The 57,671-nt window shown below is 75.6% G+C and carries 28 protein-coding genes and 1 pseudogene (1 of these 29 running past the window's edge); 14 read left to right on the top strand and 15 right to left on the bottom strand.

Annotated features, from left to right (window positions below):
- From ACFVHV_RS12530 to ACFVHV_RS12495, 8 genes are all read left to right on the top strand, one after another.
- Window positions 1–6,032 carry the final stretch of a non-ribosomal peptide synthase/polyketide synthase gene (locus tag ACFVHV_RS12530; RefSeq protein WP_380351051.1) on the top strand. Its footprint begins 11,695 nt before the window's first position, so the window shows 6,032 of its 17,727 coding nt (coding positions 11,696–17,727); the start codon falls outside the window, past its left edge; its stop codon occupies window positions 6,030–6,032.
- Window positions 6,033–6,042: 10 nt separating this feature from the next.
- Window positions 6,043–26,016, top strand: coding sequence for a non-ribosomal peptide synthase/polyketide synthase (locus tag ACFVHV_RS12525; RefSeq protein ID WP_380351049.1), 19,974 nt, complete (start codon window positions 6,043–6,045; stop codon window positions 26,014–26,016).
- 49 nt (window positions 26,017–26,065) lie between these two features.
- Entirely contained in the window at window positions 26,066–26,269 is a 204-nt protein-coding gene (locus ACFVHV_RS12520) for an MbtH family NRPS accessory protein (RefSeq protein WP_359903885.1), read from the top strand.
- Between the two features lie 158 nt (window positions 26,270–26,427).
- Entirely contained in the window at window positions 26,428–26,940 is a 513-nt protein-coding gene (locus ACFVHV_RS12515; protein ID WP_380351046.1) for a GNAT family N-acetyltransferase, read from the top strand.
- A gap of 569 nt (window positions 26,941–27,509) precedes the next feature.
- Window positions 27,510–28,775, top strand: a complete 1,266-nt coding sequence (locus ACFVHV_RS12510; protein ID WP_380351044.1) for a molybdopterin-dependent oxidoreductase — start codon at window positions 27,510–27,512, stop codon at window positions 28,773–28,775.
- A gap of 47 nt (window positions 28,776–28,822) precedes the next feature.
- Window positions 28,823–29,260, top strand: coding sequence for a hypothetical protein (locus ACFVHV_RS12505; protein ID WP_380351073.1), 438 nt, complete (start codon window positions 28,823–28,825; stop codon window positions 29,258–29,260).
- A gap of 122 nt (window positions 29,261–29,382) precedes the next feature.
- A complete protein-coding gene (locus ACFVHV_RS12500) occupies window positions 29,383–30,237 on the top strand; it encodes an S-methyl-5'-thioadenosine phosphorylase (protein ID WP_359903873.1) in 855 nt (284 codons plus the stop codon).
- A gap of 65 nt (window positions 30,238–30,302) precedes the next feature.
- Window positions 30,303–31,670, top strand: a complete 1,368-nt coding sequence (locus tag ACFVHV_RS12495; protein WP_380351042.1) for a hypothetical protein — start codon at window positions 30,303–30,305, stop codon at window positions 31,668–31,670.
- Window positions 31,671–31,737: 67 nt separating this feature from the next.
- On the opposite strand, the gene ACFVHV_RS12490 is transcribed toward ACFVHV_RS12495, so the two are convergent.
- From ACFVHV_RS12490 to ACFVHV_RS12450, 9 genes and pseudogenes are all read right to left on the bottom strand, one after another.
- Window positions 31,738–32,412 (bottom strand): SAM-dependent methyltransferase, encoded by a 675-nt coding sequence (locus tag ACFVHV_RS12490; protein WP_380351041.1) that lies wholly within the window; start codon window positions 32,410–32,412, stop codon window positions 31,738–31,740.
- Window positions 32,409–32,936 (bottom strand): DUF2064 domain-containing protein, encoded by a 528-nt coding sequence (locus ACFVHV_RS12485; protein WP_380351071.1) that lies wholly within the window; start codon window positions 32,934–32,936, stop codon window positions 32,409–32,411. The genes ACFVHV_RS12490 and ACFVHV_RS12485 overlap by 4 nt, the downstream gene beginning before the upstream one ends.
- A gap of 99 nt (window positions 32,937–33,035) precedes the next feature.
- A pseudogene (locus ACFVHV_RS12480) lies at window positions 33,036–33,758 on the bottom strand (glycosyltransferase family 2 protein); the annotation flags it as partial.
- Window positions 33,759–33,889: 131 nt separating this feature from the next.
- A complete protein-coding gene (locus ACFVHV_RS12475; RefSeq protein ID WP_359903865.1) occupies window positions 33,890–34,945 on the bottom strand; it encodes an NAD-dependent epimerase/dehydratase family protein in 1,056 nt (351 codons plus the stop codon).
- A gap of 255 nt (window positions 34,946–35,200) precedes the next feature.
- A complete protein-coding gene (locus ACFVHV_RS12470) occupies window positions 35,201–36,220 on the bottom strand; it encodes an ABC transporter ATP-binding protein (protein WP_380351039.1) in 1,020 nt (339 codons plus the stop codon).
- Window positions 36,217–37,266, bottom strand: coding sequence for an ABC transporter ATP-binding protein (locus ACFVHV_RS12465; protein ID WP_380351037.1), 1,050 nt, complete (start codon window positions 37,264–37,266; stop codon window positions 36,217–36,219). Before ACFVHV_RS12465 ends, ACFVHV_RS12470 begins: the two co-directional genes overlap by 4 nt.
- Entirely contained in the window at window positions 37,263–38,228 is a 966-nt protein-coding gene (locus ACFVHV_RS12460; protein WP_380351036.1) for an ABC transporter permease, read from the bottom strand. Before ACFVHV_RS12460 ends, ACFVHV_RS12465 begins: the two co-directional genes overlap by 4 nt.
- Window positions 38,215–39,183, bottom strand: a complete 969-nt coding sequence (locus ACFVHV_RS12455) for an ABC transporter permease (RefSeq protein ID WP_359903854.1) — start codon at window positions 39,181–39,183, stop codon at window positions 38,215–38,217. Before ACFVHV_RS12455 ends, ACFVHV_RS12460 begins: the two co-directional genes overlap by 14 nt.
- Window positions 39,180–40,739, bottom strand: coding sequence for an ABC transporter substrate-binding protein (locus tag ACFVHV_RS12450; RefSeq protein WP_359903851.1), 1,560 nt, complete (start codon window positions 40,737–40,739; stop codon window positions 39,180–39,182). The genes ACFVHV_RS12455 and ACFVHV_RS12450 overlap by 4 nt, the downstream gene beginning before the upstream one ends.
- Window positions 40,740–41,062: 323 nt before the next feature.
- On the opposite strand from ACFVHV_RS12450, the gene ACFVHV_RS12445 reads away from it, so the two are divergent.
- From ACFVHV_RS12445 to ACFVHV_RS12430, 4 genes are all read left to right on the top strand, one after another.
- The gene (locus ACFVHV_RS12445) at window positions 41,063–41,674 is read left to right on the top strand and encodes a TetR family transcriptional regulator (protein ID WP_359903848.1); all 612 of its coding nucleotides are present in this window, start codon (window positions 41,063–41,065) and stop codon (window positions 41,672–41,674) included.
- A gap of 198 nt (window positions 41,675–41,872) precedes the next feature.
- Window positions 41,873–42,691, top strand: coding sequence for a tyrosine-protein phosphatase (locus ACFVHV_RS12440; RefSeq protein ID WP_380351033.1), 819 nt, complete (start codon window positions 41,873–41,875; stop codon window positions 42,689–42,691).
- Window positions 42,688–44,475 carry a glycoside hydrolase family 3 protein gene (locus ACFVHV_RS12435; RefSeq protein ID WP_380351031.1) on the top strand — a complete coding sequence of 596 codons (1,788 nt, stop codon included), beginning with the start codon at window positions 42,688–42,690 and terminating at the stop codon, window positions 44,473–44,475. The genes ACFVHV_RS12440 and ACFVHV_RS12435 overlap by 4 nt, the downstream gene beginning before the upstream one ends.
- A 199-nt stretch (window positions 44,476–44,674) precedes the next feature.
- Complete coding sequence (locus ACFVHV_RS12430; protein ID WP_380351029.1) at window positions 44,675–45,181, top strand: diadenosine tetraphosphate hydrolase; 507 nt, start codon at window positions 44,675–44,677, stop codon at window positions 45,179–45,181.
- Between the two features lie 387 nt (window positions 45,182–45,568).
- Here ACFVHV_RS12430 and ACFVHV_RS12425 read toward each other — a convergent pair whose 3' ends face one another.
- The 6 genes from ACFVHV_RS12425 to ACFVHV_RS12400 form a co-directional block, all read right to left on the bottom strand.
- Complete coding sequence (locus ACFVHV_RS12425; protein ID WP_359903837.1) at window positions 45,569–46,909, bottom strand: serine/threonine-protein kinase; 1,341 nt, start codon at window positions 46,907–46,909, stop codon at window positions 45,569–45,571.
- A gap of 12 nt (window positions 46,910–46,921) precedes the next feature.
- Window positions 46,922–47,683 (bottom strand): serine/threonine protein kinase, encoded by a 762-nt coding sequence (locus ACFVHV_RS12420; protein WP_359903834.1) that lies wholly within the window; start codon window positions 47,681–47,683, stop codon window positions 46,922–46,924.
- 140 nt (window positions 47,684–47,823) lie between these two features.
- Window positions 47,824–49,866: a glycosyl hydrolase family 32 gene (locus ACFVHV_RS12415; protein WP_380351027.1), complete on the bottom strand. Its 2,043-nt coding sequence runs from the start codon at window positions 49,864–49,866 to the stop codon at window positions 47,824–47,826.
- 29 nt (window positions 49,867–49,895) lie between these two features.
- A complete protein-coding gene (locus ACFVHV_RS12410) occupies window positions 49,896–51,284 on the bottom strand; it encodes a hypothetical protein (RefSeq protein ID WP_380351069.1) in 1,389 nt (462 codons plus the stop codon).
- 59 nt (window positions 51,285–51,343) lie between these two features.
- Window positions 51,344–52,867 (bottom strand): peptidoglycan DD-metalloendopeptidase family protein, encoded by a 1,524-nt coding sequence (locus tag ACFVHV_RS12405; RefSeq protein ID WP_380351025.1) that lies wholly within the window; start codon window positions 52,865–52,867, stop codon window positions 51,344–51,346.
- An 11-nt stretch (window positions 52,868–52,878) separates the two neighbouring features.
- Window positions 52,879–53,862 (bottom strand): alpha/beta hydrolase-fold protein, encoded by a 984-nt coding sequence (locus ACFVHV_RS12400; RefSeq protein ID WP_380351023.1) that lies wholly within the window; start codon window positions 53,860–53,862, stop codon window positions 52,879–52,881.
- A gap of 288 nt (window positions 53,863–54,150) precedes the next feature.
- Here ACFVHV_RS12400 and ACFVHV_RS12395 point away from each other — a divergent pair, with 288 nt between their 5' ends.
- Both ACFVHV_RS12395 and ACFVHV_RS12390 read left to right on the top strand, forming a co-directional pair.
- On the top strand, window positions 54,151–54,447 hold the full coding sequence (locus ACFVHV_RS12395; protein ID WP_380351022.1) for a hypothetical protein: 297 nt from the start codon (window positions 54,151–54,153) through the stop codon (window positions 54,445–54,447).
- 27 nt (window positions 54,448–54,474) lie between these two features.
- Window positions 54,475–57,006, top strand: coding sequence for a collagenase (locus ACFVHV_RS12390; protein ID WP_380351020.1), 2,532 nt, complete (start codon window positions 54,475–54,477; stop codon window positions 57,004–57,006).
- The last annotated feature ends 665 nt before the right edge of the window (window positions 57,007–57,671 follow it).

Here is a 57,671-nt window from a genome sequence, read left to right as displayed (position 1 = left end):
ACGCCGCGACCGCAGGACGGCTCCCCGACGGCCCGTACGCCCGGATCGTGCCGGACGACCCGGCCTGCCGGGAACGGCTGGCCGCCGCCCGCACCGACGCCGTCGGCGACCCGGAACGGCACGGCGCCCTGCTGCCGGAGCACCCCGCGTACGTCATCCACACCTCCGGCTCCACCGGCCGCCCCAAGGGCGTGGTGGTCGCCCACGCCTCGGTGCTCGCCCTGACCGACTGGGCCGCCGCCGAGTTCGCCGGCCGGGGCCTGGAGCACGTGGTCGCCGCCACCTCGCTCAACTTCGACGTGTCGGTGTTCGAGATCTTCGCGCCGCTGCTCTCCGGCGGCTGCGTGGAACTCCTGCGCGACCTGCTGGCCCTGGCCGAGAACCCCGGCCCCCGGAGGGCCGGCCTGCTCAGCGCCGTGCCCTCGGCCCTCGGCGGACTGCTCGCCGACGGCGCCCTGCGAATCGGCGCGGACACCGTGGTGCTGGCCGGCGAAGGACTGCCCGACCGCACCGTGCGCACCGTGCGCGAGGCCGTCCCCGGCTGCCGGGTGCTGAACATCTACGGCCCCACCGAGGCCACCGTCTACGCCACCGCCCACACCTGCGACCCCGCCGACCCCGACCGCGACCCGCCGATCGGCCGACCGGTCGGCGGCGCCCGGGCCTACGTCCTGGACGAGCGGCTGCGCCCGGTGCCCGTCGGCGCGCCCGGGGAGCTGTACCTGGCCGGCACCGGCGTGGCGCGCGGCTACCTGCGCCGCCCCGGCCTGACCGCCGGGCGCTTCCTGCCCGACCCCTACGGCCCGCCCGGCAGCCGGATGTACCGCACCGGCGACCGGGTGCGCTGGAGCGCCGACGGCGAACTGGACTACCTCGGCCGCGCCGACGACCAGGTCAAGGTGCGCGGCTTCCGGATCGAACTCGGCGAGGTCGAGGCCGCGCTGGCCCGCCACCCGCAGGTGGCGGCGGCCGCCGCCCGGGTGGTCGACCAGGACGGCCACAAGCGGCTGGTGGGCTACGCGGTGCCCCGCGACGGCGCCCTGCCCGACCCGGCCGAGTGGCGGGCCTTCCTCGGCCGCACCCTCCCCGACCACCTGGTGCCCGCCCTGGTGGTGCCGCTGGAGCGGCTGCCGCTCGGCGCCACCGGCAAGCTGGACCGGCGCGCCCTGCCCGAACCGGTCCCGGCCACCCGGGCCACCGGCGGCGACCGGCCGCCGCGCACCGGAACCGAGCAGGCCCTCGCCGCGATCTGGCGCGAGGTGCTGGGCGTGCCCGAGGTGAACGCGGACGACAACTACTTCGCCCTCGGCGGGGACTCCATCCTCGGCATCCAGATCGTCTCGGCGGCCCGCCGGGCCGGCCTCGCGCTGACCCCCCGGCACCTGTTCGCCCACCAGACCCTCGCCGAACTCGCCGCTGCCGCCGAACGCGCGCCGCGCCCCGGCACGGACGCCGACCAGGGCGCCGTCACCGGCGAGACCCCGCTCACCCCCGTCCAGCACTGGCTGCTGGACACCCTCGACGGCGACCCCGCCCGGCTCACCCAGTCCGTCTCCTTCACCCTCGCCCCCGGCACCGAGGAGCCCACCCTGCGGGCCGCCCTGGCCGCCGTCCTGGACCACCACGACGCCCTGCGGCTGCGCTGCGAGCCGCTCCCCGACGGCCGGTGGCGCCAGTACGGCACCGAGCCCGGCCGGGCCCCCGACCTGCGGGTCCACGAGCTGCCCGCCGCCGGGGGCGAGGAACGCGAGAGCGCCCTGCGCGACCTCGGCGAGCGCCTCGCCCAGGGCTTCGACCTGGCCGCCGGGCCGCTGCTGCGCGCCGCGCTCTGCCGCTTCGCCGGCGACCCCCGCCCGGTGCTGCTGCTGGCCGCGCACCACCTGGTGGTCGACGCGGTGTCCTGGCGGATCCTGCTGGAGGACCTGGAACGAGCCCACCGCGCGGCCGCCGCGGGCCAGCGGCCCGACCTCGGCGCCAAGACCACCTCCTTCCGGGCCTGGGCCGAACGCCTCGCCGCGCACACCGCGGCCGGCGGCTTCGACGCGGAACTCCCGTACTGGCAGCGCCTGGCGGACGGTGCGGCCATCGCGCTGCCCACCGACCTCGACGGCGCCAACACGGCCGAGGCCGAGGAGTCGCTGACCTTCGCCCTGGGCGCCGAGGACACCCGCCGGCTGCTCCAGGACGTCCCGGAGGCCTACCGCACCCGGGTCAACGACGTCCTGCTCTGCGCCCTCGGCCGGGTGCTGGCCCGCTGGACCGGACGGAACCGGGTCCTGGTCACCCTGGAGGGCCACGGCCGCGAGGAACTCCTCGACGGCGTTGACCTGTCCCGCACCGTCGGCTGGTTCACCGCGATGTACCCCGTCGCCCTGGCCGTGCCCCCGGACGCGGACACCGGCACCGCCCTGAAGGCCGTCAAGGAGAGCCTGCGCGCCGTCCCGAACGGCGGCCTCGGCCACGGCGCCCTGCGCCACCTCAAGCCGGAGCCCGGCCTCGCGCTGCCGCAGATCGGCTTCAACTACCTGGGCCGGCAGGACCGGAGCGCCACCCCCGGCGGCCTGCTGCACGCCCCGGCCGGCCCGCTCACCGGCGGCATGGACCGCACCGCCCGCCGCCCCCACCTGCTGGACGTGCTCGGCCTGGTCGCCGACGGCCGGCTCTCCTTCACCTGGTCCTACTCCCGCGAGGTGCACCACAGCGGGACGGTCGCCCGGCTGGCCGCCGAACTGCTGGACGAGCTGCGGGAGATCGTCCGCCACTGCGCCGAACCCGGCGCCGGCGGCCGCACCCCCTCCGACTTCCCGCTGGCCGGCCTGGACCAGGCCGGCGTCGACCGGCTGGCCGGCACCGGCCGGGACGTGACGGAGATCCAGCCGCTCACCCCCACCCAGACCGGCATGGTCGTGCACGGCCTCGACGAGGCCGAACACGGCCTCTACGTCGAGCAGATCACCTTCGTCCTGGACGGCGCCCGCGACCCCGGCCTGCTGGCCGCCGCCTGGCAGCACGTCGTCGACCGCACCCCGGTGCTGCGCACCTCCGTGGTGCTGCGCGACGTTCCCGTGCCGCTCCAGGTGGTCCACCGGCAGGCGACGCTCCCGGTCACCGAACACGACTGGAGCGCGCTGGGCGCGGCGCAGCGCGAAGCCCGGCTGGAGGACCTGCTCGCCGAACGGCGGGCCCACCCCCTGGCCCTGGACCGGGCCCCGCTGCTGCGGCTCGACCTGATCCGGCTCGGCCCGGACCGGGTCCGGGTGGTCTGGGCCTTCCACCACGTGCTGCTGGACGGCTGGAGCGTCTTCCACGTCCTCGCGGACGTGCTGGCCGCCCACGCCGCCCTCGCCCGCGGCGAGCGGCCCGAACTGCCCGAGCGCCGGCCCTTCGCCGACTACGTCGGCTGGCTCGCGGAGCGCGACACCGGCGCCGCCGTCGAGCACTGGCGCGGCGTGCTGGCCGACCTCACCGCCCCCACCGCGCTGCCCTACGACCGCCGCCCCGCCCCGGGCGACACGGCCCGCTCCGGGGACTGGCTCTCGCACCGGCTGGACGAGGCGGACACCGAGCGGCTCCAGGAGTTCGCCCGCCGCCACCGCCTCACCCTCAACACCGTGGTGCAGGGCGCCTGGGCGCTGCTGCTGTCGCGCTGGAGCGGCGAACAGCGGGTCTGCTTCGGCACCACCGTCTCCGGCCGGCCCACCGACCTGGCCGGCTCCGACGGCATCGTCGGCCTGTTCATCACCACCCTGCCCGCCCGGGTCGCCGTCGACGGCCGCCGGCCCTGCGCCGACTGGCTGCGCACCCTCCAGGAGGAGCAGGCCGAGGACCGCCGCTTCGACCACCTGCCGCTGGCCCGGATGCACGGGCTCGGCCAGGTCCCGCCGGGCACCGAGCTGTTCGACAGCCTGGTCGTCTTCGAGAACTACCCGGTCGGCGACGCCACGGCCGGCGCGCACGGCCTGCTGGTGCGCGAACTGGACGCCCGGGAGGCCACCAACTACCCGCTCACCGTGGTGGTCTCGCCCGGCGAGCGGCTCGCCGTGGAACTCGGCCACGACCCGCGCTTCCTCGACCGGGAGACCGCCCGGCGCCTCGCCGACCAACTGCTGCACACCCTGTCCGCGCTGGCCGACTCGGACGGCACCACCCCGCTGGACGGACTCGACCTGCTGCCGCCCGGCGAACGCGAGCGGCTGCTGCGCGGCCCGGCCCGCCCGGAGACCGGCCCGGTGCCCCCGGCGACCCTGCCCGCCCTGGTCGAGGCCGCCGTGGACCGGTGGCCGCGGGCCGTCGCGCTGAGCGCGGCCGGCCTGGAGCTGACCTTCGCCGAGGCCGAGGCCCTCGCCAACCGGCTGGCCCACCGGCTGATCGCCCGCGGCGCCGGCCCCGGGCGGCTCGTCGCCCTGCTGCTGCCCCGCTCGGCCGACACCGTGCTCGCCGAACTCGCGGTGGCCAAGACCGGCGCCGCCTTCCTGCCCGTCGACCCGCACTACCCCGAGGAACGGATCGAGGCGATGCTGCGCGACGCGGCCCCCGCCCTGACCCTGGACGCCAAGGAGGTCGCCGAGCTCCTCGCCGCCGAGCCGGCCGGCGCCCCCGGCCACCGGCCCACCGACGCCGACCGGACCCGCCCGCTCGACCCGGACGACCCCGCCTACGTCATCTTCACCTCCGGCTCCACCGGCACCCCCAAGGGCGTCGTCGTCACCCACCGCGGGCTCGCGGCCTTCGCCGCCGCCGAGGCCGCGCACTACCGGGCCGCCCCGGGGGACCGGGTGCTCGCCTTCGCCACCCCCAGCTTCGACGCCTCGGTGCTCGAACTGTGCCTGGCCCTGCCGCACGGCGCCCGGCTGGTGGTGCCCGAGCCCGGCCCCCTGCTCGGCGACCGGCTGGCCGGGCTGCTGCGGGCGGAGCGGATCACCCACACCCTGCTGCCGCCCGCCGCCCTGGCCACCCTGCCGGCCGACACCCCCGGCAGCCTGCCCGACCTCAGGACGCTGATCGTCGGGGCCGAGGCCTGCGGCGCCGACCTGGTCGCCCGCTGGGCCCCGCACCACCGGATGGTCAACTCCTACGGCCCCACCGAGGCCACCGTGGTCGCCACCTGGTCCGCGCCGCTGACCGCGGACGGCGCCGCCCCGCCGATCGGCCGCCCGCTGCCCGCCACCGGCGCGTACGTCCTGGACGCCCGGCTGCGACCGGTGCCCGACGGCGTCCCCGGCGAACTGTGGCTCAGCGGACCGGCCCTCGCCCGCGGCTACCTCGGCCGCCCCGGCCTGACCGCCGCCCGCTTCACCGCCGACCCGTACGGCCCGCCCGGCGGCCGGATGTACCGCACCGGGGACCTGGTGCGCCGCGACCGCCACGGCGAACTGCACTACCTGGGCCGCACCGACCACCAGCTCAAACTGCGCGGCCACCGGATCGAGGCGGGCGAGGTGGAGGCCGTGCTGACGCGCCACCCGGCCGTACTGGACGCCGTGGTGAGCATCCGGGAGGACGAGCCCGGGCTGCCCCGGCTGGTCGCCCACCTGCTGGCCGCCCCCGGCGCCGAACCGCCCACCGGCGCCGAACTGCGCGCCCTGGCCGCCCGCTCGCTGCCCGGCCCCATGGTCCCCACCGCCTTCGCGGTGCTGGAGCGCTTCCCGCTCACCGCGAGCGGCAAGACCGACCGCGCCGCCCTGCCCGCCCCCGGGCCGGAGGAGACCGGCCCGGCCGAGCGGGTCGCACCCCGCACCCCCACCGAGGAGGCGGTGGCGGAGATCTGGGCCGAGACCCTGCACACCGATGTCGGCGCCACCGACGACTTCTTCCAGCTCGGCGGCGACTCCGTGCGCGCCCTGCTGATCGCCTCCCGGGCCAACGACGCCTTCGGCGTCACGCTCACCCCCCGCGACGTGCTGGTCTCCCGCACCGTGGCCGCCCTGGCGGACCTGGTCGAGGACCTGGTGCTCAGCGAACTCGAAGCCGCCGCCCTGGGCGGACCCGACGAAGCCGCCGCCTCCGGCCGCCCCGACGACGACGAACGGTGAGGAGCCGACCATGACGACTTCGAAGCGAGACCGCGCCGCCGCCCTGCCCGCCGACCTGCGCGAGGCCCTGCGCCGGCGGCTGGCCGGCCGGGCCGGCACCGCGCAGGCCGCCGCCGACCGGGCCATCCCGCGCGCCGACCGCAGCCGGCCGCTGCCGCCCTCCTTCGTCCAGCAGCGGCTCTGGTTCCTGGACCGGCTGCGCCCCGGCGACCCGCGCTACAACAGCGCCGTCGCCCTGCGGTTCACCGGCGCGCTGGACCGCGCGGCCCTCGCCGCGGCGCTGACCGCCGTGGTGGCGCGCCACGAGGCGCTGCGCACCACCTTCGCGGAGAGCGACGGCCGGCCGGCGCAGACCGTCCTGCCGGCCGGGCCGGTCGACCTGCCGGTCCGCACACCGGCCGACGGCGAGAGCCTGGACGCCGTCCTGCTCCAGGAGTACTCCCGGCCCTTCGACCTCGCCCGCGGGCCGCTGCTGCGCGCCCTGCTGGTGGCCGAGTCGCCGCACGCCCACGTGCTGCAGCTGACCGCCCACCACATCGTCACCGACGGCTGGTCCATGGGCGTCGTCCTGGACGAACTGTGCACCGCCTACGACGCCCTGGCCCGCGGCGCCGAACCCGGGCTGCCCGAGGTCGCCGCCCAGTACCCCGACTTCGCGGTGTGGCAGCGCGAGCAGCTCTCCGGCGACCGGCTGGAGAAGCAACTCGCCCACTGGAAGGAGAAGCTGGCCGGCGCGGTGCCGCCGGACCTGCCGCTGGACCACCCCCGGCGCGGCGAGGAGGCCGGCCCCGGCGCCCTGCACACCTTCACCGTCCCCGCGCCGCTCACCGCCCGGCTGCGCGAACTCGCCGCCGAACGGCAGGGCACCCTCAACACCGCGCTGGTGGCCGGCACCCAGGCGCTGCTGGCCCGCTGGTCCGGCCAGGAGGACGTCACCGTCGGCTCCCTGATGGCCGGCCGCACCCGCACCGAGCTGGAACGGGCCGTCGGCTGCTTCGTCAACACGGTGGTCCTGCGCACCCGGGTGGCGCCCGACGCCTCCTTCCGCGAGCTGCTCGCGGCCGCCACCGCCACCGGCAACGACGCCCTCGCCCACGGCGACACGCCGTTCGAGCGGATCGTCGAGGCGGTCGGCGCGCCCCGCGAGGCCGGCCGCAACCCGCTGTTCGACGTGCTGGTGCTGCTGCACCCCGCCCCGGCCGCGGCCGGTGACCCGCACGGACTCGCCACCGCCCCGGTCACCGTGCCCCGGCAGGCCGCCACCTTCGACCTCAGCGTGGAGTTCGTCCCCGACGGCGAGGCGCTCACCGGCGTCCTGGAGTACCGGGCCGACCTCTTCGACGCCCCCACCGCCCGCCGGACGGCCGACCAGCTGCTGCGGCTGCTGGAGGGCGCCGCCGCCGAACCGGACCGCCCGCTCGCCACCCTGCCGCTGCTCTCCGCGCGGGAGACCGAGCGGGTCACCCGGGACTGGAACGCCACCGCGCTGCCCGTCGAAGCCGTGAGCCACCCCGAACTGTTCCGCCGCCGGGCCGCCCTCACCCCGCACGCCCTCGCCCTGGTCGCCGGGGAGGAGCGGCTCGACTACGCGACCCTCGACGCCCGCGCCGAACGGCTCGCCCGCCACCTGATCGCCCGCGGCGCCGGCCCCGAACGGCTGGTCGCGCTGCGGCTGCCGCGCACCGCCGACCTGGTGGTGGCCGTCCTCGCGGTCTGGAAGTCCGGCGCCGGCTACCTGCCGCTGGACCCGGCGCTGCCCGAGGAGCGCGTCCAGTACCTGCTTCAGGACGCCCGCCCGGCCCTGCTGCTGGACGAGGAGACCCTGCGCGCCCTGGCGGACACCGACCCCGGTGACCCGGACACCGGCGACGACACCGGCGCCACCGGCCCGCTCGCCCCGCCGGACCTCTCGACCACCGCGTACGTGCTCTACACCTCCGGCTCCACCGGCCGCCCCAAGGGCGTCACCGTCCCGCACCGCGCCCTGGCCCACCTGCTCGCCGCCCACCGGGCCGGCTTCGTCGCCGACGCCGGCGGCGGGCCGCTGAACGTCGCGCTGACCGCCTCCCTCTCCTTCGACACCTCGCTGGAGGGCCTGCTGCTGCTGGCCGACGGCCACCCGCTGCACCTGGTCGACGAGACCACCCGGATGGACCCGGCCGCCTTGGTCGAGTACGTCGTGCGCCACCGGATCGACTTCCTCGACCTCACCCCCTCCTACCTGCGCCAACTGCTGCCCGCCGGGCTGCTCGACGACCCCCGCCACCGCCCCCGGGTACTGATGCTCGGCGGCGAGGCGGTCGCCCCCCGGCTCTGGCGCGAACTCGCCGCCCGCCCCGGGACGGCCGCCTACAACTACTACGGCCCCACCGAGTGCACCGTCGACGCGCTCGCCTGCCGGATCGACGGCGGGGACCGGCCGCTGGTGGGCCGCCCGCTGCCCAACGTCCGCGCCTACGTCCTGGACGGGCGGCTCCGGCCGGTGCCGCCCGGGGTGAGCGGCGAACTCCACCTGGCCGGCGAACAGGTCGCCCGCGGCTACGCCGGCCGCCCCGGCCTGACCGCCGCCCGCTTCACCGCCGACCCGTACGGGCCGCCCGGCAGCCGGATGTACCGCACCGGCGACCTGGCCCGCTGGACCGCCGACGGGCGCCTGGAGTACCTCGGGCGCGCCGACGACCAGGTCAAGGTGCGCGGCCACCGGATCGAACCCGGCGAGATCGAGGCCGCCCTGCTCGACCTGCCGGAGGTCGCCGCGGCCGCCGTGGTCGCCGTCCCCGACGCCCACGGACAGAACCGGCTGGCCGCCTACCTGGTGTTCGCCGACGGCGCCGTCCGCCCCTTCGCCGAACTGCGCGCCGCCCTGCGCCGGGTGCTGCCCGACCACCTGGTGCCGTCCTCCTTCACCGTGCTCGACGCGCTGCCGCTCGGCACCAGCGGCAAGCTCGACCGCCGCGCCCTGCCCGCCCCCGAGACCGAGGCCCGGGAAGGGGAGTTCGTCGCCCCGCGGACCCCGGAGGAGGAGACCCTCGCCGCCATCTGGGCCGAGGTGCTCGGCGTGCCCAGGGTCGGCGTCACCGACAACTTCTTCGAACTCGGCGGCGACTCGATCCTGAGCATCCAGGCCGTCTCCCGGGCCCGCGCCGAAGGCCTGCGGATCGGCTCCCAGGACGTCTTCCGCCACCAGACCGTCGCCGACCTGGCCGCCGCCGCCCGCACCGCCGGCGCCGGGGCCGCCGTCGAGCGGCACCGGGAGGAGGGGCCCGCCCCGCTCACCCCCGTCCAGGAGTGGTTCTTCGCCGCCCACGGTCCGCTGCGCCACTTCACCATGTCGATGCTGCTCGACCTGCCGCACGACCTGGACGAACCGGCCCTGGAACGGGCACTGACCGTCCTGGTGGCCGCCCACCCCGCGCTGCGTACCCGCTTCACCCGCACCGGGGCCGGCTGGCGCCAGGAACCGGTCGCCGACGCCGCGGGACCGCTGACCGCCCTCGACCCGGGCGCGGACCGGACCGCGGCCGCCGAGGCCGCCCGCGCCGAACTGGACCCGGCCACCGGCGCCCTGCTGCGCGCCGTCCTGTTCCGCCCCGCCGACGGGGAGCGGCCCCAGCTCTTCCTGACCGCCCACCACCTCGCCGTGGACAGCGTCTCCTGGCGGGTGCTGCTCGCCGAGCTGCCCGAGGCCTACCGGCGGGCCGCCGCGGGCGCCACCCCCGAGCCCGCGCCCGAGCCCACCGCGTTCACCGACTGGGCCCACCGGCTCGCCGCACTCGTCCGGGCCGGCGGCCTGGACGCCGACCTGCCGTACTGGAGCGCCGAGACCGCCGCCCCCGCCGAGCCGCTGCCCGTCGACCTGCCCGGCACCCCCACGGCCGGCTCGGTGCGCACCCTGCGCAGCCGGCTCGACCGGGCCACCACCGGGGCGCTGCTGCGCAAGGTCCCCGAGGTCTACCGCACCCAGGTCAACGACGTGCTGCTCAGCGCCCTGGGCCGGGCCCTCGCCGACTGGACCGGCACCGGGCGGGTCACCGTCGCCCTGGAGGGCCACGGCCGCGAGGACCTCTTCGACGACCTCGACCTGTCCCGCACCGTCGGCTGGTTCACCACCCAGTACCCCGTCACCCTCGCCCCGGCCGGCCCCGCCGACGCCCCCGACTGGGCCGCCACCCTCAAGCAGGTCAAGGAGCGGCTGCGGGCCGTGCCCCGCCGCGGCCTGGGCTACGAGGCCCTCGCCCGGCTCGGCTCGCCCGCCGAGGGCGCCGGGGCCCTGCGGGACGTCCCGCTGCCGCAGGTCTGCTTCAACTACCACGGCCAGTGGACCGCCCCCGAGGCCGGCGACTTCGCCCCCGCCGGGCCGGCCCCCGGCCCGGACCTCGCCCCGGACGAGCCGCCGGCCCACCTGCTCGACGTCTCCGCCGTGGTCGCCGACGGCGAACTCGAACTCACCTGGCACTACAGCGACGTGGTCCACGAGGCCGACACCGTCCGGCGGCTGGCCGAGGCCGTGACCACCGCCCTGGGCGCCATCGTCGAGCACTGCGCGAGCCCCGGCGCCGGCGGCCGAACCCCCTCCGACTTCCCGCTCGCCGGGCTCGACCAGGAGACGCTGGACCGGCTGGTCGGCGACGGCCGGGACGTGACGGACCTGCTGCCGCTCACCCCGCTCCAGGAGGGCATGCTCTTCCACCGCCTGGTCGGCGGCGAGGACGACGTCTACCTGGACCAGGCCGCCCTGCTGCTGGAGGGCGTCGCCGACCCGCACGCCCTCGCCCTGGCCTGGCAGCGGGTCGCCGACCGCACGCCCGCGCTGCGCACCTCGGTGGTATGGGAGGGCGTCCCCGCCCCGCTCCAGGTGGTGCGCCGGGGCGTCCGGCTGCCGGTGACCCACCTGGACCTGCGGGCCGCCGACCCGGCCGAGCGCGCCGAACGGCTGGCCCGGCTGCGCGCCGAGGACCTCGCCCTCGGCCTGGACATCGCCACCGCCCCGCTCACCCGGCTCACCGTGGTCCGGCTGCCCGAGGCCCGGGTCCAGCTGCTGTGGACCTCCCACCACCTGATCCTGGACGGCTGGAGCCTCGCCCAGGTGCTCACCGACGTGTTCGCCGAGTACGCGGCGCTCACCACCGGCGCGGCGCCCGCCCCGGCGGTGCGCCGGCCCTTCGCCGACTACGTCCACTGGCTCGCCGGGCAGGACGCCGGGGCCGCCCGCGCCCACTGGCGGTCCGTCCTGGACGGCTTCGCCACCGCCACCCCGCTGCCCGCCGACCGGGTGCGGCACGAGGCCCACCGGGCCCGCTCGGCCGGCAGCCACAGCGCCGCCCTGTCCGAGGAGGTCTCCGAGCGGCTCGCCCGCACCGCCCGCCACGCCGGGCTGACCCTGGGCACCGTGGTCCAGGGCGCCTGGGCGCTGCTGCTCTCCCGCTGCAGCGGCGAACCGGACGTACTGTTCGGCACCACCGTCTCCGGCCGGCCCGAGGAACTGCCCGGCGTCGAGTCGATGATCGGCATGTTCATCAACACCCTGCCCACCCGGGTCCGGGTGGACGGCGCCCGCACCGCCGCCCACTGGCTGCGGGAACTCCAGGACGACCAGGCCGAGGCCCGCCGGCACTCGGCGGTCTCGCTCGCCGAACTCACCGGCTACAGCGACGTCCCGTCCGGCAGCGCGCTGTTCGACAGCATCGTCGCCTTCGAGAACTACCCCTTCGACGACGCCCGGGCCGCCGGCACCGGGGTGCGCCTGGCCGAGGTCTCCTCCCGGGACGCCACCAGCTTCCCGCTGGTGCTGCGCGCCTACCAGGGCGGGCAGGTCGGCTTCGACCTCGCCTACGACCCCGGCCTGTTCGACGCGGCGACCGTGCGCGCCCTCGCCGAGCGGCTCTGCCTGCTGCTCACCGAGCTGGCCGCCGGACTGGACCGCCCGCTGCGCGCGCTGGCCTGGACCACCGCCGAGGAGCGGCGCCGGCTGCTGGTCGACTGGAACGGCACCGCGCAGGGCCGGCCCGGGCGCAGCCTGGTCGAGCTCTTCGAGGAGCAGGCCGCCCGCACCCCGGACGCCGAGGCCGTCACCTGCGGCGAGGAGCACGTCGACTACGCCGAGCTGGACGCCCGGGCCGACCGGCTCGCCCACCGGCTGGCCGAGTTCGGCGCCGGCCCCGAGCGGTACGTCGCCCTCGCGCTGCCCCGTACCGCCGAGCTGGTGGTGGCCGTCCTCGCCGTCCTCAAGACCGGCGCGGCCTACCTGCCGCTCGACCCGGCCCTGCCCGCCGAACGCAGAGCCGAACTGCTGCGCGACGCCGCCCCGGTGGCCCTGGTGACCATGGAGGCCCCGGAGACGCGGGAGACCCCGGAGACGCTGGAGGCCCCGGACGGGCCGACCGGCGTCGACGTGCCCGTCCTCGCCCTGGCCGACCCCGGGGTGCGCGCCGACCTGGCCCGGCGCCCGGCCGGCCCGCTCGGCCCGCGGGGAGGCCCCGGCCACCGCCCGCTGCCCGAAAGCCCCGCCTACGCCATCTACACCTCCGGCTCCACCGGCCGCCCCAAGGGCGTCGTGGTGCCGCACGCCAACGTGGTACGGCTCTTCGAGCGGACCCGGGAGCTGTTCGGCTTCGGCGCCGAGGACGTCTGGACGCTCTTCCACTCCTACACCTTCGACTTCTCGGTCTGGGAGCTGTGGGGCCCGCTGCTGCACGGCGGCCGGCTGGTGGTGGTGCCCGAGGACACCGCCCGCTCCCCGGAGGACTTCCTGCGGCTGCTCGCCGACGAGCGGGTCACCGTCCTCAACCAGACCCCGTCCGCCTTCCACCAGCTGGCCCGCGCCGACGCCCGGCTCCCGGAGGTCTCCGCCCGGCTGGCGCTGCGCACGGTGGTCTTCGGCGGCGAGGCGCTGGACGTCACCCGGCTCGCCGACTGGTACCGGCGCCACCCCGAGGACGCGCCGCGCCTGGTGAACATGTACGGCATCACCGAGACCACCGTGCACGTCACCCACACCGCGCTGGACCTCGCCACCGCCACCGCCGGCGGCCCCGGCCCGATCGGCACCGGCATCGCCGACCTGCGGCTGTACGTGCTCGACGACGACCTGGCCCCGCTGCCCCCGGGCGCGGTCGGCGAACTGTACGTGGCGGGCGAGGGGTTGGCCCGCGGCTACCTCAACCGGCCCGGGCTGACCGCCGGCCGCTTCCTCGCCGACCCGTTCGGCGCCCCCGGCACCCGGATGTACCGCACCGGCGACCGGGCCCGCTGGCAGGCCGACGGCACCCTGCGCTACCTGGGCCGCGCCGACCAGCAGGTCAAGATCCGCGGCTACCGGATCGAACCCGGCGAGATCGAGGCCGCCCTCCAGACCCACCCCGGCGTGGGCCTGGCCACCGTCGGCGTCCACGAGGACGCCGCCGGCACCCGCCGGCTGGTCGCCCACGTCGTCGGCGCGGACCCGCTGCGGCCCCCGGGCGCCGCCGAGCTGCGCGCCCACCTGGAACGGCTGCTGCCCGCCTACCTGGTGCCCGCCGCCTACGTGCCGCTGACCGCCCTGCCGCTCACCCCCAACGGCAAGCTCGACCGGCGCGCCCTGCCGGCGCCCGGACCGGACGGCTACGCCGCCGGCCGCGAGCGCACCGCCCCCCGCACCCCCGCCGAGCGGCTGGTCGCCCGGGCCTGGACGGAGGTCCTGGACGCCGGCCCGATCGGCGCCGAGGACGACTTCTTCGCCCTCGGCGGCGACTCCATCCTCGCCGTGCGGGTCACCGCCCGGCTGCGCGCCGCCTTCGGCTCCGCCGACCTCTCGCCCCGGCTGCTGTTCACCCACCCCGTGCTCGCCGACCTCGCCGGGGCGCTCGGCGAGCCGGGCCCGGGCGCCGCGCGGACCGCCGTCCCGGCCGTCGTTCCCGCCGCCGACCCGGGCAGCGAACCGCCGCTCTCCTACGCCCAGCAGCGGCTCTGGTTCCTCGACCGCTTCGAGCCCGGCAGCACCGAGTACACCTCGCTGTCCGTCCTGCGGCTGCGCGGCACCCTCGACCGGGCCGTGCTCGGCGGCGCCCTGGACGCCCTGGTCGAGCGGCACGAGGCACTGCGGACCACCTACGCCGAACGGGACGGCCGGGCCCGGCAGGTGGTGCGTCCGCCGTACCACGTGGAACTGCCCCGCGAGGACGTCCCGCCGGCCGGTCTGGACGCCCGCCTGGAGCGGATCGCCGCCACCCCCTTCGACCTCGAAGCCGGCCCGGTGCTGCGCGCCCGCCTGCTGCGCACCGCCGCCGACGAGCACGTCCTCGCCCTGGCGGTGCACCACATCGCCACCGACGGCTGGTCGATGGGCGTGCTCGGCCGCGACCTCGGCGAGCTGTACGCCGCCGCCCTCGAAGGCCGCCGCCCGCGGCTGCCCGAGCCGCCCGTCCGGTACACCGACTACGCGGCCTGGCAGCGCACCCGCACCGCCGCCGCCGAGGCCGACCTCGACCACTGGCGCCGGACCCTGGACGGCCTGGCCCCGCTGGAGCTGCCCACCGACCGGCCGCGCCCGGCGGTGCGCACCCGGGAGGGCGCGCTGGTCACCTTCACCCTGCCCGCCGAGCTGACCGCCCGGCTGCGCGAGCGCGGCCGGGCGGCCGACGGCACCCTCTACACCGTCCTGCTGGCCGCCTGCCAGGTGCTGCTGGCCCGCTGGACCGGGCAGACGGACATCGCCGTCGGCACCGTCACCTCCGGCCGCGAACAGGGCGAACTCCACGACGTGGTCGGCATGTTCGTCAACACCCTGGTGCTGCGCGGCGACATCCGCCCCGAGCTGTCCTTCCACGAGCTGCTGACCGCCGCGCAGGCCACCGTCCTGGACGCCATGGCCCACCAGGAGGTGCCCTTCGAACGGCTGGTGGACGTCCTCCAGCCGGAGCGCGACACCAGCCGCACCCCGCTGTTCCAGGTGATGGTGGCGCTGCACAACCTCGGCGCCGAGGCGCCCCGGCTGCCCGGCCTGACGGTGGAACCCCTCACGCCGCCCGTCCGCAACGCCACCTTCGACCTCTCCTTCGACTTCGCCGAGCACGACGGCGGCCTGACCGGCTACCTGGAGTACAGCACCGGGCTCTTCGACGCCCGCACCGCCCGGCAGCTCGCCGACCGGCTGACCACCCTGCTGGCGGCCGCCGCCGACGCGCCCGACACGGCCGTCGGGGCGCTGCCGCTGATGACCGGGCAGGAGCGGGAGCGGGTCCTGCGGCAGGGGCGCGGCGAGCCGCTGCCCGGGCCCGACACCACCTTCACCGCCCTGTTCGAGGAGCAGGCCGCCCGCACCCCGGACGCCACCGCGCTGGTCGCCCGCGACGCCACCCTGGACTTCGCCGCGCTCAACACCCGGGCCAACCGCCTCGCCCGCCACCTGGCCGCCCTCGGCGCCGGCCCGGAGCAGGTGGTCGCCGTCCGGCTGCCGCGCACCTCCGACCTGCTGGTGGCGCTGTTCGCGGTGCTCAAGGCCGGCGCCGTCCTCCAGTTCGTCGACCCGGACCTGCCCGAGGAGCGGGCCGCCCTGCTGCTCGACGACACCCGGCCGCGCACGGTACTGACCGAGCACACCCTGCGGGAGGTGCCGTGGGAGGCCCTGCCCGGCCACGACCTCACCGACGCCGAACGGACCGCCCCGCTGCTGCCCGGGCACGCCGCCTACCTGATCCACACCTCCGGCTCCACCGGCCGTCCCAAGGGCGTGGTCGTCGAGCACCGCCAGCTGGTCAACCTCTGCCGCGACCACCGGGAGGGGATGCTCGCCCCGCACACCGCCGACGGCGGCCGGCTGAAGGTCGCCCTCAGCGCCTCCCTCTCCTTCGACACCAGCTGGGAGGGCCCGCTGCTGCTGGTCTCCGGCCAGGAACTCCACCTGATCGACGAGGACGTCCGGCTGGACCCGCAGGCCTTCCTCGCCCGGATCGTCGACCAGCGGCTCGACGTCGTCAACGTCACCCCCTCCCTGCTGCGCGAACTCACCACCGCCGGACTGTTCGCCCCCGCCCCCCACCACCCCCGGCTGCTGCAGCTCGGCGGCGAGGCGATCCCCGCCGCCACCTGGCGGGACCTGTGCGCGGCCCAGGCCGAGTACGGCATCAGCACCTACAACCTGTACGGGCCCACCGAGTGCACCGTCGACGCCGCCTACGCCCGCTGCGCGGACCACCCCGGGCGCCCGGTGATCGGCCGGCCGGGCCGCGGCGTCACCGCCCACGTGCTCGACGGCGCGCTGCGCCCGGTGCCGCCGGGGATGCCCGGGGAGCTGTACCTGGCCGGGGAACAGGTCGCCCGCGGCTACCTGAACCGGCCCGGGCTGACCGCCGGCCGCTTCCTCGCCGACCCGTTCGGCGCCCCCGGCACCCGGATGTACCGCACCGGCGACCTGGCCCGCTGGGACGCCGAAGGACAGCTGGAGTTCCTCGGCCGGGCCGACGAGCAGGTCAAGATCCGCGGCTTCCGGATCGAGCCCGGCGAGGTGGAGGCCGCCCTGCTGACCCACCCCGACCTCGCGGACTGCGCCGTCGCCGCCCGCGAACAGGGCGGCCGGACCCTGCTGGTCGGCTACCCGGTGCCGGCCGGCGACCGGGTGCCGCCCGCCGAGGAACTGCGGGCCTGGCTGCGCCGCACCCTGCCCGACCACCTGGTGCCCACCGCGTTCGTCCCGCTGGCCCGCGTCCCGCGCACCGTCAGCGGCAAGACCGACCGGCGGGCCCTGCCCGCCCCGCCCGCCCAGCCGGACCGCACCACCCCGTACGTCGCCCCGCGCCCCGGCACCGAGCAGCGGCTCGCCGCGATCTGGGCCGAGGTGCTGGGCGTGGAACGGGTCGGCGCCCGGGACAACTTCTTCGCCCTCGGCGGCGACTCCATCCTCAGCATCCAGATCGTCTCCCGGGCCCGCGCCGCCGGCCTCGGCCTCACCACCAAGGACGTCTTCCGCTACCAGAACGTCGCCGAACTCGCCCTGTGCGCCGGTGAGTCGTCGGTACGGGCGGAGGCGGACGAGGCCGAGCCCGCCGAGGCGCCGCTCACCCCGATCCAGCACTGGTACCTCGACGGCCGCCGGGAGGGCGAGGCGCTGCGCTTCACCATGACCCAGCGGCTGGCCCTGGCCCCGGGCACCGACCCGGCCGCCCTGCGGACCGCGGTGCTCGCCCTGGCGGAGCACCACCCGGCGCTGCGCACCCGCTTCCGCCGGGGCGGAACCGGCTGGCACCAGGAGGTCCTGGAGCAGGCACCGGACGGCGTCTTCACCCACCACCCGGCCACGGCGGAAGCGCAGGTGCAGCGCGCCGCCGACGAGGCGCAGCGCTCCCTCGACCCGGTCGAGGGCCGGATGCTGCGCGCCCTGTTCTTCGACGACGGCGCCGACCGGGCCGGCCAGCTCGTCCTGACGATCCACCACCTGGCCGTCGACGGCGTCTCCTGGCGCATCCTGCTCGCCGACCTCGAAGCGGCCTACCGCGCCGCCCGCACCGGCGCACCCGTCCGGCTGCCCGAGCCGGGCACCTCCTGCACCCGCTGGGCCGCCCGGCTGGAGCGGCACACCCGCTCCGGCGCCCTGGACGGCGACAGCGCGTACTGGACCCGCACCGGCGAGGCCCCGGCCGGGCTGCCCGAGGGGCGGCCCGGCCCCAACACCCACGGCACCGCCGCCACCGTCACCGTCACCCTGGACGAGCGGACCACCGAGGCGCTGCTGCGGCACGTCCCGGAGGTCTACCGCACCCAGGTCAACGACGTCCTGCTCAGCGCGCTGGGCCGCACCCTGGCCCGCTGGTGCGGCCGCGACTCGGTGCTGATCGGGGTGGAGGGCCACGGCCGCGAGGACCTCTTCGCCGACCAGGACCTCTCCCGGACGGTCGGCTGGTTCACCGCCGAGTTCCCGCTCGCCCTGCACGTCGACCCCGGGGCCGGCTGGCACGACACCCTGCGCTCGGTCAAGGAGCAGCTGCGCGCCGTCCCGCTGCGCGGACTCAGCCACGGCGCCCTGCGCCACCTGCACCCGTCCGCCCTGCCGGCCGACGCGGCCGCGCCGCTGATCGGCTTCAACTACCACGGCCAGTGGGACAGCCGCAGCGCCGCCGCCGACGGGCTGCTGCGCGGCTCGCTGCCCCCGGCCGGACGGGACACCGACCCCGACGAGCCCCGCCCCCACCTGCTGGACGTCATCGGGGCGGTCCAGGACGGCCGGCTCGAACTGGGCTGGACCTACCCCGCGGCCCGCTACGACGAGGCCACCGTCCGCGCCCTCGCCGAGCAGACCCTCCAGGCGCTGCGCGAGCTGGCCGAGCACTGCGCGAGCCCCGGCGCCGGCGGCCGCACCCCGTCCGACTTCCCGCTGGCCGGCCTCGACCAGGAGCGGCTGGACACCCTGGTCGGCGACGGCCGCGACACCGAGGACGTGCTGCCGCTCACCCCCCTGCAGTCCGGCATGCTCTTCCACGGCCTGGTCGACGAGGACGGCGCCTACGTGGACCGGATCGCCGTACGGCTGGCCGGCGTCGCCGACCCGGCGGCCTTCGCCGCGGCCTGGCAGCAGGTCGCCGACCGCACCCCGGCGCTGCGCACCTCCGTGCACTGGCGCGGCCTGCCGCACCCCGTCCAGCTGGTCGCGCGCCGAGCCGCCCTGCCCGTCCGCCACCTGGACTGGCGCGCGCTGACGGCCGAACAGCGCGCCCAGGGGACCGAACGGCTGCTCGCCGAGGAGCGGGCCGCCGGGCTGGACCTGGGCACCGCGCCGCTCAGCCGGCTGGCCCTGGCCGCGCTGCCCGGCGAGGAGGTGCTGCTGCTCTGGTCCACCCACCACGTGATCCTGGACGGCTGGAGCACCGGACAGCTGCTCACCGAGGTGTGCGAGGAGTACGCGGCGCTCACCGGCGGACCGCAGGCGCCCCGCCCGGTCCGGCGCCCGTTCGCGGACTTCCTGGCCTGGCTGCGCGAGCAGGACGAACAGGCCGCCGAGGACCACTGGAGCGGCGCCCTGGCCGGGTTCACCGAACGGACCGCGCTGCCCTACGACCGCCGGCCCGCCGGAGCGCACCGGGCCCGGGCCACCGCCGCCGTCCACCGCGCCCTCGACGAGGCGCTCTCCGCCCGGCTGCGGGAGAACGCCGCCGCCGCCGGACTGACCGTCAACACCCTGGTCGAGGGGGCCTGGGCGCTGTTGCTGGCCCGCTACGGCGGCACCGCGGACGTCGTCTTCGGCACCACCGTCTCCGGGCGGCCGGCCGAACTGCCCGGCGTCGAGACGATGATCGGCCTGTTCATCAACACCGTGCCGGCCCGGGTCCGGCCGCCCGCGACCGGCGGCGTGCTGCCCTGGCTGCGGGACCTCCAGGACCGGCAGAGCGACGGCCGCCGCCACGACCACCTGGCGCTGCCCCGGATCCAGGCGCTGAGCGAACTGCCCGCCGGGGAACCGCTGTTCGACAGCATGCTGGTGTTCGAGAACTACCCCGTCGACGAGTCGGCCGCGGACCGCACCGGCGTGCGGGTGGTCGAGGTGCGCGCCGACGACGCCACCACCTTCCCCTGGTGCCTGCGCGCCCACCTCAGCGGGCAGCTCGCCTTCGACCTGGCCTACGACCCCGCCCTGTTCGACGACGGCACCGTCCGGGACGCCGCCGACCGCCTCGCCCTGCTGCTGACCGCCCTCGCCGACGGCCTGGACGGCGACCTCGCCGCGCTGGACCCGCTCACCGCGGCCGACCGCGAACTGCTGGCCGCCTGGCACGCCACCGCCCGCCCGCCGGTGCCGCGCAGCCCGCTGGGGATCTTCGCCGAGCAGGCCCGCCGCACCCCCGACGCCCCCGCCGTGCGCGACGGCGAGCGGGAACTGACGTACCGCGGGCTCGACGACTGGTCCGACCGGCTGGCCGCCCGGCTGCTCGCCGACGGCCTGGCCCCCGAGGACCGGGTGGCACTGGCACTGGACCGCGGCACCGAACTCGTCGTCGCCCAACTGGCCGTCCTCAAGGCGGGCGGCGCCTACCTGCCCGTCGACCTTCGCGCCCCCGAGGAGCGCCGCCGCGCCCTGCTCGACCGGGCCGGCGCCGCCCACCGGCTGACCGCCGAACAGGTCGCCGCCGCACGGACCGGTGAGGCCGCCCCGCACCTTCCGCCCGCCGACCCCGACCGGCTGGCGTACGTGATGTACACCTCCGGCTCCACCGGCGAACCCAAGGCCGTCGCCGTCCGGCACCGCGACGTGGCCTCGCTCGCCACCGACAGCCGCTTCACCGACGGCAGCTGCGCCCGGGTGCTGCTGCACTCGCCGGTCGCCTTCGACGCCGCCACCTTCGAGGTGTGGGCGCCGCTGCTGAACGGCGGCTGCGTGCTCGTCGCCCCCGCCGGTCCGGTGGACGCCGCACTGCTGCGCCGCCTCGCCGGACCGGACGGACCGACGGCGCTGTGGCTCACCGCCGGACTGTTCCGGCTGCTCGCCCAGGACGCGCCGGACTGCTTCACCGGCCTGCGGGCCCTGTGGACCGGCGGCGACGTGGTGCCCGCCGCCGCCGTGCGCCGCGTCCTGGCGGCCTGCCCCGGACTGACCGTCACGGACGGCTACGGCCCCACCGAGACCACCACCTTCGCCACCGCCCACGCCCTCCCGGACGCCGCGGCCGTACCCGACACCGTCCCGATCGGCCGCCCGCTGGACGACCGGCGGGTGCACGTCCTGGACGGCCGGCTGCGGCCCGTCCCGCCGGGCTGCGCGGGCGAGCTCTACCTGGCCGGCGAGGGCCTGGCCCGCGGCTACCTCGGCCGCCCCGGCGCCACCGCCGCCCGCTTCCTCGCCGACCCCTCCGGCCCGCCCGGCGCCCGGATGTACCGCACCGGGGACCTCGCCCGGCGCCGCCCCGACGGCACCGTCGAGTTCCTCGGCCGCGCCGACGACCAGGTGAAGATCCGCGGCTTCCGGGTCGAGCCCGGCGAGGTGGAGGCCGCCCTCGCCGCCCACCCGAAGGTCACCGACGTCGCCGTGGTCGTCCGGGAGGACCGGCCCGGCGCCCGCCGGCTGGTCGCCTACCCGGTCGGCGCCGTCGACCCCGAGGAACTGCGGGCCTTCGCCGCCCGCACCCTGCCCGACTACCTCGTCCCGGCCGCCGTCGTCCCGCTCCCCGCCCTCCCGCTGAGCCGCAACGGCAAGGTCGACCGCGCCGCCCTCCCGGCGCCCGAGGAGCGGCCCGGCCACGGGCGCCGCGCCCGCGTCGAACCGCGCACCGCCGCCGAACACCGCACCGCCGAGGTCTTCGCCGAGGTCCTCGGCATCCGCCCGCCCGGCACGGACGAGGACTTCTTCGCACTGGGCGGCGACTCCATCCTCAGCATCCGGCTCGCCGCCCGCCTCGCCGAGGCCTTCGGCGCCGACCTCGGCCCCCGCGCGGTCTTCGACCACCCCACCCCGGCCGGCCTGGCCCGGCTGCTCACCGAGGCGTCCGGCACCCCGGCCCGCCCGCCCGTCGTCCCGGTGCCCCGCACGGGCGCGGCCCCGATGTCCCACGCCCAGCAACGCCTCTGGTTCCTGGAGGAGTTCACCCCCGGCGTCGCCGAGAACGTCGCGCTCGCGCTGCGGCTGCGCGGCACCCTCGACCCCGGCGCCCTCGGCGCGGCCCTGGACGCCCTGACGGCCCGGCACGAGTCGCTGCGCACCACCTTCGACAGCGTCGACGGCCACGGCGTCCAGCTGGTCAACCCGCCGCACGTCGTCCCGCTGCCGCTGCACGACCTCTCCGGCCGGCCCGCCGACGAACGGCCGCAGGCCCTGCGCGACCTGCTCGCCGCCGAACGCGCCCGCCCCTTCGACCTGCGCCGCGGACCCCTGCTGCGCGCCACCCTGGCCCGGCTGGCCGACCACGAACACGTGCTGGCGCTGACCCTGCACCACATGGTCACCGACGGCTGGTCCACCGGCGTGCTGCTCACCGACCTCGCCCACCTCTACCGTGCCGAACTCGACTCCACGGAAGCCGAGTTGGCGCCACTGCCGGTGCAGTACGCCGACTACGCCCACTGGCAGCGCACCGAAGGGGCCCCCAGCGGGGAACAGCTCGCCTACTGGAAGCGCCAACTGACCGGCGTGGTACCGCCGCGGCTGCCCACCGACCGGCCCCGGCCCGCGGTGCGCACCGCCAACGCCGCCAACGCCGCCACCGTCCGCCTGGAACTGCCCGCCGACACCGCCCGCCGGCTGGCCGAGGTCGGCCGGGAGCGCGGCGCCACCCTGTTCACCACCCTGGTCGCCGCGTCCCAGGCCTACCTGGCCCGGCTCTGCGGGGACACCGACATCACCGTCGGCACCATCACCTCCGGCCGGCACCGGCCCGAGATCCAGCAGCTGGTCGGATTCTTCGTCAACACCCTGGTGCTGCGCTCCCGGGTGGAACCCGGCCAGTCCTTCGACGCCCTCCTCGGCGAGGTGCGGCAGACCGTCCTGGACGCCTTCGCCCACCAGGACGTGCCCTTCGAGAAGGTGGTCGACGAGGTCCAGCCGGTGCGCGACACCAGCCGCAGCCCGCTCTTCCAGGTCCACGTGGTGCTCCAGAACGCGCCGTCCGCCGAACCCGACCTGCCGGGCCTCGACGTGACCGGCATCGAGCCCGACGCCGTACGGACGGCCTTCGAACTGGTGCTGGAGTTCGTCGAGACCGCGAGCGGCGCGCTGCACGGCCTGCTCACCTACAACACCGACCTGTTCGACCCGGCCACCGTCGAGCGGATGGCCGGCCAGCTCGCCACCCTGCTGACCGCCGTCGCCCAGGACCCGGCCCGCGCCGTCGGCGCGCTGCCGCTGGCCGGACCGGACACGCCGCCCGCCGAGACCGGCGGCACCTTCCGCCCGGTGCCCGAAGCCACCCTGCCCGAGCTGTTCGAGCGCCGGGCCGCCGCCACCCCCGACGCACCCGCCCTGCTCGACGGCGAGCGCGAACTCGGCTACGCCGAACTGGACCGGGCCGCCAACCGGCTGGCCCACCACCTCATCCGGCGCGGCGTCGGGCCCGAGCGGCTGGTCGCCCTCGCACTGCCCCGCTCGGCGGCCATGGTGGTCGCCCAGCTCGCCGTCGCCAAGGCCGGCGGCGCCTTCCTCCCGGTCGACCCGGACTACCCGGCGCCCCGGCGCGCGTTCATGATCCGCGACGCCGCCGCCCACCTGGTGCTCGACGACCCGGACGGGGTCTGGACCGCCGAAGGCCCGGACACCGCACCCACCGACGCCGACCGCACCACCGCCCTCACCCCCGCCCACCCGGCCTACGTCATCTACACCTCCGGCTCCACCGGCACCCCCAAGGGCGTCCTGGTGACCCACGCCGGCCTCGCCGTCTTCGCGGCCGCCGCCGCCGAGCAGTACGCCGTCGGCCCCGGCGACCGGGTGCTCCAGTTCGCCTCGCCCAGCTTCGACGCCTCCGTGCTGGAACTGTGCATCTCCCTGCTCTCCGGGGCCGCCCTGGTCACCGGCGAGGAAGGACCGCTGGTCGGCGAACGGCTCGCCGAGGTCCTCGCCGCCCGCCGGATCAGCCACACCCTGATCCCCCCGGCGGCCCTGGCCACCGTGGAACCCGCGACCGCCGCCGCCCTGCCCGACCTGCGCACCCTGGTGGTCGGCGCCGAGGCCTGCCCGGCCGACCTGGTCGACACCTGGGCCCCCGGCCGACGGATGATCAACTCCTACGGCCCGACCGAGGCCACCGTCGTCGCCAGCTGGACCGGCCCGCTCACCCCCGGCACCGGCACCCCCGCGATCGGCCGGCCCAGCGGCGCCACCCGCGCGTACGTCCTGGACACCGCCCTGCGGCCGGTGCCGCCCGGCGTCACCGGGGAGCTCCACCTGGCCGGCCCCGGCCTCGCCCGCGGCTACCTCGGCCGCCCCGGCCTCACCGCCCAGCGCTTCCTGCCCGACCCGTACGGCGCCCCCGGCGACCGGATGTACCGCACCGGGGACCTCGCCCGCCGCGACGCCGACGGCCAACTCCGGTTCGCCGGCCGCGCCGACGAACAGATCAAGCTGCGCGGCTTCCGCATCGAACCCGGGGAGATCGAGAGCGCCCTGCGCCGCAGCCCCCTGGTGCGCGACGCCGTCGTCACCGTCCGCGCCGACGGCCCCGGCGGCGGACGGCTCGTCGGCTACGTCGTCCCGACCGACGCCACCGCGGGCGCGCCAGCCCTCGAACTCCGGCTCCACCTGGCCGAAACCCTGCCGCCCCACCTGGTCCCCGCGGCCTTCGTCCCGCTGGCCGCCCTGCCGCTCACCCCCAACGGCAAACTCGACCGCCGGGCCCTGCCCGACCCCGGGCCCGCCCACGCCACCGCCGGCCCGGGCCGGGCGCCGGAGACCGACCTCGAACGCCGGATCGCCCGGATCTGGGCCGACGTCCTCGGCCTCGACGAGGTCGGCGCCGACGACAACTTCTTCCTGCTCGGCGGCGACTCCATCCTCAGCATGCAGGTGGTGTCCCGGCTGCGCCGCGACGGCCTCCACCTGGCCACCCGGGACCTGTTCAGCCACCAGACCGTGGCCGAACTCGCCACCGTCGTGCGCACCGCCACCGAACGCGCGGACGACGGCCCGGTGACCGGCGGCCTGCCGCTCACCCCCATCCAGGAGTGGTTCCTGACCACCCCGCGCGCCGCCCACCACCACTTCAACCAGTCCACCCTGCTCGAACTCGGCGCCGACCCCGACCCGACGGCACTGCGCGCCGCCCTCGACGCCCTGCTGGAACACCACGACGCGCTGCGCATGCGCTTCACCCGCGACGAGGCCGGCTGGCACCAGTTCAACCCGCCGCCCGCCCCCGCCGAGGACCTCCTGATCCGCTACGACCTGACCGGGCAGAGCGCCGAGGCCGCCGACGCGGCCATGGCCAAGGCCGCCGACGAACTCCACGCCGGCTTCGACCTGGCCCACGGCCCGCTGCTGCGCGCCGCCCTGTTCACCGGCCACCCGGAGCACCCCGCCCTGCTGCTCCTGGTCGCCCACCACCTGGTCGTCGACGCCGTCTCCTGGCGGGTGCTGCGCGACGACCTGGAGAGCGCCCACCGGCAGGCCGTCCGCGGCGGTGCGATCACCCTGGGGGAGCGCGGCACCTCCTTCCGGGACTGGGCGCACCGGCTCGCCGGCCACGTCGCCGACGGCGGCCTGGACCACGAACTCCCGTACTGGGAGGAGGCGGTGAGCGCCCGGACGGCCCTGCCCGGCGGCCCGGCCGACCCGGGCGGCGCCGCGAGTGACGACACCGCCGACGACGATGTCGCGAGCGACGGCGCCGAGAGCGACGGCGCCGAGAGCGTCGCGGTCACCGTCGAACTCGACGAGGCGGACACCGAGTCACTGCTGCGCGCCGCCCCCGCCGCCTACCGCACCCGGGTCAACGACGTGCTGCTCGCCGCGCTCGCCCTCGCCCTGGCCCGCTGGAGCGGACAGCAGCGGATCGCCCTGGACCTGGAGGGACACGGCCGGGAGGACCTGCTGGAGGGCGTCGACCTGTCCCGCACGGTCGGCTGGTTCACCACCGTCCACCCCGTCGCCTTCCACGTCCCCGACCCCGACCGGCCCGATCCGGACCGCGACTGGCGCGCCCTGGTGAAGTCCGTGCGCCGGCAGCTGCGCGCGGTGCCCGGCAACGGCCTGGGCTTCGGCGCCCTGCGCACCTTCGGCACCCCCGAGGTCCGCGAGCGCCTCGCCGCCGGCGGGCACGGCCAGGTCGTCTTCAACTACCTCGGCCAGTGGGACGCCCGGCCCGAGACCGCCGGCGACGGCCTGGTCCGCGCCGAACTCGGCTCCTTCGGCCAGGACCACGACCCCCGGGACGGCGGCTCCCACCCGCTGGAGGTGGTCGGCGCGGCCCAGCACGGCCGCCTCGCCTTCACCTGGCACCACCGGCCCGCCGTGCACGACACCGGGGCCGTCCGCCGGGCGGCCGAGGACTTCGCCGCCGCCCTGCGGCAGATCGCCCGGCACGCCCGGGAAAGCCACTGACCGCACACCACCACCGACACCCGTTCGTCCGACGACAGAGGAGCCCGACATGGACGAGAACACCCGCTACCAGGTGCTGCGCAACGACGAGGAGCAGTACTCCCTCTGGCCCGCCGACCTCGACGTCCCGGCCGGCTGGCAGCCCGTCGGCACCGAGGGCACCGAGGCCGAGTGCACCGCCTACGTCGACGAGGTGTGGACCGACATGCGCCCGAAGAGCCTGCGCGATCGCATGGAGAACGCCGGAGCCTGACCGGCCGCACGGACGGGGCCGCCGGTCGCGCCGCGCCGACCGGCCCCGTCCCGGCCACCGCGCCACCCCACCACCGCGCCACTCGACCACTCCACCACTTCACCGCTGAACGACCGCACCACCGAGCCGCCGCACCATCACGACCCGAGGAGAGCACCATGACCCCTCCGCTGCGCACCGAGCACCTGGACTTCATCCCCTACCGGCCCGAGGACGAGGACGCCTTCGTCTCCCTGCTGCGCAACGCGGACGTGTGCCGCTGGATGGGCCAGGACCTCGTGCCCGATCCGGACATCCGCACGCTGTTCCGCGCGATCCTGACCGACGTCTACCCGCAGAACCTCTTCGACATCTGGGGCCTCTGGCTGGACGGGGCGTACGCGGGCCACGCCGAGGTCAAGCGCACCGGGAACGTCGACGGCCACGAGCTGGTCACCGCGCTCGCCCCGGAGTTCTGGGGCCGCGGCCTGGGCGCCGAGGCGGTGCGCGGCCTGATCCGCTACGCCGGTGACGAGCTGGGCCTCAAGGAGGTCTACGGCATGGTCGGCGCCGAGAACACCCCGAGCCTGACGATGAGCCACCGGCTCGGCTTCCGGCACCTGCGCGACGTCGTCGGCGACGACGGCTCGGTGACGAAGCTGCTGGCCATCTCCACCACCGACGAGGCCTGACCCCTTCCCCGTCCGGGCCCGACCCCTGCCCCGTCCGGAGCAGCGAACCGGCCCCTCCGTCGGTCCCGCCCCGCCCGCCGTCCGCGGAGGCGCACACCGTGCCCGGGACGGACCGCGTCCGCGGAACCGCCGAGTACCCTGCCGGCCGCCCCCGCCGGCTCGGTACCCGGGACCGCGGCAGGGACGGGATACCTCCGCCCGGGTGATGTTGCCGCCCCGCGTGTCCGGCCTTGCGGTGAAGTCAGTGCGCTGCTGGTTTGCTGTCCGGCGGGGTTCCGACGGTGCGGCTCTCGTTCCGGCGGCCCAGGCCGGGCGCGGTCGCCGTCTCTCCTCACAACGGGAGGCCGGTGAGCCCGCCCGTTCACGGACGGTTCCGGAGCTGGAGGTGACGGGTGGTCGGGGCCCGACAAGGGGGCGGACCGCCCGGGGAGGACCCCGCGCGGGGCCGGGGCGGCACAAGGGTGCGGGATCTGCCCGGGCGCGGTGCCAGGAGGCTGCGCGGGGCGGCCCGAACCGTCGGCCGGTCCCTCGCCTCGGCCGGCGCGGCGCTCGCCGCCCGGGCCGGTCGGATGCCCCCTCCACCCGGCCCGTTCCGCCGGGGGTTCTGGCGCAGCCCGATCCGCGGGCCGTGGCTCACCTCCGTGTTCGGGTTCGTGCTGCTCGCCGGGATCCCGGTGCTGTTCGTGACCGGGGCGCTGTCCTACGCCGCGTACAACCCCGGCCTCGGCCGGCTCAACGACCAGACGCCGGAGAAGGGGCTGCTGGGCTTCTACCTCTTCGACTGGCCCACCGATCCGTCCTGGCTGTACCGGCTCACCCAAGGCGTGCACGTGACGCTCGGCGTCGTGCTGGTTCCGGTGCTGCTGGCCAAGCTGTGGTCGGTGATCCCGAAGCTCTTCACCTGGCCGCCCGTCCGCAGCGCCGCGAACGCGCTGGAGCGGCTGTCGCTGCTGATGCTCGTCGGCGGCGCCGTGTTCGAGTTCGTGACCGGGATCCTCAACATCCAGCTGCACTACGTCTTTCCGGGATCCTTCTACCCGCTGCACTTCTACGGTGCGTGGGTGTTCATCGCGGCCTTCGCCGTCCACGTGGTCCTCAAGCTGGGCAGCGCGAGCCGTGCCCTGCGGTCGCGTCCGCTGCTGGCGGAGCTGCGGACCGGGCTCGCGGCGACCGGGCCGGAGCCCTCCGACGGCGGGGGCCTGGTGGCGGCCTCGCCGGCCGTGCCGACGACCTCCCGGCGCGGTGCGCTCGCCCTGGTGGGAGGCGGCTCGCTCGTCCTGTTCGCGGTGACGGCCGGGCAGAGCCTGGGCGGCAGCCTCCGCGCGACCGCGCTCCTGGCGCCGCACAACCGGGCCCCCGAGCAGGGCCCGAACGGCTTCCAGATCAACAAGACCGCCGCCGCCGTCGGGATCACCCCGCAGCTCGTCGGGCCCGACTGGCGCCTCGAACTGCACGGTGCCGCGGGGCCGTTGGTCCTCACCCGGGAGCAGTTGCTGGCCATGCCGCAGCGGTCGGCCCGGCTGCCGATCGCCTGCGTGGAGGGCTGGTCCACCGAGGACCAGCTGTGGAGCGGACTGCGGCTGGCCGACCTGGCGGCCCTGGCCGGCCTGCCCGGTGCGGCCGAGGTGCTGGTGGAGTCGGTCCAGCCACCCGGCCCCTTCACCTCGGTGCTGCTGCGGGGCAACCAGATCCGCGACCTCCGGTCCCTCCTGGCCCTGCACGTCAACGGAGTCGACCTGTCGCTCGACCACGGCTTCCCGGCCCGGATCATCGTCCCCGCCAACCCCGGTGTGAACAACACCAAGTGGGTCGGCCGACTCACCTTCAGGGCGTGACCGTGGCCCGACCCGCCCGTCTCACCCGCTGGTACGGCGCAGGGCCGATGCACCTGCTCGTGCTGCTCGCCTCGTTCGCGCTCACCGGTTACGCCGCCGAGCGGCTGGTGTCCGACCGGGCCCTCGCGGTGGTGGTCTGGTTCGTCGGCGGGGCCCTCGTCCACGACCTGGTCCTGCTGCCGCTCTACTCGCTCGCCGACCTCTCCGCCCGGTCCGTCCTGCGCCACCGCCACGAGCGGGCTCCGACCGTCGAGTGGATCAACTACCTGCGGGTACCGGTCGTCCTGTCCGGCCTCCTGCTGCTCGTCTGGTTCCCCCTCGTCCTGAACCTGTCCGAGCCGTACCCGGGGGCCACCGGGCTGTCGGAGGAGGTCTACCTCGGCCGGTGGCTCGCCGTCAGCGGAGTCCTGTTCGGCGCGGCGGCCGTCGCCCTCGCGCTCAAGCTCCGCCGCGTCGGCCGATCCCGACGGTCCGCGCCCGGGTGAGCGGCGGGCCGGCCCGTACCGGTGGTGCGGGGTTCGTGAACCGTAAGAACGGATGTCGAGACCCGAGGCCCGCTGGTTCCCGCAGTGGCCGGAACGGTCTCGCCGAGAGAGAGGTGGAACACATGACGCCACGTGGGGACGCGCCGCGGGCCGAGGTCGGTGTGATCGGCGGCTCGGGCTTGTACGCGCTGCTGGACGAGGTGACCGAGGTGCGGGTCGACACGCCGTACGGGCCGCCGAGCGACGCGCTGTTCCTGGGCGAGGTGGCCGGTCGCCGGGTCGCCTTCCTGCCCCGGCACGGGCGCGGGCACACGCTGCCGCCGCACCGGATCGACTACCGGGCCAACCTCTGGGCGCTGCACGCCCTGGGGGTGCGGCAGGTGTTCGGACCGTGCGCGGTGGGCGGGCTGCGGCCGGAGTACGGGCCCGGCACGCTGCTGGTGCCGGACCAGTTCGTGGACCGGACCGCGGGCCGGGTGCAGACCTTCTACGACGGGCGGCCGCTGCCGGACGGCTCCGTCCCCGAGGTGGTGCACGTGCCGATGGCCGACCCGTACTGCCCGGCGGGGCGGCGGGCGGCCCTGGACGCCGCCGCCGCGGCGGCCTGGGGGCCGGTGGACGGCGGCACCCTGGTGGTGATCGAGGGGCCGCGCTTCTCGACCCGCGCCGAGTCCCGCTGGTTCTCCGCGAACGGCTGGTCGGTGGTCGGCATGACCGGGCACCCGGAGGCCGCGCTGGCGCGTGAACTAGGCCTCTGCTACAGCACGTTGGCGCTCGTCACCGACCACGACGCCGGAGTCGTGGCAGGCGAGGGCGTCACCCAGGCCGAGGTGCTGAAGGTCTTCGCGGGCAACGTCGACCGGCTGCGCACGGTGCTGTTCAAGGCGATCGAGCTGCTGCCCGTCGACCGGGACTGCGTCTGCTCGCACGCCCTGGACGGTCTCACCACCGGCCTTCCGGGCGTCCCCGGAGCCTGACCGGACCGCGAACGGCGGCGCCGCCGGTCCTCGGTGACGGGCCACCGCGGTGGCAGGGTGGGCGCGTGCTCACCCGACGCCTCCTGCCCTGTGTCCTCGCCCTCGCCGCGCTGACGGCGGCCCTGGCACTGACCGTGACCGGCGGCGGGACGCTCGCCGACCGGGCGCCGCTGTACGGCTGGTACGCCCTCGACGCGGCGCTGTTCACCCTCGCGCTCGTCCTGCTCCGCGGGGTGGGCGACCGTCACGTGGTGCCGCTCGTCCTGGCCGGGAGCGTCGCCGTCGCCGCCGTGGGGCTGTTGGCGCCACCGCGCACCAGCGACGACGCCTACCGGTACGTGTGGGACGGCCGCGTCCAGGCGGCCGGCACCTCGCCCTACGCGCGCACCCCGGACGACCCGGCGCTGGCCCGGTTGCGCGATCCGGGCCTGTTCCCGGCGGGTGACGGCTGCGCGGGGTGGGACGAGCGGCGGACCGCGGACGGCGACTGCACCCGGATCAACCGGCCCGCCGTGCACACCATCTACCCGCCGGTCGCGGAGGCGTGGTTCCTCGCCGTGCACCCGTTCGGCGGCGGCGTCCGCGGTGTGCAGGCCGCAGGGGCCGTGCTGGCCGTGGCCACCACCGGCGCACTGCTGGCGGCACGGCGGGGCGGCCGACGCGCTGCGCTGTGGGGCTGGTGCCCCGGAGTGACGGTGTGGGCGGTCAACGACGCGCACGTCGACACCCTCGGTGCGCTCCTGATGGTGGCCGGACTGGGCTTCTCCGCCCGTCGCCGGGCCGGTGCCGGCGGCGCCCTGCTCGGCGCGGCGGTCGCGACCAAGCTGCTGCCGGCGCTCGCCCTGCCCGGAGCGCTCTCCGGGCTGCTGGCCCGGCGTCCGACCAGGTCCGACGTGCTGCTGCTCGCAGTGGCCCTCGGGACGTTCGTGGCGGTCTATCTGCCCTACCTCGTCGCCTCCGGGCCCGGTGTGCTGGGGTACCTGCCCGGATACCTGCGCGAGGAGGGGTACGAGCAGGGGCACCTCGACCGGTTCGGCCTCCTGCGGATCGTCGTCGCCGACCGGTGGGCCCCGTGGGCGGCGGTGCTGGTGCTGGCGGTGGTGGCGCTGTGGGTGCTGCTGCGCGGCGATCCCGGCCGTCCGTGGCGCGGCGCCCTGCTGGTGACCGGAACGGCGCTGCTGGTCGTCGCGCCGAGCTACCCCTGGTACGGCCTGCTGGTGGTGGCCCTGGTCGCGCTCGACGGGCGGTGGGAGTGGCTGGCCGTTCCGGCGGCCGGACAGGCGCTCTACCTCGTCGGCGGGGCGGACGCCCAACGGTCCTCGTACGCGGTCGCGCTGGCCTGTGTGCTCGCGGTGCCGACGGCCCGTGGGTTGTCCCGCGCCGTACCGCCGCGGCCGGCGCGCGGCCCGGCGCCGGGGACGACGAAGGCCTGACCGGCCGCCGACGCTCCGAGGCGCGTGGCGCACCGCCGACCCGGAGGGGGCGGGTCGAAGCGCCCCGTCACACGAGTGTGCCGGCGGAGGACTTGCGGAGGGCGAGGAACCGCCGTCCGTGGGAGGTCCAGCGTTCGGTCTCGACGAGCCCGGCCCGGCGGGCCCGCCGGGTGACCGCCCCGGCGCCGCACCGGGCCCAGGCGAACGCCGGACCGAGGCGGCCGTCGGAACCCTCGACCCGTACGGTGATCCGTTCGTCGAGCTCCCACGGCTCGACCTCGACCAGCAGGACGCCGTCCGGTGCCAGGAGCTCGGCGCCGCGGCGCAGCAGCACGGCCGGGTCGCCGCCGATGCCGAGGTTGCCGTCCGCGAGCAGCGCACCGCCCCAGCGGCCCTCGGCGGGCAGCTGGTCGAACACGGACCGGCACAGGGCGGGGCCTCCGAGGTGGCGGGTCCGTTCCACCGCCGCCCCGGTGACGTCGACTCCCAGGGCCGGGACGCCGAGGGCCAGCAGGGCGGCCACGAGCCGGCCGGGTCCGCAGCCCAGGTCCACCACCGGGGCGGCCAGGCCCACGCAGCGCCGCAGCAGGCTGTGGTCGCCTCCGGCGGCGGGGGCGCACCACCGTTCGACGTCGAGTGCGATGCGCGAGCCGTCCTCCTGACGCAGCCACAGGGGGCCGCGTCCGGCGCGCACGGCCTCGGCGAACGGGTCGTCGATCCAGGCGGCGGCCGGGGCGGTCATCCGGCGAACTCCGGGGCGGTGTCGATCGTGCGCAGGCGCACGGCGAACCCGGTGTGCGGCGCTTCGGCCGCGACGCGGCGGGCGTCCTGGATGGTGTCCACGTCGGTCATCACCGGGAGGTGGCGGACCGTCAGGCGCTCGGCCGCGAGGCGGTCGAGCAGGGCGGCGCCGGTGCGGGAGGTGGACATCGGCACCCCCCGGAGCAGGCGTCGGGCCAGCCGTTCGGTGGGGTGGGCCAGGCCGAGGGCCCAGAAGCCGCCGTCGGCCGCCGGGCCGTACCAGGCGTCCGCACCGGCGCGGTGGGCCGGGGAGAGCGACTCGGCGAGGACGGCCGGGTCCAGCTGCGGGGTGTCCATGCCGACCAGCAGGGCGGGTGATCCCGGTGCTTGCCGGGCAGCGTGGGCGAAGGCCGCCGCGAGCCGCTCGTCGAGCCCGCCGCCGCACTGCGGGACGACGTCCCAACCGGGCGGCAGCCACGGACCGGCGTCCCCGTCGAGGACGAGCAGCCGCCGGCCGGCCGGCATCCGGTCGAGAGCGGCGAGGGTGTCGACGAGGGCGGCCCGGGCCAGCGCCGCCGCCTGCCCCGGACTGCACGGCGGGGTGAGACGTGTCTTCACCCGGCCCGGAACCGGCGCCTTGGCGATGACCAGCAGGGTGGGCGGCGGTGCGGCCAGCACGGCCCGCATGTCGCGTACGGCCTGACGGGTGCCGCGCACGGTCCCGGTGACCTTGGAGCGGCCGGAGCGCGGCAGGTAGTCGACGTCGGTCTCGGTGATCCGCATCCCGGCCGCCGAGGCGGCGAGCACCATTTCGAGCGGATAGCCGGAGCGGCGGTCGCCCAGCCCGAGGGCGATCAGCCGCTCCCGCCGGGCGGCCCGCATCGGTCCGAGGTCGTGCAGCGGCGCCCCGGTGAGGGCGCGCAGCCGGCGGGCGAGGACGGTGTTGGCGAGCCGGGCGTGCACCGGCCAGGCGCCGGCGGTCGCGGGACGGCGGCGGCCGAGCACGAGGTCCGCCGTGCCGGCCGCCACGGGACCGGCGACGCGGGGCAGTTGGGCCGGATCGAGCGAACCGTCGCAGTCCATGAAGCAGACCAGTCCGGCGGTCGCGGCGAGCAGACCGGCGTGGCAGGCGGCGCCGAAACCGCGCCGGGGCTCCTCGACGACGGTGGCGCCCAGCGACCGGGCCAACTCCGCCGAGCCGTCGCGCGAACCGTTGTCGACGACGATCGCGCGCCAGCCGTCCGGGACACGGCCGAGCACCCACGGCAGGGCCGCGGACTCGTCCAGACAGGGGAGGACGACATCGGCGACGGGGACGGGATGGAGGGGAGAAGTCACGCCGGTCACGCTAACCGCAGCCCGGCCCGCCGAGGCCGAACCGCGCCTTGCGGAGGTGCCACGTCGGCGAGGCTCGACCCGTCCGGGGGAGCGGACGGGATCCGGCGGCACCCGCGCACGGCTGACGCCGCGCGCCGGTCTCACGCCCGCTGCGGCGCGGCGGCGAACTCCAGCATCCCGTCGGCGAAGGAGACCCGGGCCCGCCACGTGAGTTCCGTCCGGATCCGGGCCGAGTCCGCGGTGATGTGGCGGACGTCGCCGAGCCGGTACTCGCCGGTCACCACCGGCGTCGGCCCACCGTGGGCGGCGGCCAGCGCCCGTGCCATCTCCCCGACCGTACGGACCTCGCCGCTGCCCACGTTGTAGGCCCGGGTACTGCCCGGCGGGCGGTCGCCGAGCGCCGCCAGCGCGGAGAGGTTCGCGGCGGCGACGTCCGCCACGTGGACGAAGTCCCGGCGCTGCCCGCCGTCCTCGAACACCCTGGGCGATTCGCCCCGGGCCAGGGCCGAGCGGAAGAGCGACGCCACTCCGGCGTACGGAGTGTCCCGCGGCATCCCGGGGCCGTAGACGTTGTGGTAGCGCAGGGTCAGGGCACGGCCCGCACAGGCGCGGGTCCAGGCGGAGACCAGGTGCTCCTGGGCGAGCTTCGTCGCCGCGTACACGCTGCGCGGGTCCGTCGGTGCGTCCTCCGTCACCAGGCAGGGCTGGAGTTCGGCACCGCAGCGCGGGCACGGCGGCTCGAACCGGCCGGCGTCCAGTTCGTCCGGGCGCCGTGGACCGGGTGCGACGTCCCCGTGCAGCCGGCAGCGGTAGCGACCCTCGCCGTAGACCACCATGGACCCGGCGAGGACGAGGCCGCGCACGCCCGAGTGCGCCATCGCGGCGAGCAGCACCGCCGTTCCCAGATCGTTGCAGCCCGCGTAGGCGGGCGCGTCGTCGAGGTCCGTCCCCAAGCCGACCATGGCCGCCTGGTGGCAGACCGCGTCCACTCCGGCCAGCGCCCGCTCGACCGTCGCCCGGTCCCGTACGTCCCCGTGCCGGAAGTCCACCGCCGCGGGCAACTCGGGTGGCATCCCCGAGGGATGGACGGCGGGAAGCAGCGCGTCCAGGACACGGACCTCGTGGCCCGCCGCCACGAGGCCCCGGACGACCGCCGAACCGATGAACCCGGCGCCGCCGGTGACCAGAATCCTCATGACCGGTGACGCTACCGGGCCCCGACCGTGGAACGGCCGAAGGCGGCGGTCGCGTCATGCCTCGGTCAGGGGTTCGGCCGCGCCGCCGTTGTCGGGCGGCCGACCGGGGCCGGTGCTTCCGTGCGGGCTGCGACACCTCCGGGGGAGTGCCGTCGCCGCGCGCTCGCACCCGTCGGCCGTTCGGCGTCGCGGGCGGGTCGGCCGGGGCCGTCCCGGTGCCTGATCGGGCGGCGGTCGGGCCGCACGCCAGGCCGGTCAGGCCTCCGCGGCGCCGACCAGCGGGCGGTGGCAGGCCACCGTGCGGCCGGGCGCCACCTCCCGCGGCCGGGGCTCCTCGGTGGCGCAGCGGCTGTCCGCCAGCGGGCAGCGGGTGCGGAAGCGGCAGCCGCTGGGCGGGGCGAGGGGGGAGGGCGGGTCGGTGGGGAGCAGGCCGGTGTCGCGCAGCGGGCGGCCGGGTTCGGGGACGGCGGCGAGCAGGGCGGCGGTGTAGGGGTGGGCCGGGGCGGCGAGGACGGCCTCGGTGGGGCCGCGTTCGCAGATGCGGCCGAGCTGGAGCACGGCCACCTCGTCGCTCACCGCCCGGACCACGCCGAGGTCGTGGGAGATGAAGAGGCCGGCCAGTCCGCGCTCCTCGGTGAGGTCGCGCAGCAGGTTGAGCACGGTGGCCTGGGCCGAGACGTCGAGGGCGGAGACCGCCTCGTCGGCGATCAGGACGCGCGGCCCGGCGGCCAGCGCCCGGGCGATGGCGACCCGCTGGGCCTGTCCGCCGGAGAGCTGGTGGGGCCGGCGGTCGCCGAACAGGGCGGGCGGCAGGCCGACGGCCTCCAGCTGCCGGGTGACGATCTCCTCGCGGTCGCGGGCCGGGTCGGGGTGGGCGTCGAGGGGTTCGGCGACGAGGTCGCGGACCCGGCGGCGCGGGTTGAGGGAGGAGAGCGGGTCCTGGAAGACCATCTGGAGACGGGGCCGGACCGCCCGCAGGGCCCGCGGGGAGAGCGTGGCGAGGTCGGTGCCGTCGAGGGTGACGGTGCCGGTGGTGGGCGGGGGCAGCCGCAGCAGGGCCTTGGCGATGCTGCTCTTGCCGGAGCCGGACTCGCCGACCAGGGCGAGGGTGCGGCGCGGATACAGGGCCAGGTCGACGCCGCTGACGGCGTGCAGCGGGCCGGAGCGGGTGCGGTGGACGACGCCGAGGCCGGTGGCCTCCAGGACGGCCGTACCGGCGTCGGCAGTTCCGGCGCCGGCGGTGTCGGGGGCGACGGTTTCGGGGGTGGTGGTCATGCCGCGGACTCCAGTTCCTCGGGAGCGGTGGGGTCGGCCGCGGTGAGCGGGAAGTGGCAGTCGACGGTGTGTCCGTCCGCCCCGTCCGCCCCGTCCGCCCCGTCCGCCGCCGTGCGGGTGGGCGGCGGGGTCGTCGTGCACAGCTCCGTCGCCCGCTCGCAGCGCGGGGCGAAGGGGCAGCCGGGGATGGGCCGGGTGAGGTCGGGCGGTGAGCCGGGGATGGCGGGCAGGGTGCGGCGCAGCGGGCCGGTGACCCGCGGGACGGAGCGCAGCAGCGCCGCCGTGTAGGGGTGCCGGGGGTGCCGGGTGACGGCCTCGGTGGGGCCGGTCTCGACGATCCGGCCGCCGTACATGACGGCGAGGCGGCGGGCCCGCCCGTACAGCAGGCCGATGTCGTGGGTGATCAGCAGGGTGGCCAGGCCCCGGTCGACCCGGTGCTGGTCGAGCAGGTCGAGGACGGTGCGCTGGACGGTGACGTCGAGGGCGGTGGTGGGTTCGTCGGCGAGCAGCAGGGCGGGTTCGCCGGCCAGGGCGGCGGCGATGCCGACGCGCTGGCGCAGGCCGCCGGAGAGCTCGTGCGGGTGGGCGCGGGCCCGCCGGGCGGGGTCGGGGACGTCGACGGCGGCGAGCAACTCGGCGGCGGTGCGCAGCCGTTCGCGCCGGGACAGGCGGCGCCGGTTGGTGATCGACTCGGTGACCTGGTCGGCGATCCGGACGACCGGGTTGAGCGAGGTCATCGGATCCTGGTGGACCATGGCGATGCCGGTGCCGAGCAGTTCGGCGCGCCGGGCGGGGGTGGCGGCGAGCAGGTCCTCGCCGTTGAGCCGGATCTCGCCGGTGGCGACGGCCCGGGTGGTTCGCGACCCGACGCCGAGGACGGTGCGGGCGAGCACGGACTTGCCGGAGCCGGACTCGCCGACCACGCCGAGGCACTCGCCGGCCGCGATGGTGAGGCTGACGCCGTGCAGGACGTGCAGGCTCCGCCCGTCGGGGGTGTGCAGGACGGTGTCCAGCGAGCGGACGTCGAGGACGGGGGCGGAGGTCATCCGCGCGCTCCCTTCGTGGGGGTGGGCTTCGCAGCGGCGGACTTGGCTGCGGTGGGCCTGGCTGCGGCGGGAGCACCCGAACGCAGGTGCTCCCCGAGGTAGTTGAGGGCGAGGACGGTCAGGCAGAGCACCGCCGCGGGTGCCAGCGAGATCCACGGCGCGCTGCCGAGGGTGGTGCGGCCCTCGGCGATGATGCCGCCCCAGGAGGGCTCCGGCGGTCGCAGCCCGAAGCCGAGGAAGCTGAGCGAGCCCTCGGCGACGATGGCGACGGTGGTGGCGGTGAAGGCGAAGGTGAGCGCGATCGGCAGGACGTGCGGGACGATCTCGCGGCGCAGGATGCGCAGCGGGGCGGTGCCGATCATGCGGGCGGCCTGGACGAAGCCGCGCTCGGCGAGCGAGAGCACGACGGCGCGCACCACCCGGGTGAAGTGCGGGACGGTGAACAGCCCGATCAGGCCGCCGATGACGGTGAGGCCGGGGCCGCGCATCGAGACCACGATCATCACCAGGATCAGGCTGGGCACGGACATCAGCAGGTCGGTCGCGAAGCCGATGGCCTTGTCGACCGGGCCGCGGAACCAGCCGGCGGCGAGGCCGAGCGCGCCGCCGCCGAGCAGCCCGACCAGGACGGTCAGGGCGGCGACGGTGAAGGAGGCGCGGGCGCCGGCGACGGTGCGCTGCAGGATGTCCCGCCCGGAGCCGTCGGTGCCCAGCCAGTGGCCGGGGCCGGGGGCGGCGGAGGGGTGGGCGAAGTCGCCGTGCAGCGGGTCGAAGCCGGGCAGCAGGGGCAGCAGCAGGGCGGCGAGGGCGACCACGGCCAGCCAGGCCGCGGCGGCGAGCACGCCGGCCGGCGGGCGGCGGCGGGCGGTGGGGGTCCCGGCGGTGGCGGCGGTGTCGGTGGCGCTCTCGGCCGTCCCGGCGGCGCTCTCGGCGGTCACGGTGGTGGTCTCAGCGGTGCTCATGGGCGATCCTCGGGTCGATCGTGCGGTACAGCAGGTCGACCGCGAAGGTGGCCGCGACCACGGCGACGGCGCTGACCACCACCACGGCCTGGACGACCGGGAAGTCCCGGCCGGCGATGGCCCCGGAGACCAGGCTGCCGACGCCGGGCACCGCGAACAGCGACTCGACCAGCACCGAGCCGCCCAGCGAGGTGCCGATGCCGATCCCGATCAGCGTCACCAGCGGCAGGCTGGACGGCCGCAGGGCGCGGCGCAGCAGCAGCCGGGTGGTGCCCATGCCGCGGCTGCGGGCGGCGGCGATGTACGGCTGGTCGAGGGTGTCGAGCAGCTGCCCGCGCAGGGTGCGGGTGAACACGGCGGCCTCGGTGAGGCCGAGGGTGAGGGCGGGCAGCACCAGGTGGCGCAGGTTCTCGGCCGGGTTCTCGGTGAACGGGGTCCAGCCGGTGGCGGGCAGGACGCGCAGCTGGACGGCGGCGATCCAGATGAGCAGCAGGCCGAGGGCGAAGCCGGGCACGGCGAGCCAGCCGAAGGTGGCGGTGGTGGCGAGCCTGTCGAAGGTGCCGCCGGGCCGCCAGGCGGAGAGCAGGGCGACGGGCACGGCCAGGCAGAGCGCCACCAGCTGGGCGGCGAGGAAGAGTTCGAGGGTGACGGGGACGCGGTCGGCGAGTTCTCCGGTGACGGCCGCTCCGGTGGACAGCGAGTGGCCGAGGTCGCCGTGCAGGGCGTCGCCGATCCACTGCCAGGTGGCGGCGAGCACGTTGCGGTCCAGGCCGAGCCCGGCCTCGTAGGCGGAGATCTGCTCGGGGGTGGCGGTGGGGCCGAGGGCGGCGACGGCGGGGGAGCCGGGCATCAGGTGGGGCAGGGCGAGCGCGCCGACGGTGACCAGCAGCAGGACGGCCGCGGCGCGGCCGAGCTGCCCGCCGTACCGCAGGGCGGTCCGGGCGCCGGGGGTCACCGCTTCACCCACAGGGTGGCGGGGGAGACGTTGAGGACGGTGCGCCTGGACAGGTCGGGCAGTCCGCCGACCTTGGCGGTGCCGAGGAAGCCGACGGTGTTCTCGGTGAGGAAGACCATCGGCGCCTCGCCGACGACCCGTGCTGCAGCCTGGCCGTAGGCGGCCGAGCGCTTGGCCGGGTCGGTCGAGGCACGGCCCTCGGTGATCGCCTTCTGGGCCTCGGGGTCCGACCAACTCATGAAGTTGTACGGCGAGTTCGGCAGGTAGAGGCTGCTGAGCGCGGTGTCGGTGTCGCCGAACATGCTGGTGATGAAGTCCATCACCTGGAACTTGCGCTGGAGCATCGCGGTGCCCAGGCCCGCGTTGTCGAGCGGCTTGACGGTCATCCTGATCCCGGCCTCGCCGAGCATCTGCTGGAGCACGGTGGCGCGCTGCTGGGCCTCGGGGCGGCTGTCGACGAGGTACTCGAAGGCGAGGTCGGGGTGGCCGGCCTCGGCCAGCAGGGCACGGGACTTGGCCGGGTCGTGGGCCGGGTAGCCGGCGGCGGTGCGGTACGGGGAGCGGGAGCCGATCGGGCCGTCCGCGACGGAACCCTGACCGAGGAAGACGACCTTCTCCAGGGCCTCGCGGTCGATCGCGTACTGCACCGCCCGGCGGACCCGGACGTCGTCGAAGGGCGCGGCCTTGGTGTTGAACAGCACGGTGCTGGTGGAGCCGGGCCCGGTGGCGGTGCGCAGCCCGTCGGCGGCGGCCTGCTTGAGCTGGCTGGGCGTCTCGGTCCAGATCAGGTCGGTGTCGCCGGAGCGCAGCGACTGGTAGCGGCTGTCGGTGTCGGGCAGCACCCGGTAGACGAGCTTGTCGGCGTGGCCCTTGGCGCCCCAGTACGCGGGATTGCGGGTCAGGGTGACGGAGACTCCGGGCTGCACGCTCTCCACCGTGTACGGGCCGGAGCCGACGGCGGGGGAGTCGCCGGACGGGGCCTCGGAGACGTAGCCGAGCGAGCGGGTGAACAGGTTCGGGAAGGCGGCGTCGGGCGCCTTGAGGGTGAAGGCGACGGTGGTCGGGCCGGTGACGGCGGTGGAGCCGATGGCGGCCGCGTCGAGGGCGCAGGCGCACTTGCTCTCCGGCTTGGCGAGCCGGGTGACGTGGTCGGCGACGGCCTGGGCGTCGAGCGGCTTGCCGTCGCTGAACGTCACGCCCTCGCGCAGGTCGAGGGTCCAGACCGTGGCGTCCGCGTTGGGGGTGAAGGACTTGGCGAGGTACGGCTGGACGGTGCCGTTGTCGCCGTTGACCATCAGCGGGTCGTACAGGGCGTTGGCGAGGACCATCATCGGCATCTGGATCAGCGTTCCGTCGGCCGGGTCGAGCTTGGCGAACGGCCGGTCCAGGCCGATCTTGAGCGTGCCGCCGTCCACGGCCGGCCCGTCGGCCGCCGCTCCGGTGTTCCCGGCGGCGGCTCCGGTGCCGGACAGGGCGTCGTCGGAGGCGGAGCAGGCGGTGAGCGTGAGCGCGGCCGTGCAGGCCGCGGCTACCAGGAGGTGGGTGTGCCGCTTCATGGTTCCTCGGTTCGGGGGGTGCGGGGCGGCCAGGGGGAGTGCGGCCGCCGACGTCCACACCATTTCGGAAGTGGCAGTACTGCCAAAAGGCAGTTGTGCAAACTTCGGATGACGAAACCCGGAAGAGTCGGCTCCTGCCTTGAGCGAGCACGGTCGGACGTGATTCGGTACTGACAGCCGCCCCCTCGGCGGCCCCACCGACGCCCGGACCGGGCACTCGCCCGGGACCGGACCGGGCACTCGCCCGGGACCGGAACAGACCGACTCGGAACCGACTCGGGCCGGCTCGGACACCCAACTCACCGAACAGGAGCGGAAGAACGATGCAGGGGACGGACACCGCGGCGGAGCCGGGCATGCGCGACCGCAAGAAGGCGCGCACCCGCGACAGCATCCGCTCCGCGGCGCTCGACCTCTTCGAGGAGCAGGGCTACGAACGCACCACCGTGGACCAGATCTGCCGCCGCGCCGACGTCGCCCACCGCACCTTCTTCCGCTACTACCCGGCCAAGGAAGCCCTGCTGTTCGGCTGGGACTTCGGCCACGTCGTCCTCGACGCCTTCGCCGCCGCCCCCGCCGAACTCCCGCTCTGGGCCGCGCTCGAACACGCGCTGACCGTCACCGGCGGACAGCTGGAGGAGCCCGTCGAGCACACCGAGCGCCGCCGGCGGCTGCGCAGGGGCCTGCTCGAAGTGCACTCCGTCCACAACTACGCCCTGGTCGTCATCGACGCCTTCATCGAACACACCGTCACCATCGCCACCGAGCGGCTCGGCACCGACCCGGACACCGACCCGGAGACCGATCTGCGCCCGACCGCGTTCGGCGCGATGTTCGGCGGCATGGTGCGGCGCCACATCCTGATCGGCCAGGAGAGCGGCACGCTGGCCGGCTGGGTCAAGGCCTACCGGGACGTGCTCGCCGCGGCGGGCTGACCCGAGCCCCGTCACCGTCACCGTCACCGTTCCCGTTCCCGTCCCCGGGCGTGCCGCCGGCCGCCCGGACGGCACCGCACGCCCAACTCCCCCCTCCGCACCCCCACGTCACCCCTCGTGCGGTGCTGCCCCGCGCCTTCGCCACACCCTTCGTCACGCCCCTCGCAAGACCCTTCGCACATCCCGAAAGGCCCCCGCATGTCCCTGGTCAACTTCCGCGACCCCGCCGTGCTCGCCGACCCCGCGGGCCGCTGGATCCGTCCCGGCGCCCTGTTCCGCTCCGCCCAGCCCTTCCCCGCCGCCGACGCGGACGTCGTCGCCCAGCTGCGCGAGCACGGCGTCACCACCGTCGTCGACCTCCGGGGCGAGGCCGAGAGCAGCCCCGAGGACTGGGCCGCCGCCGAGGCCGCCGGCATCGCCGTCGTCGCCGCCCGGATCGAGCCCACCAACGACGAACTGGCCCAGGCCATGCGGACCATGACCACCGCCGCGGACCTCGGCGCCTTCTACCTGCTGATGGCCGAGTCCGCGCCGCAGGCCCTGGCCGCCGCCGTCGAGGCCACCGCCCGCCCCGGCGGGGTGCTGGTGCACTGCGCCGCAGGCAAGGACCGCACCGGGCTGCTCACCGCGCTGCTGCTGGAACTGCTCGGGGTGCCCGCCGAGGAGATCGTCGCCGACTACGCCCGCACCAACGAGGCGATCCAGCAGATCTGGGCCGGGCTCGCCGACCGCAACCGCGCCGCTCTCAACGAGGTCGAGGCCGGCCGACTGGTCGTCCCCGCCCCGCTGCTGGAGGCCCCCGCCGGAGCGATGAGCGCCTTCCTCGACCTGGTCCGCACCAAGCACGGCGGCGCCGCCGCCTTCCTGGCCGTCTGCGGGGTCACCGCGGAAACCCTGGACGCCTTCCACGCCAAGGCCACCGCGGGTACCGAGGCCGCCGCCGGTGCCGCGACCACGGCCCGCACCGCGACCGCCGTCCGTACCGCCGTGTCGAACGCCGCCGAGGTGACGGCATGACGACGACCCTGCTGCACCACACCGACGGCACGCCCTTCCGGGACCTCAACCACAACGGCACCATGGAGCCCTACGAGGACCCGCGGCTGCCCGTCGAGGAGCGGGTCGAGGACCTCCTCGGCCGGATGACCGTGGAGGAGAAGGCCGTGCTGATGCTGCACGGCCGGATGCTCCCCGGCGAGCACCCGCCGTTCCCCTCCGGCGCCGACCTGATCACCGAACGCGGCCTCACCCACTTCGCCATGATGGCCGTCCCCGACCCGCGCGCGATGGCCGCGTGGAACAACCACGTCCAGGACCTCGCCGCGGCCGCCCGGCTGGGCATCCCGGTCACCCTCTCCTCCGACCCCCGGCACGGCTTCACCGCCAACCCGGCCACCGCCCACACCGGCGGCGGCTTCAGCACCGGCCCCGAGCCGATCGGCCTCGCCGCCACCGACGACCCCGAACTGGTGCGCCGCTATGCCGACCTGATCCGCCGCGAGCTGTGCGCCGTCGGCATCCGGGTCGCCATCCACCCGATGGCCGACCTCGCCACCGAGCCCCGCTGGGCCCGGATCAGCGGCACCTTCGGGGAGGACCCGGAGCGCGCCTCGCGCATGATCACCGCCTACATCGAGGGCCTCCAGGGCGAGCGGATCGGCCCGGACAGCGTCGCCTGCATGACCAAGCACTTCCCCGGCGGCGGCCCGCAGGCCGGCGGCGAGGACTCGCACTTCGCCGCGGGGCGCCGACTGGTCTACCCCGGTGGCGAGTTGGAGACCCACCTGCGCCCCTTCGAGGCGGCCTTCGCCGCGGGCACCGCGCAGATCATGCCCGCCTACGCGATCCCCTCCGGCAGCGGCCTCGCCGAGGTCGGCGCCAACTTCAACCGGGACGTCATCACCGGCCTGCTGCGCGGGCGTTACGGCTTCGACGGCGTGGTCTGCACCGACTTCAACGCCATCACCGGCATGAGCGTCCCCGGCGTGGTCACCCTGCCGCCGCGGCACTGGGGCGTCGAGGAGCTGTCCGTCGCCGAGCAGGTCGTGCTCACCCTCGACGCGGGCGCCGACCAGCTCGGCGGCGAGACCGACCCGGAGCTGATCCTGGCCGCCGTCCGCTCCGGCGCCGTCACCGAGGCCCGGCTCGACGAGTCGGCCCGCCGCATCCTGCGCGACAAGTTCCGCCTCGGCCTCTTCGACGACCCGTACGTCGACGTGGAGGCCGCCGCCGAACTGGTCGGCACCCCGGAGGGCCGGGCGCTCGGCCGCGAGGTCCAGCGCCGCTCCGTGGTCCACCTGGCCGGCGAGCCGCGTACGGCCACCGCCGCCACCCGGCTCTACGTCGAGGGCGTCGACCCGCAGGTCGCCGCCGGGTACGGCACCCTCGTCGAGCAACCCGAGCAGGCCGACCTGGCCGTCGTCCGCCTCGCCACCCCGTACGAGCGGCGCGAGGGCATGCTCGAACAGCACTTCCACAGCGGTTCGCTGGAGTTCGAGGCGGCCGAGGCCGAGCGGCTCACCGCCCTGGCCGCCGCCGTCCCCACGGTCTTCGCCGCCCAGCTGGAACGGCCCGCCGTCCTCACCCCGCTGGCCCCGCACGCGGCCCTGCTGATCGGGGAGTTCGGCGCCGCGGACGAGGTCGTCCTGGACGCCGCCCTCGGCCGCGCCCCGATGACCGCGACCCTCCCGTTCGACCTGCCCGCCTCCGACGCCGCCGTCGCCGCCTCCCGCGAGGACGTCCCCTTCGACACCCGCGCCCCGCTCTTCCGCCACGGCCACCGCGCCCCCGCCGGAAGCTGACCCACCCCGCCCCGGGGAGCGCCCCCGGGGCGGGGCCTCGTATGCCGGCGCTCGGTCAGCAGCGTCGAGTCCCTTCCGATCCCGGCCGACGCCGAGGTTCACCTCGGCCGGATGCGAACATGGCACGGAGCCGGGTGAGCGACCGGCGACCATCATTGGGCCGGGCCTGCCCGGTCACGCTTGTACGGGGTGCGGTGTCATGGTGAAGGACTGGCGGGGCGACAGGATCGGCAGCGCGCTGAAAGGCACGAACCCCACGGTGCTCCGGCGGCTCGACGCCGGCTTCGCGGTGATCGGCGACGTGCAGTTCCTGCCCGGCTACTCGGTCCTGCTGGTGGACGAGCCCGGTGTGCAGCGGCTGTCCGATCTCCCGCGCGGCAAACGAACGGCTTTCCTGGCGGACATGGACCGGCTGGGTGAGGCCGTGGAGCGGGTCTGCCGGCGGCTGGACCCGGAGTTCCGGCGCGTGAACCTGGAGATCCTCGGCAACACCGACAACTTCCTGCACGCGCACGTGTGGCCGCGGTTCGAATGGGAGAGCCCGGAGCTCGTCCGCCGCCCGGTGTGGCTGTATCCCGCGGAGAACTGGCGCGATCCCGCGAGCGCGCTCGGACCGGAGCACGACGGACTGCGGGAGGCGATCGGGCGCGAGCTCGACGGCTTGTCCGCGCCGGCGGGACGTCCGGAGGACAGGGGGCGAGCGTGAGATCCAACCCTGGGACCGACGGCATGCCGCTGGGCGACGAGCGGTGGCCGTGAGTCGCCGACACGGCAGAGCGCACCGCAGCACGCTTCGACCCGCCGGCCCGGCCGCCGCCGGCCCTCGTCGCTCCGGCCCGCGTCGCCGGCCCCGGCCACTTCTCCGCGGCGGGCGAGAGTGAGTGCCGCGGCTGTCCGTTCGGGGGTCGCGAAGTCCGGATCGTGGCAGAGGGTACGCTCCGCGAGCTGCGCGTTCCCCTTGGTGGGGCGCAGAAGCAGCCGCCAGAGCAGCGGCGGGTCGAGGATGCGCAGCGCCCGGGTGACCTCGCGGCCGAAGCCGGCGCTATTGAGCTTCGGGGTGTCCCTGCGCGGACGGTAGCCGCGCCGGCGGCGGTCACAGGCAGCGGAGCAGCGCCGGACGGTCCCTGGTGCGGACGGCGGGGAGCCAGGCGGTGGTGGGTCCCGGCAGGCGGATGCGGTACCAGAGGGTGGAGACGAGGTCCTCCTCGTTGATGACGGGGAGGCCGGTCGGGAGTTGGCAGTCGGCGTCGAGGGTGTCGTTGTGCCAGACCCGCACGGGGACGACGTTGTCGGCGGTGTAGGGGCGCAGGGGGTCGACGGCGAGGCCGAGGCTGCACTGGGGGTCGCGGTCGGTGCGGTCCTGACAGCCGCGTTCGGTGTTGAAGACCCGGATGTGGGCGGGCTGTCCGGACGGTCCCGGGTGCGGCCAGAGGGCAGTGCCGGTGACGGCGACCGTGGCGCAGGAGGCCAGGGCCAGCAGAGCGGTGCGAGGGCGAGGGGTCGGGCGGCGCGCGCGCCGCCCGGGGCGGTGGGCGCGGATGCGGGCGAGCAGGCTCTCGGCGGTGTGCGGGGCGCGGGCGGCGTGGGTGGGGGCGAGACAGTCGGCGGCCAGGGCGCGCCAGAACGGGGGGACGGCGGCGGCCAGCCGCAGGGCGGCGCGGCCTTCCGCGTACTGCTGGGTGGCGGCGCAGCGGGCGGCGGAGGTGGCGCCGGGGAACGGCCGGCCGCCGGCGGCGAAGACCTCGTGGATCACGATGCCGAGCGCCCAGATGTCAGCGGTGGTACGGACTTTGACGCCGTGTTCGCCGAGTGGTTCCTTCCAGCGTTCCGGCGGGAGGTAGTCGGGGGTGCCCATCGGGGAGCCGTGGCCGTGGGTGCCGGTGAGTTCGATGGCGAGGCCGAAGTCGGAGAGGCGGACCTCTCCGTCCGCGCCGATGAGGACGTTCTCCGGCTTGAGGTCGGTGTGGACCCAGCCGGAGCGGTGCAGGTGGGCCAGGCCCTCGCAGATGCCGGTGACGATCCTGGCGCCGTCGGCCTCGTCGATGCCGATGGCGAGCAGGTCGCGCAGGGTGCACCGGGCGCGTTCCATGACCAGGACGATCGCGCCGTCGAGCGAGGGCTGGTCAGGGGCGGCCAGGACGATGGCATCGAGCAGCCGCACCAGCCGGGGGTGCGGGGCGGTACGGCCCAACTCGGCTTCGCGCCGGGCGGCTTCGGCGACCTGGCGGGCCTGGCGGGGCGCGAGTCCGGCGGTCAGCAGCACCTTGAGGGCGACCGTGTCATCCGCCCCGCCCCCGCCGTCGGCCCGGTGGGCGGCGTATACCGTCGCCCAGCCGCCCTCACCGATCAGCCCGGTGACGGTCCACTCTCCGACCCGGTGGCCGGTCGGCAGCAGTTCCTCGCCGTCCCCGGGGAAGGCTGGGTTCTGCGGCATGGCCGGCCCTCCCTACCGTCCGGACCGGCCGGGTCCGGGGTCCGGCAGGAGCACGAGGTGCTCCTCGCGGACGATGCCGAACTTCAGGGCGAGCCCCACCACGGCCTCGCGTTTGCCGCCGCGGCGGTCCGCGCGGTCGCCGTCGGGCAGGTCGATGCGGAGCTTCTCGGCGGCGAGATAGTCGAGGTGCGAGCTGACCGCGCGGGCGGTGAGGCGGGCGCAGGAGGGGTGGCCGTGCAACCGCGCGACCACCTGCGGGGTGGTGGGCACGGTGGCGAGGGAGTGGTCGCGCAGCCATGGTTCGCAGAGCGCGACCAGGACCAGGAAGTAGGTGGCGGTCTCGTCCAGCGAGTACGCCGTCATGGTGCGGCTCTCCCAGGAGCCGCCGCGGGCGTCCAGGTCCAGGTAGACGTGGTCGGGCGCGAACACCTGGAAGGACAGCGGGGTTTCCCGCCGGGAGGGCAGCACCACCCGGGAGAACTCGAAGGGGATCGGCGCGCCGACCCGCCGTGGCGGCACCCGCAGGTATTCGCCGGCGCCCTCCGGGTTCTCCACCAGGTAGGCGTGGGAGTTGCTGAGGTTGCTCAACTGCCAGTGGTCGTCGGTCGCGTGGATCTCACCGGCCAGCCGGGAGACCGACTCGTCGCCGAGGCGCAGTTCCACCGGCCTGTGAGCGGAGCCGCGGCCGAAGCGCGCCCGCTCTCCCGGACCGAGTCGTAAGGTCACCGTGTCGCCGCCGTTCCCCGCCGGCAGGTGGACGACAATCCCGCGCACTGCTCCTCCGTCCCGCGCACCGCTCCCCGTGTCGCGCGCCGACTCTTGCCGGACGGACGAACGGTACCTCTTCGCGTACGACAATAAACCGGAGCGGCAGGCTACTTGACAAGGTGGAAGCGGAGTGCACGGGTGTTCGGTCAGAGCATCGGCGCCCCCGGACGCAGCGGTGCCACCGGGCGGTCGCCGAAGGCGGCCCACGGTCGCCAGCCGCCGCCGGGACGGTCCTGAACGCGGGTGCGCAGCCGGCCGTCCTCGGTCACCGCGAAGACGTGCAGCCGTCCGGTGGAGTCGGCCGCGGCCGAGGGCGGCGCGGCGAGCACCGGGCCGGGCTCGCCGAAGTCCTCGCCGAACACGCCCGCAGGCTCCCAGGCTCCTGCGGGCGCCGACTGCCAGCGGTGGGCCAGCCGCTCGCCGCCGGGGGAGAGGGAAAAGGCCTCCAACCGGCCGTCCGCGCCGGCGATCGTCAGTGGCGCCGCGGTGGACCAGCCGAGCAGCGGCTGCCAGGCGTCCCAGCCGCCGCTGGGCACCGACTGGCGGCGCTGGAAGGCGGCCGTGCCGGAGGGGGCGATCGCGGTGACGTTCAGCCGCCCGGTGCCGTCGCGGGACACCCGCGGCGAGGCCCCGGCGGGCGTCCCGAAGCGTTCCCACGCGGACCAGGCGCCGCCGGCCGAGGTCTGCCAGCGGTGCAGCAGCGCCGCGCCGCCGGGCGAGAGCACGAACACCTCCAGCCGGCCGTCGGCGTTGGCGGCGACGACCGGCGGAGCGCCCACCGGGCCGCTGAAGCCCGCGTCCCAGTCGTCCCAGCCGGTGGAGCCGGGCGAGGCCTGGCGGCGGCGGGCGATCAGGGCGCCGTCGGGGGCGAGGGCGAAGACCTCCAGCCGGCCGTCGGCGTTCCGGGCGACGGCGGGGGCGGCGCCGGCCGGGCCGCCGAAGACCTCCCAGTCCGACCAGCCGCCGTCCGTCCGCTGGACGCGGTGGTGCAGGTCGGTGCCGTCGGGGGCGAGCGAGAACACCTCCAGTCGGCCGTCGGCGTTGCGGCCCAGCACGGGCACCGCGCCGGCGGGCGTCCCGAACACCTCCCAGTCCGACCAGGTGTCGGATTCCGGGTCGGTCTGGACACGGCGCAGCATCGACCGGTCGGCCGCGTCGAGGGCGAACACGTTCAGCCGGCCCTGGACGTCCGGGGCGGCGACCGGGTTGTCCGGGCTCTGCCAGGGCGGCGGGGTGGACCGCCAGTCCAGCGGCGCCAGGTACAAGCCGCGCCGGAACCAGCCGGCGGCGCTCGCCCACCACTGCCGCCCGTCGGTGACCACCTCCACGGCGTGGCCCGGCACATGGCCGGCGCGGCCGTCGAGGGAGAAGCGGAACGGGTCGCGGGAGGCGAGGACGTCGGTGCCCTCGTAGCCGTTGCGCGGTCCGAGGAACAGGTAGTACCAGCCGTCCCGGGCCACCACGAAGGGCGACTCGGTGATCGAGACGCCGTCCGCGGCGGTGGCCGCGTCGGCGAAGGCCACGCCGGGCTCGCTCCAGGTCAGCAGCCCGGTGGAGCGCCGGTAGCAGACCTGGTGGTGCCCGCCGGGGGCGGACAGCTCGGTGTAGTACATCACCCACTGGTCGCCGATCCGCAGCACCATCGGATCGCGGGCGGCGGTCCCGCGGAACAGCGGCCCGGACGGCAGCCTGGTCCAGGTGGACAGGTCGGTGGAGGTCGCGGCGTTGATCGCCGCCCCGGCGCGCCCGCCCGCCGCGTAGAACATCCAGTGGACGCCGCCCGACTCGACGACGTGCGGGGCCCACAGGTGCTCCTCGCCGAAGTAGGACGGGTCGACGGTCAGCGCGTCCGGGTGGCTGCTCCACGGCCCGGCGGGGGAGGACGCCGAGGCGTGCGCGAGCGAGACCTCGGCGGCGCTGTCGGGCGCCTGCCCGGGTGGTGCGCTGTCGCCGACGATGCTGAACAGGTGCCATCGACCGCCGGCCCGGACCAGGGTGTGGTCGTTGAGGTAGCGGCGGTGCGTGGTGGAGGGGTCGTAGACCTGCTCGAACGGGCCGGCGCCGACCCACAGGTGGGGCGGTTCGGCAGCGCCGGCGGATGCCGCTGAGGCGGTGCGGCCCGGGAGCGGGAGCACGAGTGCTCCCGCTCCGGCCGCCCGCAGCAGGCCGCGCCTGCTGATCGGGTGCATTGCTGTGCTCCAGGGGGTTACCGGCGTGGTCAGCCGACGGCGGGTCCGTGGGTGGTGTTCAGCCAGGCCCATTCGGACCAGGTGGAGAAGCCGGTCTGCCACTTGTGGTGGACCCCGTCGGTGTTGGAGCCGAACACCTCGATCCGGCCGTCGGCGTTGTTCGCCGCGCCGATCTCGGTGCCGCCGGTGCCGAAGGTGTCCCACTGGCCGTACGGGGCGTTGAGGCCGGTCTGCCAGATGTGCTGCGCCGTACTGCCGTTGATGGCGAACACCTCCACCCGGCCGTCCGGTGAACGTCCACTGGTCAGCCGGGAGTCGGCGGGGCCTCCGGTGGCTTCCCAGCCGGACCAACTGGTGGGGTCGGTCTGGTACTTGTGGTAGACGCCGGCGGGTCCGGAGGCGAAGACCTCCAGGCGGCCGTCCTGGTTGTGGCTGACGGTGAGGTCGTGGCCTCCGGTGCCGAAGTCGTCCCAGGCGGACCAGGTGCCGTTGACGGCGGTCTGCCACTGGTGCTGGAAGGTGCTGCCGTTGAGGGCGAACACTTCCAGGCGGCCGTCGGGGGCCTTGCCGAGTTCGATCTCGCTGTTGGCGGGGCCTCCGCCGGTGGCCTCCCAGCCGGACCAGCCGCTGTTGGGTGCGGTCTGGTACCTGTGGAAGACGCCGACCGGGCCGGAGGCGAAGACTTCGAGGCGGCCGTCCTGGTTCGTGCCGACCGCGATGTCGTGGCCGCCGGTGCCGAAGTCCTCCCAGCCGGACCAGGCGCCGGAGGGCTGGAGCTGGTAGCGGTGCTGGAGGGTGGTGCCGTTGATCGCGAACACCTCCAGTCGGCCGTCGGCGTTCGGACCGATGGCGAGTTCCGCGCCGGCGGGGCCGCCGAGGTCCTCCCACTCCGACCAGCCGCCGTTGATCGCGGTCTGCCAGGCGTGCGAGATGCCGTTCGCGCCGGCGGCGAACACTTCGAGGCGTCCGTCCGCGGACCGGGCCGAGACCACCCGGCCGGACTCCGCCGGATACTCCAGCGGCGCGGGGCCGGGCTCGTGGTGGCCGAGCCGGTCCACGGCGGCCCGTGCCTCGTCCATGTGCCGCAGGTGCGCGCCCGCGCTGTAGGTCGACCACTGGTGCCAGTCGAGGCCGCCGTTGGAGATCTTGTAGGCCGCGTCGGCGTTGCACTGGGCGTCGTAGGCGCACGCGTCGGAGACCTCGCTGTGCCAGTGGTCGTTGATCTCCCACAGGCCGCGGTCGGTGGAGGTGTCCGGGGTGTTGCCCTGGGTGTTGGAGGCCAGCGGGTTGCAGCTGGACTCGGCGAGGCCGACGGCGATCGCGGTCACCAGGGCTTCGCCCCGGAAGCCCGCCCGGTAGCCGACCTCGGCGCACAGGTCGCTGCCGGTGGCGGCCGGCGCGGAGGGGGCGGCGACCATCAGGCCCGCCGTCACGCCCAGCGCGGCGAGCGTGGACAGCAGGGTGCGTTGCGCTCTGGTCACGTGAGGGCTCCTTGGCCGACGGCGGGTCCGTGGGTGGTGTTCAGCCAGGCCCATTCGGACCAGGTGGAGAAGCCGGTCTGCCACTTGTGGTGGATCCCGTCGGTGTTGGAGCCGAACACCTCGATCCGGCCGTCGGCGTTGGTGGCGGCGCCGATCTCGGTGCCGCCGGTGCCGAAGGTGTCCCACTGGCCGTACGGGGCGTTCAGGCCGGTCTGCCAGATGTGCTGGGCGGTGCTGGCGTTGATGGCGAACACCTCCACCCGGCCGTCCGCGGTCTGCTGGCTGGTGAGCCGGGAGTCGGCGGGGCCGCCGGTGGCTTCCCAGCCGGACCAACTGGTGGGGTCGGTCTGGTACTTGTGGTAGACGCCGGCGGGTCCGGAGGCGAAGGCTTCGAGTCGGCCGTCCTGGTTGTGGCTGACGGTGAGGTCGTGGCCTCCGGTGCCGAAGTCGTCCCAGGCGGACCAGGTGCCGTTGACGGCGGTCTGCCACTGGTGCTGGAAGGTGGTGCCGTTGAGGGCGAACACTTCGAGTCGGCCGTCGGGGGCCTTGCCGAGTTCGATCTCGCTGTTGGCGGGGCCTCCGCCGGTGGCCTCCCAGCCGGACCAGCCGCTGTTGGGTGCGGTCTGGTAGCGGTGGAAGACGCCGACCGGGCCGGAGGCGAAGACTTCGAGGCGGCCGTCCTGGTTCGCGCCGACCGCGATGTCGTGGCCTCCGGTGCCGAAGTCCTCCCAGCCGGACCAGGCGCCGGAGGGCTGGAGCTGGTAGCGGTGCTGGAGGGTGGAGCCGTTGATCGCGAACACCTCCAGCCGGCCGTCCGCGTTGGGACCGATGGCGAGTTCCGCGCCGGCGGGGCCGCCGAGGTCCTCCCACTCCGACCAGGCGCCGTTGATCGCGGTCTGCCAGGCGTGCGAGATGCCGTTCGCGCCGGCGGCGAACACTTCGAGGCGTCCGTCCGCGGACCGGGCCGAGACCACCCGGCCGGACTCCGCCGGATACACCAGCGGGGCCGGGCGGGGGCCGCTTCCGGGGACACAGGGCACGGTGACGCCGCGCTCCGCGAGATAGGGCTCCGGGTCCGTGCGCATGGACGCGTTCGGGTCGGCCCAGACCCGCAGGTGCAGGTGCGGGCCCGTGGAGTTGCCCTCGCTGCCCATCAGCGCGATCTGCTGGCCGGCCGTCACGTCGTCGCCCTCGAACACGTCCCGCCGCTGCATGTGCCCGTACTCGGTGATGGTCCCGTCCGGATGCAGGATGCGGATCCACTGGCCGTAGTCGGGCGTCGTGCCGGAGAGGACGACCCTGCCGTCGCCGGCCGCGTAGATCGGGGTGCCGTAGTCGTTGGCGATGTCGATGCCGTTGTGCTCCTGGGAGTAGTGCTGGGAGATCTGACCGCGGGCCGGGCAGGCCGCCGCGAACCCGGCGGCCAGGGCGGGAGCGGCCGCGGCGGGAGCGGCCGGCACGGTGAGCGGCAGCAGCAGGGCGGCCGCGGCCCGGGCCGACCACGAGGTGAGGGAGACCATCGAAGTGCCCCTCACGCCTTGCGGAGGCGGCCGATGATGCCGTCGATGTCGCGCTGCATCATGTCCGGGCGGATGAAGTGGCCGCCCGACTCCTCGTGGGCCTCGTAGGGGATGCCGGCGCCGTCGAGCAGGGCGCGGAACTCCCGCTGGCCGGCCAGCACTTCGGTCTCGTTGAAGGTGTCGAAGGGGTTGGTCGGGTCGGGGCTGGTGCCGGCGACCAGGAAGATCCGCTTGTTGCGGTAGCTCTCCAGGCGCTCGACCGGGTTGTCGGCGGTCACCCTGGCCTGGTCCCACAGCGGCATGCCGTAGATGCTGCCGCCGGCCAGGTCCTGCACGGCGGAGGAGACGTTGGCCCAGTGCGCGAGCGCGCCGCTGTGGAGGCGCAGGCTGGCCGGGCCGGAGTGGGCGCTGACCGAGGCGAAGTGACCCCAGTACTTGGCGGCGTACTTCAGGGCGCCGAAGCCGCCCATGGAGAAGCCGGAGACGGCGCGGCCCTCGGGCTCGGCGAAGGTGCGGAAGTTGGCGTCGACCCAGGGGATCAGCTGATTGATGTGGAAGGACTCCCAGTTGCGGGGGCCGACGTTGGTGCTGACCGGGTTGGAGTACCAGCCGGCCTGCCCGCCGTCGGGCATCACGACGATCAGCGGCTTGCCGATGGTCCAGTCGCGGACACCCCGGCGGTCGAACTCGATGAAGTCCTGGAGGCCGCCGTGCAGCAGGTAGAGCACCGGGTAGGTGCGGCCGCTGGTGTGGTAGTCGTCGGGAAGCAGCACGTTGACGGCCGGCTCCCAGCCGATCTCGGCGGTCCGGAAGCGGTAGTACCACATCCGGGCGTCGCCCTCGTTGCGGTCGGAGATGTGCAGGCCGAAGCCGTCGTCGGCCGCGCGAGCGGCAGAGGCAGTCGCGAGGACGCTCGCGCCGCCGAACGCCAGCGCGGCGCCGAGCCCGCCGGCGGACTTGAGGATGCTCCTGCGGGTGGGGTTGTTCGCGGTCACCGTGACCTCCTGAAGGCGCGTGATGGCGGCCCGTCCGGACCGCCGGAACTCCGACGGTCCGGACGGTAGCCACGCGCCGCAGGGCCTGGGAACCCGGAACCATACGGACTGACAGCGACGGCTCCGGGCGTGGAGACTGAGGGGCTGTTGTCCGGACTCGAGGAGCGTGTTCTCGCCCGGTCATATCGGTGAACTGACCCAGGTCATCCCATCCGAGTTGGTGGATGCAGTACTGGAGCGAGATCGGAGCGCGCGAGTGACGACGTCGGCGCCCCCTCTCGCGTCGAGGTGGACTTCGTGCTCGCACTCGGAACGTTCGAGCATCTGGGCACCGGACTGCTGTGGGGAAAGATCCCGGCCGGACTGGCCGCCGGGGTGCCGCAGCCGTCGGAGAAGGCACTTCGTGATCTGCGTCGGCGAGTCGGGGTGGCTCCGCTCAAGCGCCATGCTTGCCCCATTGCGAGATGTGACATGTCACGCCCTATTGATGGCATGTCAGGGGCCGTGAGAGCATGCGTTCGACGCGCCCCAGCCGCCTCCCCCTTCCCCCGCCTGCTGCGCGCCCGTCTGCCTTCCCCCCACTAAGGAACGACGTTGCGCCTGCCCTCACGCATGCCCAGACTGCTCGCCGCGATCGCGGCGGGCACGGCTCTCCTCGGCCTGGCCGCCGGTCCCAGCCTGGCTGCCACCCCCACCGCCGAGGCCGCCTCCCGTACCCAGCGGGCCCCGGCCGGCTTCCTGCCGCCCACCGGCGCCGCCGCGACGGACCCCTCGGAGCACGGCGCACCGCAGAGCCGCCGGCTGACGCCCGAGCAGCTCCCGCCGCTCGGGCTGCCCGTCTCGCCCGAGTCCGCTTCCTCCGCAACCGCCTCGGCGAAGGCCTCACCGCAGGCGCTGTCCGCGGCCCCGCCGGTCGCCCAGTCGTGCACCCCGGCCGACTTCAGCGCCCGCTCCGGTGCCGCGCTCGTCTCCTTCGTCAAGGCTTCGGCGCCCAAGTGCATCGGCTCCCTGTTCTACACCTCCGGCTCGGAGGCCTCGGCGGTGTTCCGCCAGAGCCAGATGGCGACGATCGCCGACGCCTTCCGGGACGCCGCCGCCACCTACCCCGGGGACAACTCGACGAGCGCGTGGCAGCTCGTCCTGTTCCTGCGCGCGGGCTACTACGTGCAGTCCAACGACCCCCAGTGCATCCCGGGCTTCGACAAGTCGCTCACCGACGCGGTGGCCCGCGGCATCGACGCGTTCGTCGCCGGCCCGCACTTCACCGACGTCACCGACGCGAACGGCGAGGTCGCGAACGACGTCGTCATCCTCACCGACAGCGCCAAGCTGCAGGCCCGCTACCTCAGCACCTACAGGCAGGTGCTGAACGGCTACAACAGCTCGTACGACGGCTCCAGGAGCATGGTCACCCTCGTCAACAGCGTCTTCACCCCGCTGGACCGAGGCCACGACAACAACCCGGACTTCCTCGCCGCCGTCTCCGCGGACCCGAGCATCATCGACACCCTGAACGATTTCACCCTCAAGCACCGGGCCCTGCTCGGCACCGACAACGCGGTCCTGGACGCCAACGCCGCCCGCGTGCTCACCCGCTTCGTCAAGTACCCGGCCTTCCAGGGCAAGGTGCGGCCGCTGGTCAAGGCACTCCTCGACGGATCGTCGATCACCGGCCCGACCGCCCCGCTGTGGGTCTCCACCGCGAGCATGGCCGACTACCTCGACCCGGACCAGTGCTCCACCTACGGCATCTGCGACCTGAACAAGCGGCTGATCGCGGCGTCGCTGCCGGTCCGCCACACCTGTGATGCCACCCGGACCATCCTGGCCCAGGACCTCACCCCGGCAGACCTCGCCGCCGTCTGCGCCGACCTCAAGGGCGAGGACGCCTTCTTCCACAACCTCGTCCGCGACAACGGCCCCATACCCGGCCAGTACGAGTCGTCCGTGCAGATCGCCGTGTTCGCCGACAAGGCGAACTACCAGACCTACGCCGGAGCGATCTACGGCGCCAACACCAACAACGGCGGCATCACCCTCACCGGGACACCGACCGACCCGGCCAACCAGCCCGTCACCATCATGTACCGGCACCCCACCGACAACGGCTTCACCGCCCGGATCTGGAACCTCAACCACGAGTACGCCCACGTCCTGGACGCCCGTTACAACCTCAAGGGCGGCTTCACCCAGCAGACCAGCGTCCCCGACCTGTGGTGGATCGAGGGCGTCGCCGAGTACGTCTCCTACACCTACCGCGGCGTCACCGACACCAACGCGGTGATCCAGGCCCCCAAGCACACCTACCCGCTCAGCACCCTGCTCCAGAGCACCTACCTCAACAGCGACTCCACCCGCGTCTACCACTGGGGCTACCTCGCCGCCCGCCACATGATCGAGCGGTACCCGAGCGTCGTCCAGGGCATGCTCCACTACTTCCGCACCGGCGACTACGCCCGCGGTTACGCCTACTACAACGGCATCGGCTCCGCCTACGACGCCGGCTTCAACACCTGGCTCGACACCTGCGCCACCGACACGTGCCTGAGCGCGGGCACGCCGACCGCCGCCTTCGACAGCACCGTCACCGGCCTGACCGCGCAGCTGACCGACCGCTCCACGGTGACCGGCGGCAAGGGCACCATCACCTCCCGCACCTGGAACTTCGGCGACGGCACCACCTCCACGGAAACCGCTCCGTGGAAGACGTACGCCACGCCCGGCACTTACACCGTCACCGTGACCGTCACCGACAGCAACGGGAAGACCGCCACCGCGGCCAAGTCCGTCACGGTCGCGGCCCCCGCCGCTCCCACCGCCTGCACCGGGGCCGACTCGCGGGCCATGGACCGCAACTGCTTCCGGACCGACCGGTCCGCCGCCGCGGGCGAGCAGGACAAGCTGTACATCTACATGCCCGCCGGCACCGTGACCCTCAACGTCACCACCACCGGCGGCACCGGCACGGCCTACCTGTACTACAGCGCCGACACCTGGGCCTCGAACACCGCCCACACCGCCTCCTCCACCAAGAGCACCGGCGCTCAGAGCATCACCGTCACCAACACCACCGCCGGCTACCGCTACATCACCCTCTACGGCAAGACCGCGTTCAACGGCGTCACCGTCACCACCCAGTACTGACCCCCGGCACACCGGCGCGAACATCCCCGCCGCAACACCGGACGGGGGCGTTCGCGGCCGCGTTCGGCCAGGTCGACGGGGTGCGGTGTCAGGTCTTCGATCTCGCCGCGGGCCAGGGTGAGCGGGGCCGCGCTGATCCGCCGGGCCGTCGCCGTGCCCTGGCCGAGGCGCTGCAGTGACCGTCGGCCGATCCACCCAGGCGAGCAGCGCGGCGACGACGGTGAAGGCGGCGAGCAGCAGCGAGCGCGTGAGCAGGTCGCCGAGGACGGTGTGCTGGAAGTCCTCAAGGCGCTGGGCGGGGCTGGTGACCGCGGCGGGGGTCTCGAAGCGGGTCCGTCGGTGCGGAGGTGGGCGCCGACGGCGCCACCACCTGCGACTCGGCTCAAGGTTCCGAACCGACCCGCCGATGGAGCGAAGAGCCGGAGAGGCCGCCTCCACCTGCTGGTGGAAACGGCCTCTTCGGTCTGTGAAATCGCGGTCGGGTGGGCGTGAACCCGCGAACCCTCGGCTCCCTGGCGGTCCGTCAGCCGGCCGGAAGGCGCGGGGTGCGCGGCGGTTCCGTGCGGCGGCGCCCGGTCGTCTCGAAGGCGGCGGCGAGCTGGAGCAGCAGGTTGTCGTCGTAGGCGCGGCCCGCGAAGGTCAGCCCCACCGGCATGCCGATGTCG

The organism is Kitasatospora sp. NPDC127116 (assembly GCF_042677365.1).
In the GTDB taxonomy this organism is placed as follows: domain Bacteria; phylum Actinomycetota; class Actinomycetes; order Streptomycetales; family Streptomycetaceae; genus Kitasatospora; species Kitasatospora lactacystinica.
This window is presented reverse-complemented; position numbering and strand designations above follow the sequence as displayed.

Coding starts and splice junctions, on each gene's coding strand:
- ACFVHV_RS12470 (WP_380351039.1), bottom strand. CDS start 36,220: ATGACCACCACCCCCGAAACCGTCGCCCCCGACACCGCCGGCGCCGGA.
- ACFVHV_RS12525 (WP_380351049.1), top strand. CDS start 6,043: ATGACGACTTCGAAGCGAGACCGCGCCGCCGCCCTGCCCGCCGACCTG.
- ACFVHV_RS12405 (WP_380351025.1), bottom strand. CDS start 52,867: ATGGTCTCCCTCACCTCGTGGTCGGCCCGGGCCGCGGCCGCCCTGCTG.
- ACFVHV_RS12450 (WP_359903851.1), bottom strand. CDS start 40,739: ATGAAGCGGCACACCCACCTCCTGGTAGCCGCGGCCTGCACGGCCGCG.
- ACFVHV_RS12410 (WP_380351069.1), bottom strand. CDS start 51,284: ATGGTCGCCGCCCCCTCCGCGCCGGCCGCCACCGGCAGCGACCTGTGC.
- ACFVHV_RS12460 (WP_380351036.1), bottom strand. CDS start 38,228: ATGAGCACCGCTGAGACCACCACCGTGACCGCCGAGAGCGCCGCCGGG.
- ACFVHV_RS12445 (WP_359903848.1), top strand. CDS start 41,063: ATGCAGGGGACGGACACCGCGGCGGAGCCGGGCATGCGCGACCGCAAG.
- ACFVHV_RS12515 (WP_380351046.1), top strand. CDS start 26,428: ATGACCCCTCCGCTGCGCACCGAGCACCTGGACTTCATCCCCTACCGG.
- ACFVHV_RS12500 (WP_359903873.1), top strand. CDS start 29,383: ATGACGCCACGTGGGGACGCGCCGCGGGCCGAGGTCGGTGTGATCGGC.
- ACFVHV_RS12485 (WP_380351071.1), bottom strand. CDS start 32,936: ATGCCGGCCGGCCGGCGGCTGCTCGTCCTCGACGGGGACGCCGGTCCG.
- ACFVHV_RS12490 (WP_380351041.1), bottom strand. CDS start 32,412: ATGACCGCCCCGGCCGCCGCCTGGATCGACGACCCGTTCGCCGAGGCC.
- ACFVHV_RS12440 (WP_380351033.1), top strand. CDS start 41,873: ATGTCCCTGGTCAACTTCCGCGACCCCGCCGTGCTCGCCGACCCCGCG.
- ACFVHV_RS12390 (WP_380351020.1), top strand. CDS start 54,475: ATGCCCAGACTGCTCGCCGCGATCGCGGCGGGCACGGCTCTCCTCGGC.
- ACFVHV_RS12430 (WP_380351029.1), top strand. CDS start 44,675: ATGGTGAAGGACTGGCGGGGCGACAGGATCGGCAGCGCGCTGAAAGGC.
- ACFVHV_RS12510 (WP_380351044.1), top strand. CDS start 27,510: ATGCCCCCTCCACCCGGCCCGTTCCGCCGGGGGTTCTGGCGCAGCCCG.
- ACFVHV_RS12465 (WP_380351037.1), bottom strand. CDS start 37,266: ATGACCTCCGCCCCCGTCCTCGACGTCCGCTCGCTGGACACCGTCCTG.
- ACFVHV_RS12505 (WP_380351073.1), top strand. CDS start 28,823: ATGCACCTGCTCGTGCTGCTCGCCTCGTTCGCGCTCACCGGTTACGCC.
- ACFVHV_RS12475 (WP_359903865.1), bottom strand. CDS start 34,945: ATGAGGATTCTGGTCACCGGCGGCGCCGGGTTCATCGGTTCGGCGGTC.
- ACFVHV_RS12425 (WP_359903837.1), bottom strand. CDS start 46,909: ATGCCGCAGAACCCAGCCTTCCCCGGGGACGGCGAGGAACTGCTGCCG.
- ACFVHV_RS12435 (WP_380351031.1), top strand. CDS start 42,688: ATGACGACGACCCTGCTGCACCACACCGACGGCACGCCCTTCCGGGAC.
- ACFVHV_RS12415 (WP_380351027.1), bottom strand. CDS start 49,866: ATGCACCCGATCAGCAGGCGCGGCCTGCTGCGGGCGGCCGGAGCGGGA.
- ACFVHV_RS12520 (WP_359903885.1), top strand. CDS start 26,066: ATGGACGAGAACACCCGCTACCAGGTGCTGCGCAACGACGAGGAGCAG.